Origin of the sequence: Pseudomonas sp. p21, from assembly GCF_001642705.1 — a bacterium.
Classification (GTDB): domain Bacteria; phylum Pseudomonadota; class Gammaproteobacteria; order Pseudomonadales; family Pseudomonadaceae; genus Aquipseudomonas.
The window spans coordinates 798111-854395 of record NZ_LWBV01000001.1; the positions used below are offsets into that span (position 1 = coordinate 798111).

Annotated in this window: 50 protein-coding genes, 4 tRNA genes, 1 pseudogene and 1 riboswitch (1 of these 56 only partly in view); of the genes and pseudogenes, 36 read left to right on the plus strand and 19 right to left on the minus strand. The window is 63.7% G+C overall.

Annotated elements, in window-relative coordinates; all coding sequences use genetic code 11:
- The first annotated feature begins 341 nt into the window (after positions 1–341).
- Positions 342–604: pseudogene (locus A4C63_RS03785) on the plus strand (DUF3077 domain-containing protein).
- A 223-nt stretch (positions 605–827) separates the two neighbouring features.
- Here A4C63_RS03785 and A4C63_RS03790 read toward each other — a convergent pair.
- A complete protein-coding gene (locus A4C63_RS03790) occupies positions 828–1406 on the minus strand; it encodes a hypothetical protein (RefSeq protein WP_063911550.1) in 579 nt (192 codons plus the stop codon).
- A gap of 167 nt (positions 1407–1573) precedes the next feature.
- Positions 1574–1794: riboswitch (cobalamin riboswitch) on the plus strand.
- Between the two features lie 119 nt (positions 1795–1913).
- Here A4C63_RS03790 and cobO point away from each other — a divergent pair.
- From cobO to A4C63_RS26220, 16 genes are all read left to right on the plus strand, one after another.
- The gene (gene cobO / locus A4C63_RS03795; RefSeq protein ID WP_063911551.1) at positions 1914–2525 is read left to right on the plus strand and encodes a cob(I)yrinic acid a,c-diamide adenosyltransferase; all 612 of its coding nucleotides are present in this window, start codon (positions 1914–1916) and stop codon (positions 2523–2525) included.
- A complete protein-coding gene (locus A4C63_RS03800) occupies positions 2522–3817 on the plus strand; it encodes a cobyrinate a,c-diamide synthase (protein ID WP_063911552.1) in 1296 nt (431 codons plus the stop codon). The genes cobO and A4C63_RS03800 overlap by 4 nt, the downstream gene beginning before the upstream one ends.
- Complete coding sequence (gene bluB / locus A4C63_RS03805) at positions 3814–4464, plus strand: 5,6-dimethylbenzimidazole synthase (RefSeq protein ID WP_063911553.1); 651 nt, start codon at positions 3814–3816, stop codon at positions 4462–4464. Before A4C63_RS03800 ends, bluB begins: the two co-directional genes overlap by 4 nt.
- The gene (gene cbiB / locus A4C63_RS03810) at positions 4461–5369 is read left to right on the plus strand and encodes an adenosylcobinamide-phosphate synthase CbiB (RefSeq protein WP_063911554.1); all 909 of its coding nucleotides are present in this window, start codon (positions 4461–4463) and stop codon (positions 5367–5369) included. Before bluB ends, cbiB begins: the two co-directional genes overlap by 4 nt.
- Positions 5362–6354 carry a threonine-phosphate decarboxylase CobD gene (gene cobD, locus A4C63_RS03815; protein WP_063911555.1) on the plus strand — a complete coding sequence of 331 codons (993 nt, stop codon included), beginning with the start codon at positions 5362–5364 and terminating at the stop codon, positions 6352–6354. The genes cbiB and cobD overlap by 8 nt, the downstream gene beginning before the upstream one ends.
- Positions 6351–7805, plus strand: coding sequence for a cobyric acid synthase (locus A4C63_RS03820; RefSeq protein ID WP_063911556.1), 1455 nt, complete (start codon positions 6351–6353; stop codon positions 7803–7805). The genes cobD and A4C63_RS03820 overlap by 4 nt, the downstream gene beginning before the upstream one ends.
- Position 7806: 1 nt before the next feature.
- The gene (gene cobU, locus A4C63_RS03825; RefSeq protein ID WP_063911557.1) at positions 7807–8328 is read left to right on the plus strand and encodes a bifunctional adenosylcobinamide kinase/adenosylcobinamide-phosphate guanylyltransferase; all 522 of its coding nucleotides are present in this window, start codon (positions 7807–7809) and stop codon (positions 8326–8328) included.
- Positions 8325–9380 (plus strand): nicotinate-nucleotide--dimethylbenzimidazole phosphoribosyltransferase, encoded by a 1056-nt coding sequence (cobT, locus tag A4C63_RS03830; protein ID WP_063911558.1) that lies wholly within the window; start codon positions 8325–8327, stop codon positions 9378–9380. Before cobU ends, cobT begins: the two co-directional genes overlap by 4 nt.
- Positions 9377–9943, plus strand: a complete 567-nt coding sequence (locus A4C63_RS03835; RefSeq protein ID WP_063911559.1) for a histidine phosphatase family protein — start codon at positions 9377–9379, stop codon at positions 9941–9943. Before cobT ends, A4C63_RS03835 begins: the two co-directional genes overlap by 4 nt.
- A gap of 1 nt (position 9944) precedes the next feature.
- On the plus strand, positions 9945–10667 hold the full coding sequence (locus tag A4C63_RS03840) for an adenosylcobinamide-GDP ribazoletransferase (protein ID WP_063911560.1): 723 nt from the start codon (positions 9945–9947) through the stop codon (positions 10665–10667).
- Positions 10668–10908: 241 nt separating this feature from the next.
- Positions 10909–12030 (plus strand): glycoside hydrolase family 5 protein, encoded by a 1122-nt coding sequence (locus A4C63_RS03845; protein ID WP_082888267.1) that lies wholly within the window; start codon positions 10909–10911, stop codon positions 12028–12030.
- Between the two features lie 280 nt (positions 12031–12310).
- A complete protein-coding gene (locus A4C63_RS03850) occupies positions 12311–12715 on the plus strand; it encodes a MarR family winged helix-turn-helix transcriptional regulator (RefSeq protein WP_063911562.1) in 405 nt (134 codons plus the stop codon).
- 63 nt (positions 12716–12778) lie between these two features.
- Positions 12779–13981, plus strand: a complete 1203-nt coding sequence (locus A4C63_RS03855) for an MFS transporter (RefSeq protein WP_063911563.1) — start codon at positions 12779–12781, stop codon at positions 13979–13981.
- Positions 13978–14100: a hypothetical protein gene (locus tag A4C63_RS26685; RefSeq protein WP_256202886.1), complete on the plus strand. Its 123-nt coding sequence runs from the start codon at positions 13978–13980 to the stop codon at positions 14098–14100. Before A4C63_RS03855 ends, A4C63_RS26685 begins: the two co-directional genes overlap by 4 nt.
- A gap of 46 nt (positions 14101–14146) precedes the next feature.
- Positions 14147–14698 carry a glutathione peroxidase gene (locus A4C63_RS03860; RefSeq protein ID WP_063911564.1) on the plus strand — a complete coding sequence of 184 codons (552 nt, stop codon included), beginning with the start codon at positions 14147–14149 and terminating at the stop codon, positions 14696–14698.
- 626 nt (positions 14699–15324) lie between these two features.
- Complete coding sequence (locus tag A4C63_RS26220) at positions 15325–15495, plus strand: hypothetical protein (RefSeq protein ID WP_156510841.1); 171 nt, start codon at positions 15325–15327, stop codon at positions 15493–15495.
- 22 nt (positions 15496–15517) lie between these two features.
- Here A4C63_RS26220 and A4C63_RS03865 read toward each other — a convergent pair whose 3' ends face one another.
- Complete coding sequence (locus A4C63_RS03865) at positions 15518–15778, minus strand: DUF2798 domain-containing protein (RefSeq protein WP_063911565.1); 261 nt, start codon at positions 15776–15778, stop codon at positions 15518–15520.
- Positions 15779–15893: 115 nt separating this feature from the next.
- On the opposite strand from A4C63_RS03865, the gene A4C63_RS03870 reads away from it, so the two are divergent.
- Positions 15894–16823, plus strand: coding sequence for a LysR family transcriptional regulator (locus tag A4C63_RS03870; protein WP_063911566.1), 930 nt, complete (start codon positions 15894–15896; stop codon positions 16821–16823).
- Between the two features lie 42 nt (positions 16824–16865).
- Here A4C63_RS03870 and A4C63_RS03875 read toward each other — a convergent pair whose 3' ends face one another.
- The 3 genes from A4C63_RS03875 to A4C63_RS03885 form a co-directional block, all read right to left on the minus strand.
- Positions 16866–18146 (minus strand): OmpP1/FadL family transporter, encoded by a 1281-nt coding sequence (locus A4C63_RS03875; protein ID WP_063911567.1) that lies wholly within the window; start codon positions 18144–18146, stop codon positions 16866–16868.
- Positions 18147–18291: 145 nt separating this feature from the next.
- Complete coding sequence (locus tag A4C63_RS03880; RefSeq protein WP_025338041.1) at positions 18292–18774, minus strand: hypothetical protein; 483 nt, start codon at positions 18772–18774, stop codon at positions 18292–18294.
- 249 nt (positions 18775–19023) lie between these two features.
- Positions 19024–19248 (minus strand): hypothetical protein, encoded by a 225-nt coding sequence (locus tag A4C63_RS03885; protein WP_003257337.1) that lies wholly within the window; start codon positions 19246–19248, stop codon positions 19024–19026.
- A gap of 951 nt (positions 19249–20199) precedes the next feature.
- Here A4C63_RS03885 and A4C63_RS03890 point away from each other — a divergent pair.
- Positions 20200–20619 carry a tetratricopeptide repeat protein gene (locus tag A4C63_RS03890; RefSeq protein WP_063911568.1) on the plus strand — a complete coding sequence of 140 codons (420 nt, stop codon included), beginning with the start codon at positions 20200–20202 and terminating at the stop codon, positions 20617–20619.
- A gap of 292 nt (positions 20620–20911) precedes the next feature.
- Complete coding sequence (gene rmuC, locus A4C63_RS03895) at positions 20912–22285, plus strand: DNA recombination protein RmuC (protein ID WP_172827482.1); 1374 nt, start codon at positions 20912–20914, stop codon at positions 22283–22285.
- Here the strand turns inward: rmuC and A4C63_RS03900 are convergent.
- Positions 22257–25733, minus strand: coding sequence for a hybrid sensor histidine kinase/response regulator (locus tag A4C63_RS03900; RefSeq protein WP_063911570.1), 3477 nt, complete (start codon positions 25731–25733; stop codon positions 22257–22259). The two genes, rmuC and A4C63_RS03900, sit on opposite strands and share 29 nt — an antisense overlap.
- Positions 25734–25902: 169 nt before the next feature.
- Positions 25903–27081, minus strand: a complete 1179-nt coding sequence (locus A4C63_RS03905; protein WP_063911571.1) for an MFS transporter — start codon at positions 27079–27081, stop codon at positions 25903–25905.
- 270 nt (positions 27082–27351) lie between these two features.
- Between A4C63_RS03905 and A4C63_RS03910 the strand changes: the two genes are divergently transcribed.
- Positions 27352–29229 (plus strand): MFS transporter, encoded by a 1878-nt coding sequence (locus A4C63_RS03910; protein WP_063911572.1) that lies wholly within the window; start codon positions 27352–27354, stop codon positions 29227–29229.
- A 9-nt stretch (positions 29230–29238) separates the two neighbouring features.
- Here A4C63_RS03910 and sugE read toward each other — a convergent pair whose 3' ends face one another.
- The 3 genes from sugE to rdgC all read right to left on the minus strand — a co-directional run bounded on the left by sugE (position 29239) and on the right by rdgC (position 31859).
- Positions 29239–29556 (minus strand): quaternary ammonium compound efflux SMR transporter SugE, encoded by a 318-nt coding sequence (gene sugE / locus A4C63_RS03915; RefSeq protein WP_023379200.1) that lies wholly within the window; start codon positions 29554–29556, stop codon positions 29239–29241.
- A 230-nt stretch (positions 29557–29786) separates the two neighbouring features.
- A complete protein-coding gene (locus A4C63_RS03920) occupies positions 29787–30752 on the minus strand; it encodes a bile acid:sodium symporter family protein (RefSeq protein ID WP_063911573.1) in 966 nt (321 codons plus the stop codon).
- A gap of 186 nt (positions 30753–30938) precedes the next feature.
- The gene (gene rdgC, locus A4C63_RS03925) at positions 30939–31859 is read right to left on the minus strand and encodes a recombination-associated protein RdgC (protein WP_063911574.1); all 921 of its coding nucleotides are present in this window, start codon (positions 31857–31859) and stop codon (positions 30939–30941) included.
- Between the two features lie 217 nt (positions 31860–32076).
- Between rdgC and A4C63_RS03930 the strand changes: the two genes are divergently transcribed.
- From A4C63_RS03930 to A4C63_RS03945, 4 genes are all read left to right on the plus strand, one after another.
- Positions 32077–32152: transfer RNA gene (locus A4C63_RS03930), tRNA-Val, on the plus strand.
- A gap of 13 nt (positions 32153–32165) precedes the next feature.
- Positions 32166–32242: transfer RNA gene (locus A4C63_RS03935), tRNA-Asp, on the plus strand.
- Positions 32243–32412: 170 nt separating this feature from the next.
- Positions 32413–32488 (plus strand) — tRNA-Val (locus A4C63_RS03940).
- Positions 32489–32501: 13 nt separating this feature from the next.
- Positions 32502–32578, plus strand: a tRNA-Asp gene (locus tag A4C63_RS03945).
- 132 nt (positions 32579–32710) lie between these two features.
- Here the strand turns inward: A4C63_RS03945 and map are convergent.
- Entirely contained in the window at positions 32711–33559 is an 849-nt protein-coding gene (gene map / locus A4C63_RS03950) for a type I methionyl aminopeptidase (RefSeq protein WP_082888245.1), read from the minus strand.
- A 264-nt stretch (positions 33560–33823) separates the two neighbouring features.
- Here map and A4C63_RS03955 point away from each other — a divergent pair, with 264 nt between their 5' ends.
- From A4C63_RS03955 to A4C63_RS03990, 9 genes are all read left to right on the plus strand, one after another.
- Complete coding sequence (locus tag A4C63_RS03955) at positions 33824–37849, plus strand: bifunctional nitrate reductase/sulfite reductase flavoprotein subunit alpha (protein WP_063911576.1); 4026 nt, start codon at positions 33824–33826, stop codon at positions 37847–37849.
- Positions 37850–38157: 308 nt separating this feature from the next.
- Positions 38158–40707, plus strand: a complete 2550-nt coding sequence (gene nirB, locus A4C63_RS03960) for a nitrite reductase large subunit NirB (protein WP_063911577.1) — start codon at positions 38158–38160, stop codon at positions 40705–40707.
- A complete protein-coding gene (gene nirD / locus A4C63_RS03965) occupies positions 40707–41069 on the plus strand; it encodes a nitrite reductase small subunit NirD (protein ID WP_063911578.1) in 363 nt (120 codons plus the stop codon). The genes nirB and nirD overlap by 1 nt, the downstream gene beginning before the upstream one ends.
- Before the next feature lie 270 nt (positions 41070–41339).
- Positions 41340–42305 (plus strand): RHS repeat-associated core domain-containing protein, encoded by a 966-nt coding sequence (locus A4C63_RS25245; RefSeq protein ID WP_082888246.1) that lies wholly within the window; start codon positions 41340–41342, stop codon positions 42303–42305.
- 49 nt (positions 42306–42354) lie between these two features.
- The gene (gene pcaQ, locus A4C63_RS03970; RefSeq protein ID WP_063911579.1) at positions 42355–43287 is read left to right on the plus strand and encodes a pca operon transcription factor PcaQ; all 933 of its coding nucleotides are present in this window, start codon (positions 42355–42357) and stop codon (positions 43285–43287) included.
- A gap of 327 nt (positions 43288–43614) precedes the next feature.
- On the plus strand, positions 43615–44379 hold the full coding sequence (locus A4C63_RS03975; protein WP_063911580.1) for an FKBP-type peptidyl-prolyl cis-trans isomerase: 765 nt from the start codon (positions 43615–43617) through the stop codon (positions 44377–44379).
- Between the two features lie 293 nt (positions 44380–44672).
- Entirely contained in the window at positions 44673–45113 is a 441-nt protein-coding gene (locus A4C63_RS03980; RefSeq protein WP_015269270.1) for a YkvA family protein, read from the plus strand.
- Between the two features lie 111 nt (positions 45114–45224).
- On the plus strand, positions 45225–45563 hold the full coding sequence (locus tag A4C63_RS03985) for a helix-turn-helix transcriptional regulator (RefSeq protein WP_063911581.1): 339 nt from the start codon (positions 45225–45227) through the stop codon (positions 45561–45563).
- The gene (locus A4C63_RS03990) at positions 45560–45928 is read left to right on the plus strand and encodes a hypothetical protein (RefSeq protein ID WP_063911582.1); all 369 of its coding nucleotides are present in this window, start codon (positions 45560–45562) and stop codon (positions 45926–45928) included. The genes A4C63_RS03985 and A4C63_RS03990 overlap by 4 nt, the downstream gene beginning before the upstream one ends.
- 60 nt (positions 45929–45988) lie before the next feature.
- Here A4C63_RS03990 and A4C63_RS03995 read toward each other — a convergent pair whose 3' ends face one another.
- Together A4C63_RS03995 and A4C63_RS04000 are read right to left on the minus strand one after the other, a co-directional pair.
- The gene (locus A4C63_RS03995) at positions 45989–46957 is read right to left on the minus strand and encodes an EAL domain-containing protein (RefSeq protein WP_063911583.1); all 969 of its coding nucleotides are present in this window, start codon (positions 46955–46957) and stop codon (positions 45989–45991) included.
- Positions 46958–47075: 118 nt separating this feature from the next.
- Complete coding sequence (locus A4C63_RS04000) at positions 47076–49157, minus strand: carboxy terminal-processing peptidase (protein WP_172827471.1); 2082 nt, start codon at positions 49155–49157, stop codon at positions 47076–47078.
- Between the two features lie 144 nt (positions 49158–49301).
- Here A4C63_RS04000 and A4C63_RS04005 point away from each other — a divergent pair, with 144 nt between their 5' ends.
- The gene (locus A4C63_RS04005; protein ID WP_063911585.1) at positions 49302–50264 is read left to right on the plus strand and encodes an NAD(P)H-quinone oxidoreductase; all 963 of its coding nucleotides are present in this window, start codon (positions 49302–49304) and stop codon (positions 50262–50264) included.
- A 123-nt stretch (positions 50265–50387) separates the two neighbouring features.
- Here the strand turns inward: A4C63_RS04005 and A4C63_RS04010 are convergent, their stop codons facing one another.
- The 6 genes from A4C63_RS04010 to A4C63_RS04035 form a co-directional block, all read right to left on the minus strand.
- Positions 50388–51041 carry an HAD family phosphatase gene (locus A4C63_RS04010; RefSeq protein ID WP_063911586.1) on the minus strand — a complete coding sequence of 218 codons (654 nt, stop codon included), beginning with the start codon at positions 51039–51041 and terminating at the stop codon, positions 50388–50390.
- Positions 51042–51055: 14 nt separating this feature from the next.
- On the minus strand, positions 51056–52045 hold the full coding sequence (locus A4C63_RS04015) for an ABC transporter ATP-binding protein (protein WP_063911587.1): 990 nt from the start codon (positions 52043–52045) through the stop codon (positions 51056–51058).
- 1 nt (position 52046) lies between these two features.
- Positions 52047–52841: an ABC transporter permease gene (locus A4C63_RS04020; RefSeq protein WP_063911588.1), complete on the minus strand. Its 795-nt coding sequence runs from the start codon at positions 52839–52841 to the stop codon at positions 52047–52049.
- Entirely contained in the window at positions 52831–53682 is an 852-nt protein-coding gene (locus A4C63_RS04025) for an ABC transporter permease subunit (protein WP_063911589.1), read from the minus strand. The genes A4C63_RS04020 and A4C63_RS04025 overlap by 11 nt, the downstream gene beginning before the upstream one ends.
- The gene (locus tag A4C63_RS04030) at positions 53679–54485 is read right to left on the minus strand and encodes an alkaline phosphatase family protein (protein WP_063911590.1); all 807 of its coding nucleotides are present in this window, start codon (positions 54483–54485) and stop codon (positions 53679–53681) included. Before A4C63_RS04030 ends, A4C63_RS04025 begins: the two co-directional genes overlap by 4 nt.
- Before the next feature lie 147 nt (positions 54486–54632).
- Positions 54633–55697, minus strand: coding sequence for an ABC transporter substrate-binding protein (locus tag A4C63_RS04035; RefSeq protein ID WP_063911591.1), 1065 nt, complete (start codon positions 55695–55697; stop codon positions 54633–54635).
- A 327-nt stretch (positions 55698–56024) separates the two neighbouring features.
- Between A4C63_RS04035 and phnR the strand changes: the two genes are divergently transcribed.
- On the plus strand, positions 56025–56285 hold the start of the coding sequence (gene phnR, locus A4C63_RS04040; RefSeq protein ID WP_063911592.1) for a phosphonate utilization transcriptional regulator PhnR. Its footprint extends 453 nt past the window's final position; only the first 261 of its 714 coding nucleotides appear in the window; the start codon lies at positions 56025–56027; its stop codon lies off the right edge, out of view.

Here is a 56285-nt window from a genome sequence, read left to right on the forward strand (position 1 = left end):
AAAGGTGGCGTGGGGGCGAGACCAAGAATCAGATTTAACACCTTTCTTGTAGGCCGTTTCCCAAAGATACTCTCAACACCTATTCTCCGTTGCGCGCGCCAAATGCGGTCTCTAGTCTCGGCATGTCGTTGACCTTCAATGACCGGGTTAGCCGCCCGAAATCGTCAGACATCGCAGCTGAGCAATACCGAGTAATCGGCATTGGCGCCTTATGGCGGCTGTGCGTGGGGCACCTGCGGGTGCGCCGGGTGCCTGACGTCCCGGTCGGCTAACCCACGTACAGCTGCCACCATACTGTTTAGCCGCGGTTGGTGGTCGCTTCACTACGACAGGAGCCTTAAATGACCACCGAAGACACGAAATGCACAGTTGGCAAAACCATATTCTTTCAAGGTGAAAACCAGCCCCACCCCTGTTCCGCATCGAACCCGGCATCTCCTGCCAGAACGCCCGCGAACTAGCCTCGGAATTGATCGGCTATGCACGGGACCTGACCATCGACGGCCTGATGGAAGACAAGCCAAAGCTGATCTGGGCCGCGCACTACCTTTGCGCCTTGGGCAAAGCGCTGCTGGATGATGCCGAACTCGGCATGATGCGTTAAAGCCTGAAAGGCGCGCAGACCATTCGCGGCATGGGCCGCGCTCTCATGGAGCCGCATATAACTGAAAGGGTTAGCAGGGGCTCTGTGGGAGGGGGCGCGCCCGCGAACACCGGCGCAGCCGGTGCCAGCCACCGCGTTGGATTCTTCGCGGGCACGCCCGCTCCCACATAAACCACGTCGCGCTTGCTAACGCGTTCCGGCCCCGGCCCGAGCCGAAGTTGCTTCAAGCCTGCTTGAGCAACAACGCCACCCCCGGGAAATACTGCCCCAGCTCGTTGTGCAACTTGCGGTAGGCATACGGGAAGTACCAGGCGATGGCACAGGCGGTATGTTTCTGCAGATCGTCGACCAGGTCCTGCAGTTCCTCGGGACTGGCGTGCTGGCCGGCCTTCCACGGGCTGATGAACAGCGCTCCGGCCTTCAATTGGCTGGGGTAGGCCACCTGGCGGGCGAGGGCAGCGGTCTGCTGCAGGGCGTCGGCCATGTCCAGCCGGGCGATTTTCGGCCAGCGCTGGCTGGCACTGAGGTATAGCGCTTCACCGGCACTGCTGAGCAACAGGTCGCAGCGCCCTTCGTATTCACCTTCATCGCGCTGCTTCTTGCCGGCAAACTGCTGCAGTGCCGCCAGCTCGGCCTGCCAGGCCGCCGCGGCAAGCAACCCGGTATTGGCGGCTGCCCCATGCCAGTACGGTGCTTCGGCATCGCCGGCAAACTGGTTGAAGCGGTCTATGCAGTCGCCCCAGCGCTCCAGCACCGGGGCAAGAAACTCCAGGCGCGGGTTGTTGATGATCTGGCCTCGCATGCTGCGCTCTCCTGTTGTCGTTGTGATCGCGTTCAGCTGAAAGTGATGGCTATGTGATATCACTGTATCCAGTGTGGCACAACCGGGTGAATTGGCCATTACCCGGGCGGTGACTGTTCGGCTGCAAAGCGGCCCGCTTCGATTGACGCTCCCGGTGCAACCCTCTAACCTTCGCGCGTGTTTCAGGTGCCCTGCCAGCCCCGTCTGGGCAGGGTGAAACTGGGAAGCCGGTGGGTGCCAGCATGGCGCGATTCCGGCGCTGCCCCCGCAACGGTAGGTGAGTCGCGGCCGCGCAGGGCCACTGGGTGCCAGCACCCGGGAAGGCGCGCAGGCCTGGGCCCAGGCCCGCTCACAAGCCCGGAGACCGGCCTGATACTGCCAACGGCATCACGGAGGGTGATGCGCGGTGCACCGTGGCTTACGGCCACGGCCCCTGCGCGTTCTCCGTCTGCCCGCCTATTACCTGTCGCCACGCGTTGCCGTGGCGCCAGCCAGCGGAGAACCCTGATGAGCGAATCCACCGAACGCGACGAACGCCACCTGGCGCGCATGCAGCGCAAGAAGGCGATCATCGACGAACGCATCGCCAATTCCCCCAACGAGTGCGGCCTGCTGCTGGTGCTGACCGGCAATGGCAAGGGCAAGAGCAGCTCGGCCTTCGGTATGCTCGCGCGCGCACTGGGCCATGGCATGCAGTGCGGTGTGGTGCAGTTCATCAAAGGCCGCAACAGCACCGGCGAAGAGCTGTTCTTCCGCCGCTTCCCCGAGCAGGTGAGCTACCACGTGATGGGCGAGGGCTTTACCTGGGAAACCCAGGACCGCCAGCGCGACATCGCCGCCGCCGAAGCGGCCTGGGCCGTGTCGCGCCAGTTGCTGCAAGACCCGAGCGTGCAGTTCGTGGTGCTCGACGAACTGAACATCGCCCTCAAGCATGGCTACCTCGACCTTGACCAGGTGCTGTCCGACATCCAGGCCCGCCCACCGATGCAGCATGTGATCGTCACTGGCCGTGCCGCGAAACCCGAGATGATCGAACTGGCCGACACCGTGACCGAGATGGGCATGCTCAAGCACGCCTTCCAGGCCGGCATCCGTGCACAGAAGGGCGTCGAACTGTGAGCCAGCCGCGCCACTGCCCCGCCGTCCTGATCGCGGCACCGGCCTCTGGCCAGGGCAAGACCACCGTCACCGCCGCCCTGGCCCGGCTGCACCGCAACCTCGGGCGCAAGGTGCGGGTGTTCAAGTGCGGGCCTGACTTTCTCGACCCGATGATTCTTGAGCGGGCCAGCGGCGCGCCGGTGTACCAGCTCGACCTGTGGATGATCGGCGCCGAGGAAAGCCGCCGCCTGCTGTGGGAAGCAGCCGGTGAGGCAGACCTGATCCTGATCGAAGGGGTGATGGGGCTGTTCGACGGCACGCCGTCCAGCGCCGACCTGGCGCGTCACTTCGGCGTGCCGGTGCTGGCGGTAATCGACGGCACGGCCATGGCTCAGACTTTCGGCGCCCTGGCCTTGGGCCTGGCACGCTACCAGGCGGACCTGCCGTTTGCCGGTGTGCTGGCCAACCGGGTAGGCAGCCTGCGCCACGCACAACTGCTGGAAGGCAGCCTGACCGAAGGCCTGCGCTGGTATGGCGGTTTGTCCCGTGAGCGCGGTATCGAGTTGCCCAGCCGCCACCTGGGGCTGGTCCAGGCCAGCGAGCTGAACGACCTGGACGCCCGTCTGGACGCCGCTGCCGAGGCGCTGGGTGCCAGTTGCGATGCTGCCTTGCCGCCGCCAGTGACCTTTGCCGAACCCGATCCGCAAGCCAGTGCTGCGTCGTTGACCGGTGTGCGCATCGGCGTGGCGCGGGACGAGGCCTTTGCCTTCACCTATGGCGCCAACCTCGACCTGCTGCGCAACCTGGGCGCACAGCTTGAGTTCTTCTCGCCGCTGCATGACCACGAATTGCCGGCAGTGGACAGCCTGTACCTGCCGGGCGGTTATCCCGAGCTGCACCACCACGCCTTGGCCGCCAACGCGCCGATGAGCGAAGCGATCCGCGCCCATCACGCCCAAGGCAAACCGTTGCTGGCCGAATGCGGCGGCATGCTGTACCTGCTCGATGCCCTGACTGACGTAGCCGGCGAGCGTGCCGAGCTGCTCGGCCTGCTGCCGGGTGAAGCGACCATGCAGAAGCGCCTGGCGGCCCTGGCGCTGCAGGCGGTGGAAATGCCGGAAGGCATCCTGCGCGGTCACACCTATCACCATTCTCTGACCAGTACCGCACTGGAACCGATCGCCCGTGGCCTGAGCCCCAACGGTGGTCGCGGCAACGAAGCGGTGTACCGCCTGGGGCGGTTGACGGCTTCCTACGTGCACTTCTACTTCCCCTCCAACCCGGATGCGGCGGCGGCGCTGTTGCGACCATGAGTGAACACGCCTACAGCGACGCCGAGCGCGCCGCGATCTACCGGGCCATCGGCGAACGCCGTGACATGCGCCATTTCGCCGGTGGCGAGGTGGCCCCGGAAGTGCTGGGCCGCCTGCTGGCCGCCGCGCACCAGGCGCCAAGTGTCGGGCTGATGCAGCCCTGGCGCTTCATCCGCATCACCCAACGCGACCTGCGCGCCCGTATCCAGGCCCTGGTGGAAGCAGAACGGGTGCGTACCGCCGAAGCCTTGGGCGAGCGCTCCGACGCCTTCATGAAACTGAAGGTGGAGGGTATCAACGACTGCGCCGAACTGCTGGTGGCCGCCCTGATGGACAACCGCGAGCCGCATATCTTCGGCCGCCGCACCCTGCCGGAAATGGACCTGGCCTCGCTGGCCTGCGCCATCCAGAACCTGTGGCTGGCAGCCCGTGGCGAAGGCCTTGGCATGGGCTGGGTGTCGCTGTTCGACCCGCAGGCGCTGGCGGCGCTGCTGGGCATGCCGGCCGGGGCCAAGCCCGTCGCGGTACTGTGCCTGGGGCCGGTGACCGAGTTCTACCCGGCACCGATGCTGGTGCTGGAAAACTGGGCCGAGGAACGGCCCTTGAGTGAAATGCTCTTTGAGAACCAATGGGGAGAACGCCAATGAGCGTGGCCTTGCTGACCGTGGCCGGCGTGGCCCTGGATGCCTTGCTGGGCGAACCGCAGCGGCGCCACCCGCTGGTGGCCTTCGGCAACATGGCCAGTAACCTCGAGCGCCGCCTGAATGCCGGTGGGCGCGGCTGGCGCAGCCACGGGGTGAGCGCGTGGTTCCTGGCCGTGGTGCCGCTTACTTTGGTGGTGCTGATCCTGTCCTGGCTGCCGTACATCGGCTGGCTGGTCGACGTGCTGGCACTGTACTGCGCCGTCGGGCTGCGCAGCCTGGGCGAACACGTGTTACCGGTGGCCAGTGCCTTGCGCCAGGGCGACCTGCAGGAAGCGCGGCGCCGTGTGGGCTACCTGGTCAGCCGCGAAACCCGCGAACTGGACGAGCCCGCCGTGGCCCGGGCGGCCACCGAATCGGTGCTGGAGAACGGCAGCGACGCGGTGTTCGCCGCGCTGTTCTGGTTCGTGGTGGCCGGCGCGCCGGGCGTGGTGCTGTACCGCCTGAGCAATACCCTGGATGCCATGTGGGGCTACCGCAACGAACGCTTCGAACGCTTCGGCTGGTGCGCGGCGCGCGTCGACGATGTGCTCAACTATATTCCCGCCAGGCTGGTGGCATTGACCTACGCGCTGCTGGGCAAGACCCGCCTGGCCCTGGCCTGCTGGCGCAAGCAGGGCCCACTGTGGGACAGCCCCAATGCCGGGCCGGTGATGGCCGCCGGTGCTGGCGCGTTGGGGGTGGAGCTCGGTGGCCCGGCGGTGTACCACGGCGAACTGCATGAGCGGCCACGCCTGGGTGACGGGCCCATGGCCGACGCCGACGCCATCGAGCGTGGCTGGAGCCTGGTGCAGCGCGGCGTGTGGCTGTGGCTGCTGGTGATCTGCCTGGGGGCCTATATCAATGCTTGAACACGGAGGCCGCCTGCTGCGGGCGGTACGGCAATACGGCATCGCCCGTGAGCAGTGGCTCGATCTGTCCAGCGGCATTGCGCCATGGCCTTTCCCGATCCCACCGATTCCCATGGAGGCCTGGGCTCGCCTGCCGGAGACGGAGGATGGCCTGGAGGACGCCGCGCGCGCGTATTACGGCGCCCGCCAATTGCTGCCGGTGGCCGGTTCCCAGGCTGCGATCCAGGCTTTGCCGCTGTTGCGCGCAGCCGGCCGGGTTGGGGTGCTGACGCCGTGCTATGCCGAGCACCCATACGCCTGGCAACGGGTGGGGCACCAGTTGCTGGAGCTGGACGAAGCGCAGGTCGAGGCGACGCTCGACAGCCTCGACGTGCTGGTGCTGGTCAACCCCAACAACCCCACCGGCCGCCGGGTGCCGCGAGAACGCCTGCTGGATTGGCACGCACGCCTGGCCGCCCGTGGTGGCTGGCTGCTGGTCGACGAAGCGTTCATGGACAACACCCCGGCGGATGGCGTGGTTGATTGTGCCGAGCGCCCGGGGCTGATTGTGCTGCGCTCGTTCGGCAAGTTCTTCGGCCTGGCCGGCGTGCGTCTGGGGTTCGTTGCCGCCGAACGCAGCCTGCTGCTGCGCCTGGCCGAGTTGCTTGGCCCGTGGACCGTCAATGGCCCGACCCGGGTGCTGGCCCAGGCCAGCCTGGCCGATCACGCCGCCCAGCGTGTGCAGGTCGAACGCTGTGCTGCCGCCAGCCAGCGTCTGGCTATGCTGTTGCGCGGCGCCGGCCTGGCGCCCAGCGGCGGTTGCGACCTGTTCCAGTACGTGCGCAGCGAGCATGCTGCGCAACTGCATGACTTTCTCGCTCGCCGCGGCATCCTGGTGCGCCTTTTCGAGCAGCCGCCGGCGCTACGCCTTGGGCTGCCGGCCTGTGCGGCGGACGAACAGCGCCTGGCTCAGGCTCTGGCGGCCTATCAAAAGGAAACGGCATGACCACCCTCATGGTGCAAGGCACCACCTCCGATGCGGGCAAGAGCACACTGGTGACCGCGCTGTGCCGCTGGCTGTTGCGCCAGGGTGTCGGCGTGGTCCCGTTCAAGCCGCAGAACATGGCGCTGAACAGCGCGGTGACCGCTGACGGCGGTGAAATCGGCCGGGCCCAGGCGGTGCAGGCCCAGGCCTGCCGGCTGGAACCACACACCGACATGAACCCGGTGCTGCTCAAGCCCAACAGCGACACCGGCGCCCAAGTGATCATCCATGGCCGTGCTGTCACCAGCATGAACGCAGTGGCCTACCACGACTACAAGGCTATCGCCATGCAGGCGGTGCTGGCTTCGCATCAGCGCCTGAGCGCTGCCTGGCCGGTGGTCATGGTCGAAGGCGCGGGGTCTCCGGCGGAGATCAACCTGCGTGCCGGTGACATCGCCAACATGGGCTTTGCCGAAGCGGTGGATTGCCCGGTGATTCTGGTCGCCGACATCAATCGCGGTGGCGTGTTCGCCCACCTCGTGGGCACGCTGGAGCTGCTGTCACCCAGTGAGCAGGCGCGGGTAAAGGGCTTTGTCATCAACCGCTTCCGCGGCGACATCGCCTTGCTGCAGCCGGGGCTGGACTGGCTGGAGCAGCGCACCGGCAAGCCGGTGCTGGGCGTGCTGCCATATGTCACCGATCTGCATCTGGAAGCCGAAGACGGCATTGACGCGCGCCAGGGGGCAAAGGCCGAGCGCGTGCTCAAGGTGATCGTCCCGGTGCTGCCGCGCATCAGCAACCACACCGACTTCGACCCACTGCGCCTGCACCCGCAGGTGGACTTGCAGTTCATCGGCCCGGGCCAGCCGATCCCGGCTGCCGACCTTATCATCCTGCCGGGTTCCAAGAGTGTGCGCGGCGACCTGGCACAATTGCGTGAGCGTGGTTGGGACAAGGCCATCGACCGGCACCTGCGTTATGGTGGCAAGCTGATCGGAATCTGCGGAGGCCTGCAGATGCTGGGCCGCGAAGTGCATGACCCGCTTGGTCTTGAAGGGGCCGCTGGCTTCAGCCCGGGGCTTGGCCTGTTCGATTACGCCACGGTGCTCGAAGCCGAGAAGCAACTGCGCAACGTTGCCGGCGCCCTGAACCTCGAAGCAGTGCCGGTTGCCGGTTATGAAATTCATGCCGGCGTCACTACGGGGCCTGCCCTGGAGCAGCCTGCCGTGCAACTTGCCGATGGCCGTTGCGATGGTGCTGTCAGTGCCGATGGCCAGATACTTGCCACCTACCTGCATGGCCTGTTCGAGGGCAGCCAGTCGTGCGCGGCGCTGCTGCGCTGGGCGGGCCTGGAGGATGTGCAGGTCGTCGATTACCAGGCCCTGCGCGAACGCGATATCGAGCGCCTGGCCGACCTGGTGGAAAAGCACCTGGACACCGCGCGCCTGCGCCAACTCTGTGGGGTGGCCTGACATGCTCAACCTGATCCTCGGCGGCGCCCGCTCGGGCAAGAGCCGCCTGGCCGAACAGCTGGCCAGCGCCAGTGGCCTGCCGGTGACCTACATCGCCACCAGCCAGCCGCTGGATGGTGAAATGAACGAACGTGTGCTGCTGCACCGCCAGCGTCGCCCCGATGACTGGGGGTTGATCGAAGAACCCCTGGCCCTGGCCGCAGTATTGCGCGCCGAAGCGGCCGAAGGGCGCTGCCTGCTGGTGGATTGCCTGACCCTGTGGCTGACCAACCTGCTGATGCTCGAAGACGACCAGCGCCTGGCCGAGGAGCGTGATGCGCTGCTGGCCTGCCTGGAACAGTTGCCGGGCACGGTCATCCTGGTCAGTAACGAAACCGGCCTGGGCGTCGTGCCCATGGGCGAGTTGACCCGGCGCTATGTCGACCTGGCCGGCTGGCTGCACCAGACTGTGGCCGAGCGCTGTCAGCGTGTGGTGCTGACCGTGGCCGGCCTGCCCCTAATGCTCAAAGGACCTGCACTATGACCCAAGCCTGGTGGCGTGACGCCTGCCAACCCCTCGACAACGCCGCCATGGACCAGGCCCGCGCCCGTCAGCAGCAGCTGACCAAACCTGCCGGTTCGCTCGGCCAGCTGGAAGGCCTGGCCATTCAGCTGGCCGGCCTGCAGGGGCGTGAGCGGCCAATGCTGGATCACGCTGCAATCAGCATTTTTGCCGGTGACCACGGTGTGGTCGAGGAAGGCATCTCGGCCTACCCGCAAGCGGTTACCGGGCAGATGCTGCGCAACTTCGTCGGCGGTGGCGCGGCGATCAGCGTGCTGGCGCGCCAGTTGCGGGCAAGCCTGGAAGTGGTCGACCTGGGCACCATCGACCCGCACCTGGAACTGCCTGGCGTGCGCCATCTGCGCCTGGGCGCCGGTACCGCCAACTTTGCCCGCCAGCCAGCGATGACCGAAGGCCAGCTGCAGGCCGCCCTGCAGGCCGGTCGCGATAGTGCCCTGCGGGCCGCCGAACAGGGCGCGCAGCTGTTCATCGGTGGCGAGATGGGGATTGGCAACACCACGGCAGCCGCCGCCCTGGCCAGTGTCCTGCTGGGCTGCCCACCGGCTGAATCGAGTGGCCCGGGTACCGGCCTGGACCACGCCGGGGTGCGGCACAAGGCCGAGGTCATCGAGCGGGCGCTGAGCCTGCATGGCCTCAGCGCCAACGATCCATTGCAGGCGCTGGGCTGTGTCGGTGGTTTCGAGATCGCGGCCTTGGCCGGTGCCTACATTGGCTGCGCGCAGGCGGGTATCGCAGTGTTGGTGGACGGCTTCATCTGCAGCGTCGCCGCGCTGCTGGCGGTGCGCCTCAACCCGCAGTGCCGGGCCTGGCTGCTGTTCGCCCACCAAGGCGCAGAGCCCGGGCACAAAGCCGTGCTCGACGCGTTGCAGGCCGAGCCGTTGCTGGCCCTGGGCCTGCGCCTGGGCGAGGGCAGTGGGGCTGCCCTGGCCGTACCGCTGTTGCGCCTGGCCTGTGCGCTGCACGGGCAGATGGCTACCTTCGCCGAGGCGGCGGTGGCGGACCGCCCGGCATGATCCTCGACCTGCTGCGCCATGGTGAAACGGAACAGGGCGGCCTGCGTGGCAGCCTTGATGATGCCCTGACCGACAAAGGCTGGGCGCAGATGCGTGACGCCGTGGCCGAGGCCGGCCCGTGGGAGGTGCTGGTCAGTTCGCCGTTGCAGCGCTGTGCGCGTTTTGCCGAGGAACTGGGCGAGCAACTGAACCTGCCCGTACAGCGCGAAGCGGCGTTGCAGGAGCTGCATTTTGGCGACTGGGAGGGCCGTAGTGCGGCGCAGATCATGGAAGACCAGGCGGACGCGCTGGGGCGCTTCTGGGCCGACCCTTATGCGTTTACGCCGCCCAATGGCGAGCCGGTCGAGGCGTTCGCCGAGAGGGTGCTGGCGGCTGTCGAGCGCCTGAGCCGTCAGCATGCTGGCAAGCGTGTGCTGCTGGTCACCCATGGCGGCGTGATGCGGCTGCTGCTGGCCCGTGCTCGTGGCTTGCCGAGGGCGCAGTTGCTGCAGGTCGAAGTCGGTCACGCTGCGCTGATGCGACTGGTGCCGGGTGACGACGGCCAGTGGGTGGAGGGGCGCTGAGATGTTGCCGTTGTGGATTGCCTTGCAGTTCCTCAGCAGCCTGCCGGTGAGCCTGCCGGGCATGCCGGCGCCGCGCGAGGTGGGGCGTTCGCTGCTCTGGTACCCGTTGGTCGGGTTGTTGTTCGGCCTGTTGCTGTGGCTGGCCAGCCATTTCCTGCAGGGCACGCCGGCGCCGCTGCATGCGGCCCTGCTGCTGACGTTGTGGGTGTTGCTCAGTGGCGCCTTGCACCTGGATGGCCTGGCGGACAGCGCCGACGCTTGGCTGGGCGGCTTCGGTGACCGCGAACGCACCTTGCAGATCATGAAAGACCCGCGTAGCGGGCCTATTGCCGTGGTCACCCTGGTGCTGGTGCTGTTGCTGAAGTTCTGTGCCTTGTGGGTGCTGGTCGAGCAGGGTGTCGGGGCGCAGTTGCTGCTGGCACCGTTGATCGGGCGGGCGGCGATGCTCGGGCTGTTCCTGAGCACGCCTTATGTGCGACAGGGCGGTTTGGGGCAGGCGCTGGCCGAGCACCTGCCTCGGCCAGCGGCCGGGTGGGTGCTGCTGGGCTGTGCGCTCCTCTGCCTGGTCCTGGGGGGATGGATCGTGGTGCTGGCGTTGGCGGTGTTTGCCTGGTTGCGACAACTGATGTGCCGGCGCCTGGGCGGGACTACCGGCGATACCGCTGGTGCAATGCTGGAGTTGCTCGAACTGACCGTGGTGCTGGGGTTGGCGTTGGCCCTCTGAGCCTTTGCTAAGGATGCAGGGCCGCTCCTACAAGTGACCGCGCGAGCAGGATGTTCCTGTAGGGGTTTTCTGAGCCTAACGTGCTGGCAAATTCCTGAAAAAACTAAGCAAGAGCCGGCATTTTGTCACTGGCGTATGCTTGCCCCTTCGCTAACTGTCGAGGAGTGTTGGCACCATGCGTCATGTCATTCTCGCTGTGTTTTTGTTGGCCATGGGGCCTGCTGCCGTGGCAGCCGATCTCATGGCTTTCTGGAACACCCCCCGCCATGGCGGCAACAGCTTCAACCGGCTACCACCCGATCAAGCCTATTTCGACGCCTTGAGCGCCTATGGCGCGACCTGGGTACGGCTGTCCTACGACAAATGGCAGCCGGCAAAACAAGACTTCCTCCTCGGCGATGCCGATGCCTATCAAGGCCTGCCCGCCGCCGATCTGGCCGCGCTGCGCGCTACCCTCGACCGTGCCCATCAGGCTGGCCTCAAGGTGGTCATCGCACCGCTCTCGCTACCCGGCATGCGCTGGTCGCAAAACAACCAAGGCCAGTTCGACGACCGCCTCTGGCAAGACAAACGCTACTGGTTGCAGGCTGCGGCCTTCTGGCGGGATCTGGCGCGTGAGCTGAAAGGCCACCCGGCCATCGCCGCCTACAACCTGGTCAACGAGCCCGCACCGGAGAAGCAAGGTGGCCTGGCCGAGCATGCCGACCCTGGGCAAATGCAGCAGTGGTATGCGCGGCAGCAGGGCAGTGCGCGTGATCTGCCCGCCCTGTATCGGCAGTTGATCGCGGCCATTCGCGAGGAGGATGCGGACACGCCGGTCATGCTCGATGCCGGCTGGTTCGCCGCCGCCGACGCCTTCGGTTACTGGCCGGCACCTCTGGAAGACCAGCGGGTGCTGTACAGCGTGCACATGTACGAGCCCTATCTGGTGACCAGTGCACCGAACATGACGCGCAAGCAACCCATCGCCTATCCCGGCCCGGCACCGTTCGCGGGGCAAACGCAGCAGTGGGATGGCCAGCGTGTGGCGCAGTACCTGCGCCAACCGCTGGACTGGGCCGAGGCCATGAAGGTGCCCCGCTCGCGGCTGGTGGTGGGCGAGTTCGGTTGCATGCGCAGATTGCCAGGCTGTCGGCAATACCTGGAAGACGTGCTCAGCGTGCTGGATCGCCACCGGTTGCATTGGGCCTTCTACAGCTTCCGTGAAGATAACTGGGACGGCATGGACTACGAGCTGGGCTCGGCCAAGGTGCCGTGGCGCTATTGGCAGGCCATCGAGCAGGGCGCTCCAGACCCGCTGGCGCGCAAGGCTACGGTGGAGTTCGAGCCGATTCTCAGGCGCTTGGACCCGGGCAGAGGATAATGCCTGCAGCTAAGTCATTGGGGGCCGCTTTGCGGCCAATCGCCGGCAAGCCAGCTCCCACAGAACAACACATAAATCATTGATTTAGCAGGGCTCTGTGGGAGCGGGCGTGCCCGCGAAGCAGGCGACGTGGTGTATGGCACCGGCTTCGCCGGTGTTCGCGGGCACGCCCGCTCCCACAGAGTCCCGTCAACGCAATCTGACAGGCTTTAGGGCTGAGGGGCGTCGGCAATCATGAAATCTCTTGCAACACACATGACGCGGGTATATACACGTATCCATGCTGACCAGTGAATGCATCTGTACCCATCTGCGTCGTGCCGCCCGTGGGGTGAGCCGGCATTACGACGAAGCCCTTGTCGGCTTTGGGGTCAATGTCGCCCAGTTTTCCCTGTTGCGCCATCTGCAGCGGCTCGACCGCCCCAGTATCACCACCTTGGCAGAGGCCATGGGCCTGGAGCGCAGTACCCTGGGCCGCAACCTGCGGGTGCTGGAGGCTGAAGGGCTGGTGGCCTTGGCCGATGGCGACGACCAGCGCAACCGCGTGGTGTTGCTGACCGAGGCCGGTACGCAGCTGCTGCGCGCTGCCCATCCGGCCTGGGAACAGGCCCAGGCCGATCTGGTGGAACGGCTGGGGGCAGGGCAGCGGGATGAACTGGTGCGTTTGCTGGACCAACTGGCTTGAATTGATACGACTATAAGCGGGTATATACCCGTAAAACCTTGCGATGTGCTGGAGATAACGACAATGACTTCGGTGTGGCGAACCAGCGGGTGGGTATTGGTGGGGGCAGCGTTGATGCTGGCGCTATCCTTGGGTGTGCGGCACGGTTTTGGCCTGTTCCTGGCGCCAATGAGCGCCGACTTTGGCTGGGGGCGTGAGGTGTTCGCCTTCGCCATTGCCTTGCAGAACCTGATCTGGGGGCTGGCGCAACCGTTCGCTGGCGCCCTGGCCGACCGCCTGGGCGCGGCGCGAGTGGTGATCATTGGGGGTATTCTCTATGCGGCCGGCTTGGTGCTGATGGGCATGGCCGACTCGGCCTGGTCGTTGTCGCTGAGCGCCGGCTTGCTGATCGGCATCGGCCTGTCCGGTACGTCGTTCTCGGTCATCCTTGGCGTGGTCGGGCGCGCCGTACCGGCGGAGAAGCGCAGCATGGCCATGGGCATTGCCAGCGCTGCCGGTTCTTTCGGCCAGTTCGCCATGTTGCCGGGCACCCTCGGCCTGATCCAGTGGCTGGGCTGGTCCGCTGCGTTGCTGGTGCTGGGCCTGTTGGTGGCGCTGATCGTGCCTTTCGTCGGCCTGTTGCGCGATCGCCCGTTGCCCAGTCATGGCGCCGAACAGACCTTGGGCCAGGCCCTGCGCGAGGCGTGCTCGCACTCCGGCTTCTGGTTGCTGGCGCTGGGCTTCTTTGTTTGTGGCTTCCAGGTGGTGTTCATTGGCGTGCACCTGCCGGCCTACCTGGTCGACCAGCACCTGGCCGCGACCACCGGTACCACGGTGCTGGCGCTGGTGGGCCTGTTCAATATCGTCGGTACTTTCACCGCCGGCTGGCTGGGTGGGCGCATGTCCAAGCCGCGCCTGCTGACCGGGCTGTACCTGCTGCGGGCGGTAGTGATCGTGCTGTTCCTCTGGGCGCCGGTGACTGAATTCAGTGCTTATCTGTTCGGTATCGCCATGGGCCTGCTCTGGCTATCCACGGTGCCACTGACCAATGGCACCGTGGCTACGGTGTTCGGCGTGCGCAACTTGTCCATGCTTGGCGGTATCGTCTTCCTGTTCCACCAGCTGGGCGCCTTCCTGGGCGGCTGGTTGGGTGGGGTGGTATATGACCGCACCGGCAGCTACGACCTGGTCTGGCAGGTTTCCATTTTGCTCAGCCTGTTGGCCGCCGCCCTCAACTGGCCAGTGCGTGAACGCCCGGTCGCCCGCCTGCAGGCTCAGGCCGCATGAACCGCTACCTGGCTCGGGGGCTGTTGGCCGTGGGCGCCCTGTTGCTGCTGGCGCTGGTGTGGTGGGGCTGGCACAGGGGCGGGATGGCGCTGATGCAGCTGGGCATGAGTGTTTGTTAGGCGCTACCCTGCAAGTTCAAGGATTTTCTTGCGGGAGAAACGAGTCATGCGTGCACATTGGTTGACGGTGCCGGTGCTGGCCCTGCTTGCCAGCGCATCGAGCTGGGCTGCTGATTGCCCAGCGTTGTTGCAGGGCAGCCTGCCGGAGCTGCGTGGCAAGGGGCAGGTTGACCTGTGCGAGCGCTTTGCCGGCAAGCCGCTGGTGGTGGTGAACACGGCCAGCTATTGCGGTTTTGCGCCGCAGTTCGAGGGGTTGGAGGCGACGTACAAGGAATATCACGAACAAGGCCTGGAAATGCTTGGCGTGCCATCCAACGACTTCAAGCAGGAAGATGCGGACAGCGAGAAGACCGCCAAGGTCTGCTATGCCAACTATGGTGTCACCTTCACCATGACCAAGACGCAGGCGGTGCGGGGCACGGATGCGATACCGCTGTTCGCTGAACTGGCCAGCCAGAGCAGTGCGCCGAAGTGGAACTTCTACAAGTACGTGGTGGACCGCAAGGGCAAGGTGATCGGCAACTTCTCCAGCCTGACCAAGCCGGATGATCCTGCGTTCCGGGCTGCTATCGAAAAGGCTATTGCCTCGCAGCCATAACTGGCTGCTCTTGCTCTTGCTCTTGCTTCGGCTTTTGCTTCTAAGCGCGCGATAGTTCAGGCGCCGCCGATTGCGACTTCAGGAGGCCGAGCGAAGGGCTTGCGGAGGGAGGTGACGGGCATGGATGCCCGTCAAGCGCTGAGGCCCCATGGATGGGGCCTGCAGCGCGTACTCCCGGGAGCAAGTCCGTAGCGAGGGGACCCCGTAGCGCAGCGGAGGGGCCGGATGATAGGAGCCAGCGTTTTTTGGTTACTTTTTGTCGCGTTTGACAAAAAGTGACCCGCCGTAAGGGCGGAAAGGTGAATAAGCGCCACCTTCGAAAATGAATGTTGACCCTGTTGTTGATGCCCACGCTTGAACGCGAAGAGCGAAGAGCGAAGAGCGAAGAGCGGAAAAGTGCTGGTTTTGATCTCGCGCATAGTCCATTTACGATGGCGACGCTTACTCACCTTTTCGCCCTTACGGCGAGTCACTTTTTGTCAAACGCGACAAAAAGTAACCAAAAAACGCTGCGCTCCCATCATCCGGCCCCTGCGCTGCGCTCCGGGGTTCCCTCACTCCGGCCTTGCTCCCGGGAGGACCGCGCTGCAGGCCCCATCCTGGGGCCCAGCGCTTGACGGGCATCCATGCCCGTCACCTCCCTCCGCAAGGCCTGCGTTCGGCCTCCTGAAGTCGCGAAGATCAAGATCAAGATCAAGATCAAGATCAAGATCAAGATCAAGATCAAGATCAAGATCAAGATCAAGATCAAGATCAAGATCAAGATCAAGATCAAGATCAAAGTCAAAAGCAGGTAACGTGGCCGGGTTTCGGGCTATTTCACTTTGCATGCACCGTAATCGCCACCAACCGCACCACCACCGGCCTGACCATCAACACACAAACGAACGCCACAGGCATTGCCAACTGGTACGCCTTCAGCACGTTGCCGAGGTATTCGGGGTTGACCCCCGCATTCGCTGCAGTGATCACGAAACACATCAACAGTGCCATGATCGACGACATGTAGAAGGCAAAAACGTAGGGCGTGGCGCCCGGGTGCAATTTGCGTCGGCTGCGTGCCTGGGACAGGTTGCTCATGCGAACTCCTGAAAAGGTGAGTAGAGGCGCAGGTTAGCAACGCACCGGGCAGCACCTGTAGACCAGTCCTATTGAGTTCTTTATAAAGAGATTCTTACGAATCCAAGGGCTCAGCATGGACCTGCTCAACGCCATTCGCTGCTTCATCAAGGTGGTCGAAGCCGGCAGCATCGCCGCCGGTGCCCGCAACCTCGGCCTGAGCCCGGCCGCGGTCAGCCAGAACCTGGCACGCCTGGAGGGCCACTTGCAGGTTCGCCTGCTCAGCCGCACCACCCGCAGTATGGCGCTGACACCCGCCGGTACCCAGTACTACGAACGCGTCAGGCACATCGAGCGCGACCTGGTCCTGGCCGAACAGGCTGTCATCACCCCCGACAGCGAACCCCAGGGGCGGCTGTGCATTGCCTCGACGTCCGCCTTCGGTCGTCACGTCCTGGCACCCTTGATACCCGCATTCAGTGCCCGCTACCCCCTGCTTTCGATAGAGTTGGTAACGACTGATCGCCGGGTCAACCATGCGCGGGAAGATGTGGATGTGAGCCTGCGCATTGCCCCACAACTGGAAGACCAGTTGCTGGCCCGGCACATCGCCCGTATCCCGTTCATTTGCTGTGCCTCGCCCGGTTACCTGCAAGACGCCGGCATGCCGGCCACGCCCGAGGCCTTGCGTGACCACCGCTGCCTGGTGTTCCGCTACCCGGTGGATGGGCGCTTCCTGCGTTGGGGGTTCATGCGCGACGGGCTGCGGTTCGAGGCAGAGTTCGGCAGTGTCCTGATCAGCGACGACATCGATGCCCTGACCCAGATGGCACTGCACGATGGCGGCATCACCCGCTTGGCCGAGTTCATCGTGCGGCCATATCTGGCCGCTGGGGCGCTGGTACCGTTGTTCGAATACAGCGATAGCGGCCAGGCCTATGCCCAGACCGAACCGATGGATATCTACCTGTGCCTGGCCGACCGCTTCGCCATAACCACTAAAGTGCGTGTGTTCATGGACTACCTGCGCGAATGCCTGGGCGACAGCTGGCAGATGCAGGCATGAAAAAACCGCCACGAGGGCGGTTTTTCATGTAACGCGTACGAATCAGAAGCGGTAGGTAAGGGATGCACCGATACCGTGAGCACTGTTCTCATACTTGGCCTGATAGGTGCCTTTCAACGCCTGTTGTGTCGGCGAACCGGACACATTGTTGACCTTGGTATCCTCTTCCCACAGGTACGAGTAGGCAACATCGATGGTCATGTCATCGTTCGGGCTCCAACCGGCACCAAAGCTGACTGCCTTACGATCGCCGGTAGGAATGCGCGGCGAGCGATCGTGGTTGTTGGTCGGCGATTGGTCGACGGAGAAGCCTGCACGCAGGGTCCATTCCTTGTTCACCTTGTAGGCCGCACCAATGGCGTGTGCCCAGGTGTCATGCCAGTTCTGCTCTTCGGTGATGGTCTGCAGTGGGTAACCCGTTGGTGCTTCGTTCTTGACAACGATGCTCTCCAGGCGGCTCCAGCGTGTCCAGGTGCTACCGGCATAGAGCGTCCAGTGGTCATCCAGTTCATGGGTGACCGAGAAGTCCACCGACTCCGGCGTCTTGATTTTCAGGCTGGCGTCGAACTTGCCGTTCAGACCAAGCTGGGGAATCGGGTAGGAAACACGGGTATCGCCTTCAAGCTTGTAGTCGACCATCGAGTGATAGGTCAGACCCAGACGGGTGCGGTCTGTGGCTTGTACGAGAACGCCGATGTTGTAACCGATCGCCGTGTCGTCGCCCTTGATCTTGATTTCGCCATCAGGGCCGGTGGGGCCCAGCAGCGCCTTGCTGGCCAGGTTCGAGCCCAGCTCACCCTTGATGCGGTTGATGGTCGGGCCAAAACCGATCGACACCTTGTCATTGAAGGCGTAGCTGATGGTTGGCTGGAAGGTGACAACCTCGACCTTGCTCTTCTTGCCCCAGTAGCGGGCTGCGTCACCGCTACCGTAGTCGGTGATCAGGCCGTATGGCACGTAAACACCGAAACCAACGCTCCAATGATCATCGATCGGCTTGACGTAGTAACCCATGGGCACGCCCACGACCGGGACCATGTCGCCATCGGTTTCCCCCCCGAAATTGCTACCACGACCCGAAATATCAGACTTGGCAATGACGGCTGCGCCACCCACGGTGACCTGTTCGCGCTTCAGGCGCGACATGCCTGCAGGGTTGCCATACACCGTACTGGCATCTTCGGCAGAAGACGAACGTCCCGCAAAACCGGTTCCCATGCCGCTGATGCTTTGTTCGTTCAGCGCGAAGCCTGCGGCGAGCAGTTGGCTGGAAGCAAGTGCAACGGCAACGCCGAGGGAGGCTTTGAGCATTACTTTTTTCATTATTAGAACTCCTTGGGATCTCCGGGGCGAAAAGCTACCAACAATTTACGCGCCGCGCTATAGCCTCAATCGCAGGAGATAGAGCGGTTTTGTAGGACAATCCGACCAAAATTCCCTTTTTTCCGGGTACTTTGTAGGACACGTCTTAAGATGCCTGCGGCAATCTCTGGTCTATGCAGGTATGCCAGGCGTGGGTGAAGTCGCGCAGGCGACCTTGGGGGTTGAAAATCTGTCGCCAGATCCGTGCCAGCGCGAGAAGGTCGTCGGCGGCAGGCAGTGGCGTGGCCTGCTCTTCGACGAGCATCCAGGCAATGGCTGTGGAATAGCGCAGGTTGACGGTGAGTTCCAGATGCGGGCCGCCGAGGAAGGCGTGCTGGCTGGCCAGGCCGCGGACCAGGCTGGCCAGGTCGGGGTCACGGGCAAGGTAGTCGTCCCAGATTGCCTGGTGGCGGTGTTCGCCGATGCGGTACAGGCCATGCCCACGTCGGTCGTGCAAGGCCGACCCCAGGGCCGACTGGCTGGCGGCGATGCCCAGCAACAAGGCTTCGGCGCTGGCGCAGTGACGGTTCAGGTAGACCAAGGTGGGTCGTATCACATACTGACACAATTCATTCGCCGCGATACCCATGATGCCCTCGAGCAGGTAAGGGCCGGACGGGCGCTGGAGCTTGGCAGCTGGTGAGTGATCAGGCCCGCCGGAAGCGGTAAGCACCGCTCGAGTTGAAGTCTAGTGTGATAATCGTGGTGTAAAGGGCTGTTTTTAAATCGATTGCTGCCTGACGTACCGGGCTATATGCCTTAAGGCAATTACGCCTGGAACATTCAGGCAGGCTTGCGATGGGATGATTCAGCGCTTGAATACCGCAGTATTCGCCGCTCACGCGGTGAGCGACTGGCGGGTTCGGGCGATGACCGCCTGCAGCGGTTCACTGCGGCTGTACTGTTCAGGGTACAGGCGCTCGGTGTGGCAGGCGACGCCGTGTTCGTCTACCAGGGTGAAGCTGAAGCTACCCTTGCGAGGGGCAACGATAAGGCACTTCAACGGCGAGAAGGCCTGGGAGAGGGTGCCAATGGCAGCCTGAATCTGATGATGAGTTTGCATATTGTTGGAGGTTCCTGCTTTAAACACGGGGTTATGATCCGTGCATGATAGAAACGTTCCAGTGACGCCTTTATTAAGGGACGAACGAACCTGACTGGAACAGGGCAGCCAGAGGGAGCGCAATCAAAAGTGGGCGCATGGGCTGACTGGTAGGTACTTCAGAGGGCAGGCAGCACGCCGGGGCCAAGGTTCTAGGCCGTCGGTGTGGGATCCTGATCAATCTGTCACGTGATTCGTGCTTGAACAGCGCAGGGCTGGCGAGTGAATCATCGAAGAGGCCGGTCCTGGTTTCAGCAGCGCCACTCTTGGGAGGAGCGGATCTGCAAGGACACTTGAGGCCAGAATTGACTTTCAGCTTGGTACTAACGAGGGGCACCTTACCGAAAATACAGGCGCTTGGCAAGCCTTCCATGTTTGTTCAGGTGAGCCGAGCAGTATGGCGTGTATTTGCCCTGCTGGGAAGAGGGGGTAAAAGGCCCGCAACCGGCCTGATGTACCGATTTCGTGCACTCAAGTGAAGGTTTATGGTGCACTTGTTCACATTCGGAGCAGCGCTTGTAACGGCCCGGAAACACGCCGCGACAGCTTCGCCAATGCCTTGACTGGGCGGTTAAGTCAATGAAAAAAAACACTATTTTTAGCTGGTGAAAAAATCGTCAGTTTGACCGAAAGCCCCAATTTACGGGGGTTTGCGGGGTATGGGAGGGGGTTGTCCACCGAGTTATCCACAGGAACTGTGGATTGTCCCACGCGCTTGCTCTAGGACGGGCGTGCCAGCAATACAGCGAACTGTCCGACAATCGACATGCTCGGAGAGACCAGTTGGTCATCCACTTGAAAACGTCAAGAAAAGATCGTTGAAAATTTTTTCAATTCTCCGGAAATCGAAAGGCCAGGGCGCTGAAAAAAGGGTAGAGTGGCGCGCCTTTCGAGTTGCCAAACCTGTTGCTCATGAAGTTTCGCGGTAAACACCTCGCCAGCCCCGCTGCATCGACGCCTGCGCCTCCCCCCAAACGTTTCTCCCTCAAAGTGGCCTTGTGGCTGCTCGACAACCCGCGCTTGGGTGACAAGCCGCAGGTCAAGCACCTGGCCGGGCGCCTGTTGAAGCAGCCGGCGCGTCAGGGTGTGGTAGTGGCGCAAAGCCGCCTGGGGCAGATGTTGTGTCGTGATTGCGGCAATGCCCGTGACCGGCGTATTGGTCATGAACTGCTGCGTCAGGCCGCCCGCGCCGGTGATCGGCGGGCGCAACTGGAGTATGCACGGTTGTGCCAGCACAGCGAGCCTGAGCAGGCGCGGTACTGGCTGGAGCTGGCGGCGGGGCAAGGGTCGCAGGAGGCGCGGCGGCTTTTGAGGCAGTGGTTCCATGCCTGAGGTGGGTTGCCAGCACTGGCCTCTTCGCGGGTAAACCCGCTCCCACCGGAATAGCTATACCTCGGATACTGTGCAATCCCTGTGGGAGCGGGTTTACCCGCGAAGAGGCCGAAACAGGCAACACATCGCTCAGGCTGATAAGCTGCGCTGCATTCATCCAGGATCATTCGGGGTAAGCATGACAGTGGATCTGGCCAGCATTCTGCTGGGCTTGGTGGCAGGTGCATTGCCCTGCCTGGGTTGGGTCATGCAGGTGCAGCGCCGCCAGGGCGCGCGACAAGGCGAGCAGGCCTTGCTCGAAGAGCGCCTCAATGCTGCCCAGCTGGCTCAGGCCAGCCTGCAGGCGCAACTGGACGCCAGCCGCGACGAGGTCAGCGACCTCAGCGAAGCCAACACCGTCAAGCAGACCCAGCTGGCCGCCCAGGGCCGTGAGCTGGAACTGCTGCAGATCGACCGCGACAACGCCCGTGACGCTGCCCACGCCTGGAACCTCGAACGTGCCAACCGCGAAGCCGAACTGCGCCGCCTGGAGGCCCAGTCCGCGCGCCTGGAGGCCGAATTGCGCGAGCAGCAGGAAAACCACCAGCAGCGCCTGGAAGACCTGCAGGAAGCCCGCGACACGCTGCGCGCCCAGTTCGCCGACATGGCCACCAAGATCTTCGACGAGCGCGAGCAGCGCTTCGCCCAGACCAGCCAGCAGCATCTCGGCCAGTTGCTCGACCCGCTCAAGGAGCGCATCCAGGCCTTCGAAAAACGCGTGGAGGAAAGCTACCAGCAGGAAGCCCGCGAACGCTTCTCGCTGGGCAAGGAGCTGGAGCGCCTGCAGCAACTCAACCTGCGCCTGTCCGATGAAGCCACCAACCTGACCCAGGCCCTGAAAGGGCAGAAAACCCAGGGTAATTGGGGGGAACTGATCCTCGAACGGGTGTTGGAGCATGCCGGCCTGGAAAAGGGCCGCGAATACCAGACCCAGGTCAGCCTGAAGAGCGCCGACGGCGAGCGCTTCCAGCCCGATGTGCTGATCATGCTGCCCGGTGACAAGCAGGTGGTGGTGGATGCCAAGGTCAGCCTCACCGCCTACCAGCAGTTCGTCGCCGGCAACGACGAGGCTGCGCTCAAGCAGCATGTGCAGTCGCTGCGCAGCCACGTCAAAGGCCTGTCGAGCAAGGACTACAACCGCCTCGAAGGCCTGCACAGCCTGGATTTCGTGCTGCTGTTCGTGCCGATCGAGGCAGCTTTCTCGGCGGCCCTGCAAGCCGAGCCGAACCTGTTCCAGGAAGCCTTCGACCGGCAGATCGTGATCGTCAGCCCGACCACCTTGCTCGCTACCCTGCGGGTGATCGACAGCCTGTGGAAGCAGGAACGCCAGGGCCAGAACGCCCGCGAGATCGCTGAGCGTGCCGGCTGGCTGTACGACAAGTTCGTGCTGTTCATCCAGGACCTGGACGAACTGGGCAACCGCCTGCAGCAGGTGGACAAGGCCTATGCCGCCGCGCGCAACAAGCTGTGCGAAGGGCGCGGCAACCTGGTCAGCCGCAGTGAACAGCTGAAGCTGCTGGGCGCCCGCGCCAGCAAGAGCCTGCCGGCCGACCTGCTGGAGCGGGCGCTGTCCGACGAGGCGTTGCCGGACGAAGCGCTTACTGAACCAGGCTCAGATGGCGATTGAGCAGGGCGCGCAGGGCCGCCGGCTTGACCGGCTTGGCCAGGTAGTCCAGGCCCGAGGCATGCACCATGGCAATGGTTTCCTTGCTGCCGTCGGCGCTGATCACCACGCCCGGCACCGGTTCCCCCAGGCGCGCGCGTAGCCAGCCCATCAGCCCGGTGCCGGTCTCGCCGTCGTCCAGGTGGTAGTCCACCAGCGCCAGGTGCGGGCGCATGCCCTTGGCTAGCAGGGCCTCGCATTCAGCGCGGTTGCGCGCGGTCCACACCTGGCACCCCCAGCGGCTGAGCAGGCTGTTCATGCCGATCAGGATGCTGTCTTCGTTGTCCACGCACAGTACCTGCAGCCCGGCCAGTGGCTGGCCACCCTGTTCCACTGGGGCGCTGGGCACCGGCGCGGCCTGGCGGGCAATCGGTACGCTGACGCGGAACACCGTGCCCTTGCCCGGCCACGAGCGCACTTCCAGCTTGTGCCCAAGTACCCGGCACAGGCCATCAGCGATCGCCAGTCCCAGGCCCAGGCCCTTCTCGGCGCGGGTCTGGTGGCTGTCCAGGCGCTTGAACTCCTGGAAGATCACCTGCAGTTTGTCGTCGGCGATGCCCGGGCCGCGGTCCCACACCTCAAGCCACAACTGTTCACCCTGGCGCCGTGCGCCCAGCAGGATCGGGCTCTTGCCATAACGCAGGGCGTTGGTCAGGAAGTTCTGCAGTACCCGGCGCAGCAGCTTCATGTCGCTGTCCACCCGCAGGCGGCTGCCGCGCAGGCGGAATTCCAGGCCCTTCTCGGCGGCCAGCACCTTGAATTCGGCGCCCAGGGTGTCGAACAGTTCGTTGAGGGCGAAGGGCTTGGCATCCGGGGTGATCTTGCCGTTTTCCAGGCGCGAGATGTCCAGCAGGTCGCTGATCAGCTCTTCGGCCGAGCGCAGCGAGCTGTCCATGTGCTGTACCAGTTGCCGGGCTTCTTCATTCATGCCCTCGGCCTGCTGCGACAAGGCGGCGGAGAACAACCGGGCGGCGTTCAGCGGCTGCATCAGGTCGTGGCTGACCGCGGCCAGGAAGCGGGTCTTGGACTGGCTCACCGCTTCGGCACGGCTCTTGGCTTCGGACAACGCCTGGTTCAGTTGCGACAGCTCGTGGGTACGCTCCGCCACCCGTTGCTCGAGGCCTTCGTTGGCGTCGCGCAGGGCCTGCTCGGCCTCGCGGAACGGGGTGATGTCGGTGAAGCTCATGACGAAGCCACCGCCCGGCATCGGGTTACCAATCAGTTCGATCACCCGGCCATTGGGGAACAAGCGCTCGGAGGAGTGCGCACGGCCTTGGCGCATCCAGTGCAGGCGCCGCGCCACATGCACCTGCGCCTCGCCCGGGCCGCACAGGCCGCGCTCGGCGTTGTAGCGAATGATGTCGGCAATCGGCCGGCCCACGCTGATCAGCCCGTCGGGATAGTTGAACAGTTCCAGGTAGCGGCGGTTCCAGGCCACCAGGTGCAGGTTCTGGTCGACCACGCTGATACCCTGGTTGATGTTTTCGATGGCGCCTTGCAGCAGGGCGCGGTTGAACTGCAGCACCTCGCTGGCCTCGTCGGCGATACGCACCACGTCTTCCAGCTGCATGTCGCGGCCTTCGATGGCGGCCTTGACCACGGCGCGGGTCGATGAGGTGCCGAGTACACCGGCCAGCAGGCGTTCGGTATGTTCGATCCAGTCGCCATCGGCGTTCTGGTTGGGGTTGAAGCCCTTGCCCTGGCGGTAGGCGAAGCGGATGAAGCTCTGCCGGGCGCGCTCCTCGCCGACAAAGCGTGAGGCCAGGGTCAGCAGGTCGTCGATCTGCACCGCCAGCAGCGGCTTGCTGCTGGGCCTGGCGCTGGTCTGCTGGCCGATGAAGCGGCCGGCCTGCCAATGCTCGGAAACCCGTGTGCGCGACAGCACCGAGACCCAGGCGAACAGGGTGAAGTTGCCCGCCAGCGACAGCACCACGCCCTGGGTCAGCGGGCTGATCGGCAGGTTCAGCGGGTTGCCGTGCAGCCACGCCAACCCTGGGAACAGCTGCAGCGACCAGCCCACGCTGTGCGCGGCAATCGGCAGCACCAGTGTGTAGAACCACAGGAAAATACCTGCGGCCAGGCCGGCGAACACGCCACGGCGGTTGGCCTGCTTCCAGTACAGCGCACCGAGCATGGCCGGGGTCAGCTGGGTCACGGCGGCAAAGGCGATCTGGCCGATAGTCGCGAGGCTGGCGGTGGAGCCCAGCAGGCGGTAGCTGACATAGGCCAGCAGCAGGATCACTACGATGGTCACCCGGCGAACCGAGAGCATCCAGTGGCGGAATGCCTCGAACGGCCGCTCGGCGTTGGTACGGCGCAGCAACCAGGGCAGCAGCATGTCGTTGGAGACCATGGTCGACAGCGCCACGGCCTCGACGATGACCATGCCGGTTGCCGCCGAGGCGCCACCGATGAATGCCAGCAGGGCCAGGCTCGGGTGCGCCTCGGCCAGCGGCAGGCTGATGACGAACGAATCGGAGATCACCGTGCCCGGCAGCAACATCTGCCCGGCCAGGGCGATAGGCACCACGAACAACGCGGCCAGCGCCAGGTACATCGGGAACACCCAGCGCGCCAGGCGCATGTCCTGGGGTTCGATGTTTTCCACCACGGTGACGTGGAACTGCCGTGGCAGGCAAATGATCGCCATCATCGCCACGGCGGTCTGCACCACCATCGACGGCCAGTTGATGGTCTCCTGCCAATAGTCCTGCAGGTGGATCGACTGGCGGGCCTGGCTGAACAGGTCGTCGAAGCCGTCATACAGGTTGAAGACGACGAAGATGCCCACGGCGAGGAAGGCCAGCAGCTTGATCAGCGATTCGAAGGCAATTGCCAGGACCATGCCACGGTGGTGTTCGGTCACGTCCAGGCTGCGGGTACCGAAGACGATGGCGAACAGTGCCAGTACCAGCGATACCACCAGCGCGGTGTCCTGCACGCGGGTGCCTGTGGCGTCGGCATTGGCGCCGATCAGCAAGTTGACGCCGAGCACGATGCCCTTGAGCTGCAAGGCGATGTACGGCAGCACGCCGACCAGGCAGATCAGCGCCACGACTACCGCCAGGGATTGCGACTTGCCGTAGCGCGCGGCGATGAAGTCGGCGATCGAGGTGATGTTCTGTTGTTTGCTGATCAGCACCATCTTCTGCAACACCCAGGGCGCGAAGATCAGCAGCAGCACCGGGCCCAGGTAGATTGGCAGGAATGCCCAGAGCTGTTCGGCGGCCTGGCCGACCGCGCCGAAGAAGGTCCAGCTGGTGCAGTACACGGCCAGCGACAGGCTGTACACCCAGGCACGCAGCTTCGGCGGCAACGGCGTGCTGCGGCGGTCGCCGTAGAAGGCGATGGCGAACATGATGGCCATATAGGCCAGGGCGACCACGGCGATCAGCCCGCTGGACAACGACATGAAGACTCCGAAGCAAAAAGATAACGCGGTCCCGATCAATCAGTCTGGCACGCAGGTGCCGCTTCGTCAGCGCAGACGATGGTCGCAGTGGCAGGTGGTCGCAGGGTTCTCTTTAACCGGTGCCGGCCCTTTCGCGGGTGAACCCGCGAAGAGGCCAGCAGAGCAAACATCATCCTTTACGGGTACCCAGCCAATAAAACACCCCTGCCAGTATCACCGACAACACCAGCAGGTAGAAGATCGCCCCCGGCCACAGGTGCACCAGGGCAAACCCCACCATCACCGGCCCCAGCGCCGCGCCGAGGTTGGACAGGTTCTGCGCACCGTAATACACCCCACGCAGGTGCTCGGGCGCGATCAGGTCGATGAACATGTACTCGGCCGGGATCACGATGATCTCGCCCAGGGTGAACACCAGCATCGCCAGGCACCACGCCAGCGCCGAGCCGGCCAGGGCAAAGCCCAGTAGCCCGGCGATGAACAGGCCCATGCCGGCCAGCAGCCAGGGCATCAGGCGCTGGCGGCTGATGCGTCGGCCAATCAGGTACTGCAGGGCAATCACCGTCACCGCGTTGGTGGTCACCAGGTAACCGACCAGGCGCGCTGCCTCGGCCGGGCTGCTGGTCACCACCAGGTACTGCGACAGGTAGGCGGTGAACTGGCCGAACACCACTGCGCTAAGCACCCCGCCCAAGGTGAAGCATACCAGTCGCCGGTCACGGGCCAGCCCCAGCGCCACCTGGCCAAAACCGACCCCGGGCTTGTCCGGTGCACTGGCCTGCAGGTTGCGGTCCCCCAGGCGCCAGTAGGCCAGGCACATACCCAGGCCGAGCAGGGCAGAGGCGATGAACGGCATATGGTCGTTCAGCTCCAGCATGGCCACGCCCAGCAGCGGGCCGGCAGCGTAGCCGACGTTGCTGAGGGTGTACTTGATGGCGAACACTTCGGCTCGTTCCTCCACCGGCAGTAACGCGCAGAAGCCCGCCTTGGCGGCGATGTCGACCACTGCCAGGGCCAGGTTGATCAGTACCAGGCAGAGAAAGAACAGCAGCGCCGAATTGCTGACGACCGCGCCGACGAAGGCCACGGCAAACAGCAGGGTGCTGGCGCTGACCAGTGTGTGGTTGCGCAAGGTATCCACCAGATGGCCGCCATACAGGCTCAGCAGCGAGGCGATGATCAGCGCGCCACCGATCAGCAGGCCGATCTGGCTGATCGGCAGCTGGAAGTTGTCGGCCAGGTACACCACCAGGTAGGGCAGGGTAAGGGCGCGGGCGACGGTGAGGGTGAAGGTGGTGGTAAGCAGCAGGCGAACGGTGTGCGGGTAGCGTTTTATGGCGGCGAGCATGACCACATCCTTGTTGTTCTGTTTTGCCGGGGGGCAGCATATGCCAACAGAGGCCTGCTGCGCAGGCCTTTCGCTGGCACGCCCGCTCCCACAGGTACGGCGCTGCCCTCAAGCATGTGATATCCCTGTGGGAGCGGGCGTGCCCGCGAAAGGGCCGGTACAGTCCTCCAAGATCCTCGAGCGCTTGCCAGCCAGCGCATTTCCCATGCAGATTTGTGGCTTGTCGCGCCCAACGCGCCTCCAATTGAAAAGCCCTCAGGACCAAGGACGATGAGTCACTCCTCGCAATTCACCTTGCTCGGCAAGCGGCGTTTCCTGCCGTTTTTCATTACCCAGTCGCTGGGTGCCTTCAACGACAACCTGTTCAAGCAGTCGCTGATCCTGGCGATCCTGTTCAAGCTCAGCCTGGGCGAAGGTGACCGTTCGATCTGGGTCAACCTGTGCGCCTTGCTGTTCATCCTGCCGTTCTTCCTGTTTTCGGCGCTGGGCGGGCAGTTTGGCGAGAAGTTCGCCAAGGACGCGCTGATCCGGGCGATCAAGCTGGCCGAGATCGCGATCATGTCGGTCGGTGCGCTCGGCTTCATCACCAACCACCTGGTGCTGATGCTGGTGGCGCTGTTCGGCATGGGTACCCACTCGGCGCTGTTCGGCCCGGTGAAGTACTCGATCCTGCCGCAGGCCCTGCGCGAGGAAGAACTGGTCGGCGGCAACGGCCTGGTGGAAACCGGCACCTTCCTGGCCATCCTCGCCGGCACCATCGGCGCCGGGGTGATGATGTCGGCCGACAGCTATGCCACCGTGGTGGCCGGCGGTGTGGTCGGCACCGCCGTGCTCGGCTACCTGGCCAGCCGCTGGATCCCACGGGCCGCTGCCGCCTCACCGCAAATGTCACTGGACTGGAACATCTTCAAGCAGTCGTGGGCGATCCTGCGCATGGGCCTGGGACAGCCGCCGGCGGTGTCGCGCTCGATCGTCGGCAACTCGTGGTTCTGGTTCGTCGGTGCCATCTACCTCACGCAGATTCCGGCCTACGCCAAGGACTGGCTGCACGGTGATGGCACGGTGGTGACCCTGGTGCTGACCTTGTTCTCGGTGGGGATCGCCCTGGGTTCGCTGCTGTGCGAGCGGCTGAGTGGGCGCAAGGTGGAAATCGGCCTGGTGCCGTTCGGCTCGTTCGGCCTGAGCCTGTTTGGCCTGCTGTGGTGGTGGCACTCCGGCGATGTGCCGGCTGCGGCGGCGCCACACGACTGGCTGACGCTGTTGGGCATGGGCCAGGCCTGGTGGATCCTGCTGTCGATCGTCGGCCTTGGGGTATTCGGCGGCTTCTACATCGTGCCGCTGTATGCACTGATCCAGGCCCGCACCGCCGAAGACCAGCGCGCTCGGGTGATTGCAGCCAACAACATCCTCAATGCCCTGTTCATGGTGGTGTCGGCAGTACTCACCATCATCCTGCTGGGCTTGGCCGAGTTGACCATCCCGCAGCTGTTCCTGGTGGTGTCGCTGCTCAACATCGCGGTCAACGCCTATATCTTCAGGATCGTGCCCGAGTTCACCATGCGCTTCCTGATCTGGCTGCTCAGCCATTCGATGTACCGCGTGCAGCACCGCGACCTCGAGCGCATCCCCGACGAAGGCGCGGCGTTGCTGGTGTGCAACCACGTGTCGTTCGTCGATGCGCTGCTGCTGGGCGGGGCGATCCGCCGCCCGATACGCTTTGTCATGTACTACAAAATCTACAACCTGCCGGTGCTCAACTTCGTGTTCCGCACCGCAGGCGCCATCCCGATTGCCGGGCGCAACGAAGATCTGGCCATCTACGAGCGTGCTTTCGCGCGTATTGCCCAATACCTGGCCGATGGCGAGCTGGTGTGCATCTTCCCGGAGGGCAAGCTGACCGGGGACGGCGAAATCGATGTGTTCAAGGGTGGTGTCAACCGCATCCTCGAAGAAACCCCGGTGCCGGTAATTCCATTGGCGTTGCAGGGGCTTTGGGGCAGCTTCTTCAGCCGTGACCCGGGCAAGGGCTTTCTCAAGCGCCTTTGGTCGCGGGTGACCATCGTGGCAGGCGCCGCCATCCCGGTGGAAGCGGCGCAGCCAGAAGCGTTGCGTGAGCAGGTCAGCCGCCTGCGCGGCGACCTGCGCTAGGGGAGGGCGTTAGCTGGCGCTGACTTTCAGGCCGACCAGGCCGGTAACGATCAGCGCCACGCTGGCCAGGCGTACCAGGGCCATGGACTCGCCGAACAGGATGATGCCGGCGATCACCGTGCCAACGGCGCCGACGCCGGTCCAGATGGCATAGGCGGTGCCCAGCGGCAGCTCTTTCATGGCCAGGCCCAGCAGGCCCAGGCTGATGGCCATGGCGGCGACGGTGAGGACGGTGGGCAGTGGTTTGCTGAAGCCGTCGGTGTATTTCAGGCCGACGGCCCAGCCGACCTCGAACAGGCCGGCGAAGAACAGGATGATCCAGGACATGGAGCGTCTCCATCGTTGTAAATGATGGGGCCGTCCCCGGAGTGGTCACGCGGTGCGTCGCGAGGTCGTCCTCGCAGTGGGCTCCATGGTGCACACCTGAAGGTTTCAGGGCAAGCCTTTGCCGGCCCTTTCGCGGGCACGCCCGCTCCCACAAGGACCGCACAATGTTCAGGCCTGTGGTAATCCCTTTGGGAGCGGGCGTGCCCGCGAAAGCGGCAGTGCAGGCAACATCAATGCCTGGCCGGCTCCCCACCTTCAGCTTCTGCCACAGGCTCACCCATGCGCCGGAACCAGGTCGACAGCAGCGCCCCGGAAATATTGTGCCAAACGCTGAACAACGCACTCGGCACCGCAGCCAGCGGCGAAAAATGCGCCGCCGCCAGTGCTGCGCCCAGCCCGGAGTTCTGCATGCCCACCTCCAGCGCCAGCGACTTGCGCTGTGCCAGCGGCAGCTTGCACAGCCTGCCGGTCAGGTACCCCAGCAAGTAGCCAAAGCTGTTGTGCAATACCACCACCGCCATGATCAGCAGCCCCGACTCGGCGATCTTGGCCTGGCTGGCCGCCACCACCGCGCACACGATCATCACGATGCTCACCACCGACACCAGCGGCAGCACCTGCACCGCCGCCTGCACCCGGGCGCCAAGCAGCCGTTGGGCCAACACGCCGAGCACGATCGGCAGCATCACCAACTGCAGGATCGACCAGAACATGTCCATGAAGGACACCGGCAGCCAGGCGGAGGCGAGGAACCAGATCAGTGCCGGGGTCAACAGCGGGGCGAGCAGGGTGGTCACCGCAGCGATCGCCACCGCTAGCGCCAGGTCGCCCTTGGACAGCCAGACCATCACGTTCGACGCCGTGCCGCTTGGGCAGCAACCGACCAGGATCACGCCCACGGCGATTTCCGCCGGCAGGTGGAACAGCTGGCACAGCAGCCAGGCCATGCCCGGCATGATCACGAAGTGCGCAACCACGCCGAGGGCCACACGCCAAGGCTGGCGGGCGAGGGCGGCGAAGTCATCGAGCTTGAGGGTGAGGCCCATGCCGAACATCACCAGGCCCAGCAGCGGCACGATGGCCACCTTCAGGGCGATGAACCATTGCGGTTGCAGGAAGGCCAGCACGGCGAACACCAGCACCCACAGGGCGAAGGTGTTGCCGACGAAGCGGCTGAGGGCGGCGAGGGCACGCATGGGGCAAGTCCTTTTCCATTTTACAGCTTCAAGAATTTCACTGGCCTCTTCGCGGGCTTGCCCGCTCCCACAGGTACGCCACAGTCTTCAGAAACGGTGGTGTACCTGGGGGAGCGGGCAAGCCCGCGAAGAGGCCAGTACTGTCTGAGGATAACTCCCAGGCCAGCACCGGCATTTCAAAACACATCAGACCCCTTGCGGAATCTCTTCCCCACCCAGCGCCTCGAACAGCACCGGCAGGAATTCGGCAAAGGTCATCATCATCAACTGGAAGCTGGCATCGAACTGCTGCGCAGCCTCATCACCACCATCCTGTTCGGCCTGCTCCTGCAGCAGCTCTTCGAACTTCAGGCGCTTGATCACCATCTTGTCATCCAGTATGAACGACAGCTTGTCCTGCCAGGCCAGGGCCAGCTGGGTGACAACCTTGCCAGTGCTCAGGTGCAGCTGGATTTCCTCGCCGGTCAGGTCCTGGCGCTTGCAGCGCACGATGCCGCCGTCTTCGGCGGTGTCGCGCAGTTCGCACTCGTCCAGCACATAGAAGCCTTCGGCAGCTTCCTGCGATTTGACCCACTCGGTCATGGTGGCAACCGGTGCGATTTTCACGGTGGCCGGGCGCACCGGCAGCGAGCCCATAACTTCACGCAGGGTCGACAGCAGGTCTTCGGCACGCTTGGCGCTGGCCGAGTTGACCAGGATCATGCCCAGGCGCGGGGCGATGGCGGCGAAGATCATCGAGCGGCGGATGAACGCGCGCGGCAGGAAGGCCTGGATGATCTCGTCCTTGATCTGGTCGCGCTCCTTTTTATAGACCTTGCGCATCTGCTCGGTCTCGATCTCTTCGACCTTTTCCTTCACCGCGTCGTTGACCACGCTGCTGGGCAGGATGCGTTCTTCCTTGCGCGCGGCAATCAGCAGGTACTCGCCGCTGACATGCACCAGGGGAGCGTCTTCGCCCTTGCCGAACGGCGCGACGAAACCATAGGTGGTCAGCTCCTGGCTGGCGCAGGGGCGGGCCGGCTTGCTGGCCAGGGCCGCTTCCAGCGCTTCAGGCTCGAACGGGACTTCCTGGGTCAGGCGGTAGGTCAGCAGGTTCTTGAACCACATGAGGGGCAATCTCTCCTTAATGCATAGGGCGGGCATTATTCTCCGAGCGGTGCTCTCAGGCCAACCCTGTCGGAGTGCCAGTAGCGGTTGCTGGAGGTAAAGATGCGCGTAGCAACGCTAGGTCTTTGAAAGGCCTGAGGTTTTTTTTGAAAAAAGTTAAAAAAGTGCTTGCCAGGGTACAGGGCCGTCCGTAGAATGCGCGCCACACCGAGACGAAGGGTGATTAGCTCAGCCGGGAGAGCATCTGCCTTACAAGCAGAGGGTCGGCGGTTCGATCCCGTCATCACCCACCACTCGATGTTTAGCGCAGCGGTAGTTCAGTCGGTTAGAATACCGGCCTGTCACGCCGGGGGTCGCGGGTTCGAGTCCCGTCCGCTGCGCCATATTTCACTTCCAGGGCCTACTGAACACCCGGAAGTATCAGAGAAAGCGACCTTAGGGTCGCTTTTTTTGTGCCTGTGATTTGGTGTTTCGCCGAAATTTGCAAAAAGTTCGATAAGTGCTTGCCAGAGCGTCAAGTCGCCCGTAGAATGCGCGCCACACCGAGAGACATGGGTGATTAGCTCAGCCGGGAGAGCATCTGCCTTACAAGCAGAGGGTCGGCGGTTCGATCCCGTCATCACCCACCACTCGATGTTTAGCGCAGCGGTAGTTCAGTCGGTTAGAATACCGGCCTGTCACGCCGGGGGTCGCGGGTTCGAGTCCCGTCCGCTGCGCCATATTTCACTTCCAGGGCCTACTGAACACCCGGAAGTAACAAAGAAAGCGACCTTAGGGTCGCTTTTTTTGTTTCTGCGCCTGGCCTCTGTGGGAGCGGGTTTACCCGCTCCCACAGAGGATCTGTAGCAATTTCAGCTACGACGTTCTTCTTCTCGCAACGTCAGCACTTCAAACCCATCCTCGGTCACCGCCACCGTATGCTCCCACTGCGCTGACAGGCTGTGGTCACGGGTAATCACCGTCCAGCCATCCTTCAGCGTGCGCGTCCCGCGCCCACCCTGGTTGATCATCGGTTCGATGGTAAACACCATCCCCGGCTTCAACTTCATGCCCATCCCGCGCTGGCCAACGTGCAGCACCTCAGGCCCTTCATGCATCTGCTGGCCAATGCCATGTCCGCAATACTCACGTACAACGCTGTAACCCGCCGCTTCGGCATGGGTCTGGATGGCATGGCCGATATCACCCAGCGTCGCCCCGGGGCGTACCTGTTCGATGCCTTTCCATAGCGCGTCATAGGTGGTGTCGACCAGGCGCTGCGCCTCATCGCTGATCGGCCCGATGCTGTACATCTTCGACGAGTCGGCGATATAGCCGCCTTGTTCCAGAGTGATGTCGACGTTGATGATTGAGCCTTCCTTCAGCACTTCATCGACCTTGGGCATGCCATGGCACACCACATGGTCCACCGAGGTGTTGAGCGAATAGGGGAAACCATACTGGCCCTTGCTCGCCGGGCGGGCCTTGAGCGTGCCGACGATGAACGCCTCGGCACGGTCGTTGATCTGCATGGTGGTCACGCCGGGGCGGATGAAGCTGTCGAGGTCGGCGAACACCTGGGCCAGCAACTCGCCGGCGCGGCGCATCAGGTCGAGTTGGGCGGGGGTCTTGAGAATCACCTGGGACATGGGGGGAGGGCAGTGGCTCATGCTGGAATGTGCCCCAGCATAGCGCCACGGGGTGCGGGGTTGCCACCGCATGGTGCGCTCCTGTGCCGGCCTCTTCGCGGGTGAACCCGCTCCCACAGGGACTGCACAGTCTGCAAACCTGTGGTGATCCTGTGGGAGCGGGTTTACCCGCGAAAGGGCAGGCACAGCTGGCCCATTAATTGCTGATCTACCGCTACCCAGGGCTATCAACGTCGACAGCCCACAAACCTTCACGACAAAGGCGCCGTGTTGCCCCGCTTGCCCAGCAAGCAGGGGCAGCCGGCGCCTTTTTGCGTTTCCCACAGGAGCCCGCCCATGGCCAACAGCGAAGTGCGCAGCGTCTGCCCTTACTGCGGCGTCGGTTGCGGCATCGTCATGAGCGTTGCCGATGGCAAGGTCGGCAAGATCAGCGGCGACAAGCTGCACCCCAGTAACTTCGGCCGCCTGTGCACCAAAGGCCTCACCGCACACCTGCCGCTGACCGCCGCCGGCCGCATGGAAGATGCCTATGTGCGCCAGCAGCGCAGCCAGCAGCCAGCGCGTACCGGCATCGACCAGGCCATCGCCGCTGCCGCCACGCGCCTGCGCGGCATCATCGACCAGCATGGCCCCGACGCCGTGGCGCTATACGTGTCCGGGCAGATGTCGCTGGAGGCCCAGTACCTGGCCAACAAGCTGGCCAAGGGTTTTATCCGCACTCGCCACATCGAGTCCAACTCACGCCTGTGCATGGCCAGCGCCGGCAGCGGCTACAAGTTGTCGCTAGGTGCCGACGGGCCACCCGGCAGCTACCAGGATTTCGAGCAAGCCGACGTATTTCTGGTGATCGGCGCCAACATGGCCGACTGTCACCCGATTCTGTTCCTGCGCCTGCTCGACCGGGTGAGGGCGGGCGCCAAGCTTATCGTCGTCGACCCGCGGCGCAGCGCCACCGCCGATAAGGCCGACCTGTTCCTGCAAGTGCGTCCCGGTAGCGACATGGCCTTGCTCAACGGCCTGCTGTATCTGTTGCAGCGCAACGGCCACACCAACCCCGACTTCATCGCCCGCCACACAGAAGGCTGGGACGAACTACCGGCTTTCCTCGACGACTACACCCCTGAACGCGTGGCCGCCATCACCGGGCTGGCCGAGGCCGACATCATCAGGGCCGCCGAATGGATCGGCGGCGCCAGCAACTGGATGAGCTGCTGGACCATGGGCCTGAACCAGAGCATCCATGGCACCTGGCACACCAATGCGATCTGCAACCTGCATCTGGCCACGGGCGCCATCTGCCGCCCCGGCAGCGGGCCGTTCTCGCTGACCGGCCAGCCCAATGCCATGGGCGGCCGCGAGATGGGCTATATGGGCCCGGGCTTGCCAGGCCAGCGCTCGGCGCTGGTAGCGCAAGACCGCGCCTTCGTCGAACAGCAGTGGCAACTGGCGCCGGGCAGCCTGCGCAGCGAAGGCGGCGAGGGTACGGTGGCGCTGTTCGAGCAGATGAAAAGTGGCGAAGTGAAGGCGTGCTGGGTTATCTGCAGCAACCCGGTGGCCAGCGTCGCCAACCGTCAGCAAGTGATCGACGGCCTGCGCCAGGCCGAGTTGGTGATTACCCAGGATGCCTTCCTCGACACCGAGACCAACCACTACGCTGACATCCTCCTGCCGGCCGCGCTGTGGGCCGAAGGCGAGGGTGTGATGATCAACAGCGAGCGCAACCTCACCCTGATGCCACGCGCTGTCGAACCACCTGGGCAGAGCCTGCCTGATTGGCAGATCATCGCCCGGGTCGCTTGCGCCATGGGCTACGCCGACGCCTTCGACTACCCCGATGCCGAAGCGGTGTACGAGGAGATCCGCCGCTTCCACAACCCGGTGACCGGCTACGATCTGCGTGGCATCGGCTACGCCGAACTGCGCGAACAGCCGCGCCAGTGGCCCTGTGCCCCGGGCCGCGACAACCCGCGCAGCCCGCTGCGATATTGCAACGACGGCAGCAGCCAGGCGCTGCTGCACGATGCCCAGGGCGAGTGCCCGGCGTTGGCCTTCCCGACTGCCAGCGGCAAGGCCCGTTTTTTCGCCCGACCTTGGCTGCCGGCACCGGACTTGCCGGATGACGACTACCCCATGGTACTGAACACCGGCCGAGTACAGCACCAGTGGCACACCCTGACCAAGACCGGCAAGGTGCCGGCGCTGAACAAGCTGGAGCCCGGCCCCTTCGTCGAAATCCATCCTGAAGATGCTGTATGGCTGGGCATCGCTGAAAAGGACCAGGTGGCCATACGCTCGCGCCGTGGGCAGGCCGTGTTGCCCGCGCGAATCAGCGACCGGGTCATGCCAGGCAACTGCTTTGCTCCGTTCCACTGGAACGACCTCACTGGCGAGCAGTTGGCGATCAACGCCGTAACCTGCGATACGGTCGATCCGCTGTCGCTACAGCCGGCGTTCAAGCACTGTGCCGTGACCCTGGAGCGGGTTGCTGGCGAGCGGATCGAAGCCCTTGATCTGAACACTGCCATTCCGGAGCCAGCTCGCATGCCGACCGCTATCCTGTCCCGTCTGCTTGGCCTGGACACCCTGCCAGCCCCGGTGCTGGCCGAGGAAGAGCGCCATTACCTGCAAGGCTTCCTGCTGGGCCTCGACCAGGCCCGCGCCGAGGGCGTGCCCTGCCTGCCTGCCAGTGCGCCGCTGGCCGGCAACCGCCGGCTGTTCGTCGATGGTTTGCTGGCCGGGCTGTTCGCCCAGCCGGCGGTGCTGCCCAATGCAGCGTTGGCGGCACCCCGGCACCAAGTGTTGTGGGCCTCCCAGACCGGCAACGGCGAGCTGTTGGCCGAACGTTGTGCCGAGCGGTTGCGCAGTGCCGGTTTCGATGTGCAGCTCAGCTGCATGGACGCGGTCAGCCCGCGTCAGTTGCAGGGCGCCGCCAGCGTGGTGCTGATCGCCAGCACCTTTGGCGATGGCGACGCGCCCGACAGCGCGGCGGCGTTCTGGCACGCCTTGCAGGGGGAAGAGGGCGCCCACTGCACCGAACTGCCCTATGCCGTGCTGGCCTTGGGCGACTCCAGTTACGACCAGTTCTGCGGCTTTGGCCGCAAGCTTGACCAACGTCTGGCCGAGCTGGGTGGGCGGCGCCTGCTGCAACGGGTGGACTGCGAGCCGGACTTCGACGACGCCTTCGCTGCCTGGCTCGATGCGCTGCTGCCCATGCTGGGCAGTGCCGCCGCACCGCAACCGGTCACCAAGCCTACGCCCGTGGCGGCTTACAGCAAGCAGCAACCCTGGGCTGCCACCTTGCTGGAAAACCGCCTGCTCAACGGCCCGGGTGCCAGCAAGGAAACCCGTCAACTGGTGTTCGACCTGAGTGGCAGCGGCTTCACCTATGCCGCGGGCGATGCCTTGGGCGTGTGGCCGCGCAACTGCCCGCAGCTGGTCGACGAACTGCTGGCGCTGATGCAGCTCGATGGCCAAACCATGGTCGAGCTCAAAGGCCAGCCCGCCATGCCGCTGACTGAAGCCCTGCAAGCGCACCTGGAGATTGCCAAGGTCACCGCGCAGCAGTTGCAGGCCTTCGCCAGCAATGCCCCGGACCTGCAGCGCCTGCTGCAGCCCGAGTGCAAGGCCGAGCTGCAGGACTGGTTGTGGGGCCGGCAACTGGTCGATGTCTTGCGCGCCTTCCCCCAGCAGTTGCCGCTGGCCAGCTGGCTGGCCCTGCTCAAACCGTTGCAGCCGCGCCTCTATTCGATCAGCTCCAGCCTGCTGGCGCACCCGGAGCAGGTGCACCTGACCGTTTCCACGGTGCGCTATGGTGCGCGCAAAGGGGTGTGTTCAAGCTTTCTTGCCGACCGTGCACAGGCGCTGAAGGTGGCCATCTTCCCGCAGGTGTCGAAGCACTTCCGCCTGCCCGAGGATGACTGCGTGCCGGTGATCATGGTCGGCCCCGGCACTGGTATTGCGCCGTTCAGGGCTTTCCTCGAAGAACGAGAGGCACGCGGGGCGAAAGGGGCTAACTGGCTGTTCTTCGGCGAGCAGTACGCGGCCACCGATTTCTATTACCAGGAGCAGCTACAAGCTTGGCAGGCTGCAGGGCACTTGCGGCTGGACACGGCGTTTTCACGCGACCAGGCCGAGAAGGTCTACGTGCAGCAGCGCATGCTCGAACAGGGCGCGCAGTTGTGGCAGTGGCTGGAGGCGGGGGCGTACTTCTTTGTGTGTGGCGATGCGCAGCGCATGGCCAGGGATGTGGATGCGGCGTTGCGGGCCATCGTGGCCGAGCATGGCGGGATGGATGCGGCGGCGGCGGGGGCTTATGTCGAAGCGCTGGGCAAGGCCAGGCGGTATCGGCGGGATGTGTATTGATGTGCTCCAAGATGGGGAGTGATGCACTTGGAATGTGCACTTGCTGTGCTGGCCTCCTTGCGGGCACGCCCGCTCCCACAGGTACTGCACAGGTCTGAAAAAACGTGGAGAACCCTGTGGGAGCGGGCGTGCCCGCGAAGAGGCCAGTACAGGAAACAGGGTTGGCACAGTCCCTGCTTTATCCCAGTTACAACAAAGCCCACTGATCAACGGCGATCAACCCGGGCCCCCTACCGTGATGAATACAGGCAAAGGCGCCTGGAGCTTCGGCTCCAGGCGCTTTTTTTTTTTTGATCGAGGATCGGCTTATGAAGGCAACAGCGAGCAGCGGGCAACGAGAGCGACTGGTCATCGTCGGCAACGGCATGGTCGGCCACCATTGCGTTGAACAACTGGTCAGCCGCGGCGCCCTGCAGCGCTTCGAGGTGCATGTGTTCGGCGAAGAGCGCCAACGCGCCTACGACCGCGTGCACCTGTCCGAGTACTTCGGCGGCAGCTGTGCCGAAACCCTGGCCCTGTGCGGGCAGGACTTCTACGGCGCCAACGGTGTAAACCTGCACCTCGGCGAAGCGGTACTGGAAATCGACCGTGATTGCGGCGAAGTGGTCACCGCCGAGGGCCGCTACGGTTACGACCACCTGGTGCTGGCCACAGGCTCCTATCCCTTCGTGCCACCGATCGAAGGCTCCAGCGGCAATGCTCGCCTGGTCTACCGCACCCTCGATGACCTCGACGCCATCCGCGCTGCCGCAGCCCGTGCCCGCCGTGGTGTGGTAGTGGGCGGTGGCCTGCTTGGCCTGGAAGCGGCCAACGCCCTCAAGTCGCTGGGCCTGGAAGCCCATGTGGTGGAATTCGCCCCACGGCTGATGCCGGTGCAACTGGACGGCGAGGGCGGCGCCGCGCTCAAGGCACAGATCGAAGCGCTGGGCGTGGGTGTGCATCTGTCGCGTGCCACCCAGTCGATCAGTGCGGGTGAAGACTACCGCTACCGCATGAACTTCGATGGCGGCGAGCACCTGGAAACCGACCTGATCGTGTTCTCCGCGGGTATCCGCCCGCAGGATGCCCTGGGCCGTGCCTGTGGCCTGGATATCGCCGCGCGTGGCGGGGTGGTGATCGACAACCACTGCCGCAGCAGCGACCCCCGCATTTTCGCCATCGGTGAGTGCGCCTCGTGGAACGGCAGCGTGTTCGGCCTGGTTGCCCCGGGCTACAGCATGGCGCGCAACCTGGCGGCGCTGCTGATGGGGGAAGCCGCTGGCGAATTCACCGGTGCCGACATGTCCACCAAGCTCAAGTTGCTGGGCGTGGATGTCGGCTCCATCGGCGATGCCCATGGCGCCACCCCGGGCGCACGCAGCTACCGCTTCATTGACGAAGCCAACAGCGCCTACCGCCGGCTGGTGGTGGATGCCAGTGGCAAGCACGTACTTGGTGCGGTGCTGGTCGGCGACAACAGCTATTACGACATCCTGTTGCAGTACGCCCAGAACGGCATTGCCCTGCCGGCCGACCCGGCGGTACTGATCCTGCCGCAAGGCGGCGCACCGGCCCTGGGCGCCGATGCGCTGCCCGACAGCGCGACCATCTGCTCCTGCCACAACGTCAGCAAGGGCGCGGTCTGCGCCGCCATCGACAGCGGCTGCGGCGACCTTGCCGCAGTCAAGGGCTGCACCAAAGCTGCCACCGGTTGTGGTGGATGCGCGGCCCTGCTCAAGCAGGTGTTCGAGCACGAGCTGACCGCCCGTGGTGTGGCGGTGGACAAGAGCCTGTGCGAGCACTTTGCCTACACCCGCCAGGAGCTGTACGGGCTGGTGCGGGTGGAGGGCATCCGCACCTTCAGCGAGCTGCTCGAACGTCACGGCAAAGGCCATGTTGGGTGCGATATCTGCAAGCCGGCGGTGGGCAACATCCTGGCCTCTTGCTGGAACCAGCCGATCATGGACCCGGCGCTGGTGCCGCTACAGGACACCAACGACACCTTCATGGCCAACATGCAGAAGAACGGCACCTACTCGGTGGTGCCGCGCATACCCGGTGGTGAAATCACCCCCGACAAGCTCATCGTGATTGGCCAGGTGGCCAAGAAGTACGACCTGTACACCAAGATCACTGGTGGCCAGCGCATCGACCTGTTCGGCGCCCAGTTGCACGAACTGCCGCTGATCTGGGGCGAGCTGATCGAAGCCGGCTTCGAAACCGGCCATGCCTATGGCAAGTCGACCCGCACGGTGAAGTCGTGCGTGGGCAGCACCTGGTGCCGTTACGGCGTGCAGGACAGTGTTGGCATGGCCCTGCGCCTGGAAGACCGCTACAAAGGCTTGCGCAGCCCGCATAAGCTCAAGTTCGCCGTTTCTGGCTGCACCCGTGAATGTGCCGAGGCGCAGAGCAAGGACATCGGCGTGATCGCCACCGACAAGGGCTGGAATCTGTACGTGTGTGGCAACGGCGGCATGCGCCCGCGGCATGCCGAGCTGTTCGCCACCGACCTCGATGACGAGACCCTGGTACGCCTGATCGACCGCGTGCTGATGTTCTACATCCGCACCGCCGACAAGCTGCAGCGCACCTCGGTATGGCGCGAGAACCTGGAAGGCGGGCTGGACTACCTGAAACAGGTAGTCATCGATGACAGCCTGGGCCTGGCCAGCGAGCTGGAAGCGCAGATGCAGCATGTGGTCGACCAGTATGAATGCGAGTGGGCCAACGCCCTCAACGACCCCGAGAAGCTCAAGCGCTTCCGGACTTTCGTCAACGACCGCCGCGCCGACCCGGACGTGCATTTTGTGCGCGAACGCGAACAGCGCCGGCCTGCTGCGCCGCTGCACCTGATCCCAACCGTCGAGGAGGCTGTCTGATGAACCTGTCCAATGCTGCTGTGAAAACCCAAGAGAACTGGCAGGCGGTGTGCCAGGCGGATGACCTGGTGGCCGATTCCGGGGTGGTGGTTTGGCTCGACGGGGCCCAGGTGGCGTTGTTCTACCTGCCGGGGCAGGCGCAGCCGCTGTACGCGGTGGACAACCGCGACCCGCGGTCCGGCGCCAACATCATCGGCCGCGGGCTGGTCGGTAGCTTGCAGGGGGAGTTGGTGGTGGCGGCGCCGTTGTACAAGCAGCACTTCAGCCTGGTGAGCGGGGAGTGCCTGGAGGATAGCGGGCAGCGCCTGCGGGTTTGGCCGGTGCGTTTGAATGGTGGGGCGGTGGAGTTGGCTGTGGCCTGACCCCGCCATCCGCTGCCTTCGCCAACAAACCCGCTCTCAAGGCGTGTACAGGACCTGTAGGAGAGGCCTTGCGTCGCGAAAGGTCTGCACAGCAGCCCCGGAAACTGTTGCCATGATGCTGATATCCCGGGGCCGCTTTGCGGCCCGTCGCAGGCAAGCCTGCTCCTGCAGGGTACAGGCCTTATCGCAACTGGTATATCTGTCAGTACATTTATCTTGATGGTGCGTTCATGATAGCCGGTAGCGCAGGGGTTAAAGGAAACTAGCACCATGGCCATAATGAGATCCGTGATCCGAAAGTACTTCTATGGGCGCAATGGTGTTTCAACGCTTGGCGGCGGGGATGAGTTTCTTTCCTGTATGCGCGTTGATATGGGGCTATTAACCATTCGCTCATCAGTTGGTTTAACTAGAATTATCGGTAGCGATTCACAAGGTTCGGCGCTATCTGAAATCCAAAGTGCGGCTTGCGCTCAACGATGTTTCACTGTTCATGGGCTTGCTGCGCATCTGCCGGTAAGGGATATCGGATTTAAAGGTGAACACTACGATGTGTTGACGCAGTGCTACCTTCTGGGAAATGGCTACCGTACCTACAGCCCGGTGTTGATGCGCTTTCAAAGCGCCGATAACCAATCACCGTTTGGTAATGGTGGGTTGAATGCATATGCCTTTGTCAAAGGGGACCCTGTCAACTTGAGCGACCCCAGCGGTCATTCACCAATAGCTGGAAATGGCCAGGGCTTTTACTACAGAGGCCCCATAAAATTGATTGAAGGGATGCGGGTTTTCTACTCGCAGAATGTTTCTGGAAAGCAGGTTCTGAATATCGGGGCTCATGGTGTTGCCGGCAGAATTGGAAGTCAGCGGGTTAACCATCCCGCGCGTGCAGTTGTGCAGACTTTGCAAAAACATGGCTACTCTATGAGCGGGCAAGAGACGCATATCTTGGCATGCAATTCGGCTAATGGCCAACCCTCATTTATCCAAGACATGGCGAACATTACTCAGGCACCTTCGACAGGCTATCAGGGCAGTTTGTGGACGGATGATAATCGGCCGGCCATGATCAATGGCAGCATGGACAATTACTGGGTCAAGCTGATCAAAACGATGGCTTCCGATGACCCCGATTTTGCGCGGTTCGCCTATGCGCCTGTCACGGTCAAGCCGGCAATTGCGCCACGTGAAGTGTCGAACGAACCAAAAGACTTGGCTACCAAGTTGAGGCAGTGACCACCTGAAGGCGTAAAGTGGTAGCTCGTTTTAATAGATTGCCCCCGACATGAACCTCGACACCCGCATCAAGTACCGCCACCTGCTGTGCTTCCTGGAGATTGCCCGGCAGGGCAGCCTGGCCAGGGCTGCCGACATCCTGGCAATCAGCCAGCCGGCCATCTCCAAGACCCTCAAGGAACTCGAAGACCTGCTGGAAACACGCCTGTTTGCGCGCAGCCGCCAGGGCGTCGAGCTGACCCCGGCTGGCACGCGTTTCATGCGCTATGCCGGGCCCAGCGTGCAGGCCCTGCGCGATGGCGTCAGCAGCCTGCGTGGCGAAGCGCGGGCGGCGTCGCAGGTGCGCATCGGCGTGCTGTCCACGGTCGAAGGCCTGCTCATGCCCGAAGTGCTGTGCCGCCTGCACCAGCGGCATGAGGCGCTGGTGATCAGTGTGGTCACCGGGGTCAGCGCGCAACTGCTCGGCCAGTTGCGCCTGGGCGAACTGGAGCTGGTGGTCGGGCGCATGACCGACAGCCCGCAAATCCAGGGCCTCTCGTTCGAGCACCTGTACAGCGAGTCGATGAGCCTGGTGGTGCGGCCTGGCCACCCGTTGCTGACCGGCACGCCGGTGGAGCGGGCGCAGGTGGGGCGTTACCCGTTGGTATTGCCGCCCGCAGGCACCACCATCCGCCAACATGCCGACAGCCTGTTTGTGCAATGTGGCATCCAGATGCCGGCCCAGCGCCTGGAAACCCTGTCACTGGCACTGAGCCGGCGCTACTTGCTGGGCAGCGATGCAGTGTGGGTGGCGCCGCGCGATGCGGTGCTGCTCGACCTGCGCCGGGGCGAACTGGTCGAGCTCGACCTGGGGGTGCGCGAGCCGGGCGGCTCGGTGGGCATCTGCCGTAATGCTGCGTTGCCGCAGAGCCTGCCGGGGCAGTGGGTGTGCGAAGTGCTGCGCGAGGTGGCGGGGGAATATCGCGAGGGGCGGTATCCTTGAGGGGCGGTGCGGCTGGTAGGGTTCGCCGGTAGCTGGTCGGCGCCTGTGAGATCGAGCGCCGCCCGCGCGGCGCTCGATCTCACAGGCGCCGCAAACCTCTCGGCATACGCCCATGGTGGCAAAAATAAATCCCCCGCAAAACCGGGCAAAGGCGGCACAACCGGTCAATACTGGCCAATGGCTGCACATCCTTCGATGAATAACCGTTTAACTACTGAACTTCCTTACCAAAACCCGCTCCTATGCCGGTAGCCATTGGTCATGGCCGCCTGCTAAGCTCGCGGCTTTACCCTGATTGCCCTTATGGCGCATGAACAAGGAAATAGCATGAAACAGCATCGTTTGGCGGCTGCGGTTGCCCTGGTAGGCCTGGTACTGGCTGGCTGTGATCAACAGACCAGCAGCCCCGAGCTGAAGACTCCGGCACAGAAAGCCTCCTACGGTATCGGCCTGAACATGGGCAAGAGCCTGGCTCAGGAAGGCATGGAAGACCTTGATTCGAAAGCAGTCGCCCTCGGCATCGAAGACGCCGTTGGCAAGAAAGAACAGCGCATCAAGGACGAAGAGCTGGTAGAGGCCTTCACCGCGCTGCAGAAGCGTGCCGAAGAGCGCTTGGCCAAGGCCAGCGAAGAAGCCGCCTCCGCCGGCAAGAAATTCCTTGAGGAAAACGCCAAGAAGCCAGGCGTGGTCACCACTGCCTCGGGCCTGCAGTACGAAGTGGTCAAGAAGGCCGACGGCCCGCAGCCCAAGCCGACCGACGTGGTCACTGTCCACTACGAAGGCAAGCTGATCGATGGCAAGGTGTTCGACAGCTCCGTCGAGCGCGGTAGCCCGATCGACCTGCCGGTCAGCGGCGTGATCCCGGGTTGGGTCGAAGGCCTGCAACTGATGCACGTCGGCGAGAAGTACAAGCTGTTCATCCCGGCTGAGCTGGCCTACGGCGCGCAGAGCCCAAGCCCGCTGATCCCGGCCAACTCGGTACTGGTGTTCGACCTGGAACTGATCGCCATCAAGGATCCGGCCCAGCTGCAAGGCGCCGAGCCGGAAGCTGAAGCCCCTGCTGACGCTCCAGCCGAAGCGCCTGCCAAGTAACACTGGCTGGCCCACGCAAAACGCCCCGTCCTGACGGGGCGTTTTCGTTTGTGCAGGGTGGTTGGACGAACCTGCAACTGCTGATACTGTCCGAGGAAATGCAGCGTGAAGCAGCAAGATGCTTCTGGCGCAAATCGTTTGCGACGTAGGCACCCATGGTGTGAAACGACTGTGTAAAAAACGCCCGATCTGACCGGGGCCCTTGCCTGGCAGGCACCCGGGGTCAGAAACGTCGCCCTGTTCACAAGGTTATCCACAATAAATGTGGATAACCTTTTCCGCCTGGAGGCTCCATGAGCGCACCCTGGAATTTCGCCCGTTTCCTGCCCTTGGCCGAGCGCCTGCTCAGCCGTGGCCGGTTGCCGGCCTTGCTGTTCGCAGTCGCCCGCAAAGGCCCGCGCATCGGCCAGCTGCGTGAAGACGTGAAGCTGCTGCAGTCGTTGTGCCTGGCCTGGTGGCGCGGCGAGTACCGTGCCATCAGCCCCAAGGCCCTGGTCACCATCGTCGCTGGCCTACTGTATTTCGTCAGCCCCATCGATGCCATCCCCGACTGGTTGCTGGGCGTGGGTTTCCTCGACGACATCGCGGTGCTGGGTTGGGTACTGAAGACCGTGGCCGACGAACTGGCGCGCTTCAAGGCCTGGCGCGACAGCCAGGCGCCCGAGCGGCTGCGTGTGGTCGAGCGCCTGCCGGCCACTCCCGAAGCCCTGCGTTTGGAGCGCAATACGCAGTGAAACTGGCCCGAGCTACTCCTCAACTGCACAGACCCCGGAGTTGGTAATATAATTGGCATAAGGGTTATGCCTACGGATTACATGCTGTAATCCTTTTTAAAGGGGTTTGTAATGGGTATTCAGGTCATCAGCCGGGACGGTCAACCCGAGTACGCCGTCGTTCCCTGGGAGCAGTACCAGGCACTGCTCAAGGCTGCGGGGCAGGCGCCTGCCGAGGTGGTTGCCATTGAAGCGCAGGGCGATGCAGCCAGTGCGCCATTGCCGGCCTTCAGCGAAGTGGCACAGATTCGCCAGGCCAAGGGCATAGCCCCTGAGCAACTGGCGCGCAATGTCGGCGTGAGCCCGGCTTACCTGGCCATGATCGAATCGGGCGAACGCCAGCCTGATGCTGCCATCCGCCGCGCCCTGGCCTGGCATCTGGGGGTGGCTGGCTGGAGCGAGCCATCATGAGCCAGGTCAGGATCAGCCGTCAGCACTGGGATAACCTGCTGGGCGAGCTTGACCTGGCCCGTCGTCAACGTCACTTGCTGACATACCGAGCGTTGATCGAACGCTTGCAATTACCCAGCCCGGCCATGCAGACGCTGACCGCCGCGCTGGAGTACCTGGCGGTGCTGGACGCCCGCGCCGAGCAACCATTGCGCAGCTCGCTGGTGATCAGCCAGGGTGCCAGCCGTTTGCCGCGTACCGGCTTCTTCGAGTGCGTTGAACGGTTGGGCCGATTTTCCGGGCCGGTCGACGGCATGGAAGCGGCCTCATGGCATGCCTCCGAGGTGGTCAGGGTGTTCGAGTACAGCTACCCCGAATCGGCCTGAAGCGTTGCCTGTTCCGGCCTCTTCGCGGGCACGCCCGCTCCCACAGGTACAGCACAAGGCTCAAGATCCGTGATGAACCTGTGGGAGCGGGCGTGCCCGCGAAGAGGCCATAACAGGCAGTGCATGCCTGTGAATCAATCCACAAGCCCGGCCATCGGCATCCACCACCTCCAATGCCTCCAGGTGCTGATGCCGGCCAAACAGCTCCAGCAACTGCCCAATCGTGGCATTGAGCCGCACCGTCGGCTGTTCGGCCAACGGCAGCTTCATCAGCGCCGGTAATGGCTGGTTTTCACGCACCCCCAGCTCCTGCGGCCGCCCCAGCAGGTAACCCTGCACCAGGTCCACGCCCATCTCCATCAGCACCGCCAGCTCCTCCGCCAACTCGATGCCTTCGGCAATCACCTGCGCCTTCGACGCCCGGGCAATCTGCAATATCGACCCGACGAACTCACGCTTGAGTGGGTCGCGGTGGATGCCGTCGATGAAATGCCGGTCGATCTTCACATATTCGGGGCGCAGCTCCGACCACAGGCGCAGGCTCGAATAACCCGCCCCCAGATCGTCGATTGCAATCGAGAAGCCCATGTCACGGTAGTGGTGCAGGGCATTGGATAGCAGCTGGAAGTCGTCGGTCGGGGTATGTTCGGTCAGCTCGATCACTACCCGGCTGGGCGACAGGCCGACCTGCTCAAGCAGCTTCAGGGTCTGGCCGGACGGGTAATGTGGCTCCAGCAGCGTCTCCGGCGAGACGTTGAGAAACAGCTTGCCCTGCAACTGCTGTTCGCTGAAACGCCGGCAGGCGCTTTCCCGGCAGGCGGCCTCCAGCTCGGTCAGGCGACCGGCCTGGTGCGCGATGGTAAACAGGTTCAGCGGAGCGTGCAGTGGGCTGTTGGACGGCCCGCGGCTCAGCGCCTCATGGCCGTAAACCCGTTGTTCGCTCAGGCACATGATCGGCTGGAACAGACTGTGAATGCTGCGTTGAGCCAGGATGGCACTCAAGGCACTGAGCTGCTCGGCAACGGTCATGACGTATTCCTGAAAATGAAAGGGCCGGGCGCTTCCACGCCCGGCCCCTCTATTTCACGACAGCGCGATGACTGTTTGATGACAGGTCACATTATTCTGCCATCATTGCCGTTGCGCCTTACTTCTTGGCCACCTTGGTGCTCGCACTCAGGTAGTCGATCAGGATGCGACCGGTTTCCGACAGGTAGGCATCGTCTTCCGGCTTGGTGTTTTCATCCTCGGTCGGCAGCGCATCCTCGTCCTCTTTCTTCAGCTCTTTCAGCGGCTCTTCACCCTTGGCCTTGCGGCGGATGTTCTCCAGCGCCAGCTGCTTGGCCTCGATCTCATCGTGGCGTGCGCGACGGTCCTGCTCGTTGAGGCTGACGGTCTTCTCGTTCAGCAGCTTCTGGGTCAGGGCCAGGCGGTCGCGGATGTAGGTGAACTCCGCGTCCTTGTCGCTGCGGGCTTCATGCTGGGCTTTCAGCTGGGCCAGGAACGGCTTGAACGGATCGGCCGCCGGCTTGACTACCGGGCGGATGGTGTCCCACGGCATGGCCTCGGGCAGGGCGCTCTCGCCGATTTCCTTGGTGTCGATGATCGATGGGTAGTCGATGTCCGGCAGCACGCCCTGGTGCTGGGTGCTCTGCCCGGAAACCCGGTAGAACTTGGCCAGGGTCAGCTTCAGCTCGCCATGGTTGAGTGGCTGGATGGTCTGCACGGTGCCTTTGCCGAAGGTCTGGCCACCGATGATCAGCGCGCGGTGGTAGTCCTGCATGGCACCGGCGAAGATCTCCGAAGCCGAGGCCGACAGGCGGTTGACCAGCAACGCCAGCGGGCCCTTGTAGAAGGCACCTGGGTTTTCGTCTTCCAGCACGTCGACGCGGCCGTCGCTGTTGCGTACCAGCACGGTCGGGCCTTTTTCGATGAACAGGCTGGTCAGTTCGGTGGCTTCCTGCAGCGAGCCGCCGCCGTTGTTACGCAGGTCGATGACTACGCCGTCGACCTTCTCTTTCTGCAGCTCGGTGAGCAGTTTCTTCACGTCACGCGTGGTGCTCTTGTACTCCGGATCACCGGCGCGGTAGGCCTTGAAGTCCAGGTAGAAGGCCGGGATCTCGATGATGCCCAGCTTGTAGTCACGCCCGTCCTGCTTGAGCTTGAGCACCGACTTCTTCGCCGCCTGCTCTTCAAGCTTCACCGCCTCGCGGGTGATCGCCACGATCTTGCTGGTCTGGTCGCTAGGCGCGTTGCTGGCCGGGATGATCTCCAGGCGCACCACCGAGCCTTTCGGGCCGCGGATCAGCTTGACCACTTCGTCCAGGCGCCAGCCGACCACGTCGACCATTTCCTTGTTGCCCTGGGCCACACCGATGATCTTGTCGGCCGGGGCCACCTGTTTGGTCTTGGCCGCCGGGCCTGCCGGCACCAGGCGCACGATCTTGACCTGGTCGTTGTCGCTTTGCAGCACCGCACCAATGCCTTCGAGCGACAGGCTCATGTTGATGTCGAAGTTCTCGGCGTTGTCCGGCGACAGGTAGTTGGTGTGCGGGTCGTAGGACTGGGCGAAGGTGTTGATGTAGGCCTGGAAGATATCTTCGGCACGTGTCTGGTCCAGGCGCGCCAGTTGGTTCTTGTAGCGCTTGGTCAGGGTTTCCTGGATCTGCTTGGGTTCCTTGCCGGCGATCTTCTGGCGCAGCACTTCGTCCTTGACGCGTTTGCGCCACAAGTCGTCGAGCTCGGCCTGGTCCTTCATCCACGGGGCATCCTTGCGGTCGATCAGCAAGGTTTCCTTGGCGTTGAAGTCGATCTTGTCCACGCCTTTGTTCAGCTCGGCCAGGGCGAAGTCCAGACGTTGCTTGACGCGGTCCAGGTAGCGTTTGTAGATGGTGAAGCCCGGGTCGAGGTTACCGCTCTTGAGGAAATCGTCGAATTGCGTTTTCCATTTGTCGAATTCGGCAATGTCGGCAGCGGTGAAGTAGCTGCGCGCCGGGTCCAGCAGCTTGATGTAGCTGTCATAGATGATGACCGAGCGGGCGTCGTCCAGCGGCGGCTTGCTGTAGTGGTGGCGCTTGAGCAATTCCACCACGTTGAGGCTGGCGACGATCTCGTCGCGGTCCGGCTGCAGGCTGTCCCACTTGTTGGCGGCCGCCGCATTGCCGCCGAGCGTGAGGCTGCCCAGGCCGATCATCAGCGCCAGGGCGGTGCTTGGGAGGAAATGCTTCATGCTGATTCGACGTGGAGACAATTGATCACGCATAGTAGGCCGTCTTTTCTGTTCACCGGTTGTAAAAAACCGGATGCATACTGCAAAAAGCCTGGGGACTTGGCGTTCCCAGGCTCGGTCATATGATTCAACTATGGAGGCACTGTGAAGGCATTGCAAGGCGTTGACGGACATGTGGCCTGGGTCGAGGCCGAACGCCCGACCTGCGACGCGGGCCAAGTGCGCATTCGCGTGGCTGCTGCGGGGCTGAACCGCGCCGATCTGCTGCAGATGAAAGGTTTGTACCCACCACCGCCAGGCGCCAGCCCGTACATGGGCCTGGAGTGTTCCGGCGTGATCGAAGAAGTGGGCGCCGGTGCCGACTGGCGCGTGGGTGACCGTGTTTGCGCGCTGCTGGCCAGCGGCGCCATGGCCGAGGAAGTGGTGGTCGATGCCCGCCACGTGCTGCCGGTACCCGAGGGCCTGAGCCTGCATGAAGCGGCAGCGTTGCCGGAAGTGTATGCCACTGCCTGGCTGAACATCTTCCAGCTGGGTGGCGTGAAAGCTGGCGAGAAGGTGCTGGTGCACGCTGGCGCCAGCGGCGTTGGCTCGGCCGCGATCCAGCTGTGCAAGGCGTTCGGCAGCCCGGTGTGGGTCAGCGTCGGCTCGCAGGACCGCCTGGCCTACTGCGAGGCGCTGGGCGCTGCCGGTGGCGTGGTACGTAACGAGAACCTGGAGGCGCTGGAAGGTTTCGGCCCGTTCGATGTGATTCTCGACCCGGTGGGTGCCAGCTACGGCGAGCTCAACCTCAAGCTGCTGGCCCGTGACGGCCGCTGGGTGATCATCGGCCTGATGGGCGGGCGCAAGTTCGAGCTGGACCTGGCACAGGTACTGGGCAAGCGTCTGGAGATTACCGGTTCCACGTTGCGCAACCGCGATGACGGCTTCAAGGCCGAACTGCTGCGCGAGTTGCAGCAGCAGGTGTGGCCGCTGTTTGCCGAAGGGCGCCTGTCGCCGCAACTGGTGGATACCTACCCGGTTGAGTTTGCCCAGGCGGCGTATGCCGAGCTTGAGACCAACCAGGTGTCGGGCAAGCTGGTAATGGTGATAGACCCTAGCCTGGCGTAGGCAGGCCCGGCCTCTTCGCGGGTAAACCCGCTCCCACAGGGATTACCACAGGCTTGAAAACTGTGTGGTCCCTGTGGGAGCGGGTTTACCCGCGAAAGGGCCGGTGCAGGCGATGCGATTACCTCAGGCCCAGCTCAGGATCGGCCACTTGTTGATCTCGGCATGCTCCCGCAACACCGCATCCGGGTTCACCACATGCGGATGATCCACCTTCAGCAACAGTGGTAAATCATTCCGCGAATCGGAATAGAAACTCGCCCCCTCCAGGTTCTCCTGCTCCTGGTCCAGCCACTCCAGCAACCGCGTGATCTTCCCTTCGCGGTAGGTCAGCACCCCATGGGTCTTGCCGGTATACACCCCGTTCACCGCCTCCAGCTCGATCGCCAGGTATTCATCCACCCCCAGCCGCGCCGCAATCGGCCCAACCAGGTGCGTACCCGAAGCTGAAATGATCAGGACGCGATCCCCGCGCTTGCGGTGCTCGGCAATGCAGCGGCAGGCGTCGCCGTAGATGATCGGCTCGATCACCTCTTCGACCCACGGCTCCACCAGGTGCTTGACCTCTTCCAGGGTACGCCCGGCAATCGGCTCCAGGCTGAAGGCCATGTACTCCTCCATGCGCAGGTGGCCCCTGCCATAGGCTTCCATCAGTTCATGGTCGCGGCGCAGGAACGCCTTGCCGTCGACCCAGCCCAGCCGGGCCATCTGCTCGCTCCACAGCGACGCGCAGTCGCCGTGGATCAGGGTTTCGTCCAGATCGAAAATTGCCAGTGCCATGATGTTGATTCTCCTTAGGCCACTTCCCGCAGCGCCGTGGGGTCGATCGACAAGCTTACCCGTTGCCCGTCCGCGTGCAGGTCGGCCGGTGAGCGGTTGAGCACGTCGACCACCAGTTCCACCTCGCGCACCTGCACCCGGTAGCGGATCACATTGCCCAGCAGGCTGTGGCTACGCACTTCGGCGTCCAGTTCGCCGTTGATGCCCAGGGTGATCGACTCGGGGCGGATCGCCAGGCGGCTGGCCACCGGGCGCTGCAGCAGGCGGCTGGCGCTGTCGGCGTCGAGCAGGTTGTAGTTGCCGATGAAGCCGGCGGCAAACAGGTCCACCGGCGCGGTGTAGAGGGTTTCGGCATCGCCGCTCTGGACGATACGCCCCTGGTTCATCAGGAAGATGCGGTCGGACAGGGTCAGCGCCTCTTCCTGGTCGTGGGTGACGAAGATGGTGGTCAGCCCCAGCTCGCGCTGGATGGCGCGGATCTGCTCGCGCAGGTGCTTGCGGATGCGCGCATCCAGCGCCGACAGCGGCTCGTCTAGCAGCAGCAGGCGCGGGCGGGTGACCAGCGAGCGGGCCAGGGCCACGCGCTGGCACTGGCCGCCGGACAACTGGTGCGGGTAACGCCCGGCGAAGTTGGCCAGCTCCACCAGTTCCAGCGCCTCGCGCACCCGGGCCTGGCTTTCATCGGCCTTGACCTTCTGCATGCGCAGGCCGAAGGCGACGTTCTGCTCCACGGTCATGTTGGGGAACAGTGCATAGCTCTGGAACACCATGCCAATGCCACGCTTTTGCGGGCTCAGCGGCACGATGTCATGGCCGTCGAGCAGGATCTGCCCGCTGTCTACCGGGGTCAGCCCGGCGATGCAGCGCAGCAGCGTGGACTTGCCGCAACCGGACGGGCCAAGCAGAGTGACGAACTCGCCGCGTTCGATGCGGCAGTCGATGTTTTCGAACACCGGGCTGCCGGCGTAGCTTTTTTGCAGTTTCTGTACGCTGACGAAGCTCATGTCAGGTCTTGTCCTTGTTCAGGCGGTTGGCGACCCAGGTCAGTACCAGCACAAAGGCGAAGTACGAGATCACCAGCGCGCTGTTGAAGTGGCCGCTGCTGTTGCGCATGTTGTTCAGGTACACCTGCAGGGTCTCGTAGCGGGTGCCGACCAGCAGGTTGGCAAACACGAACTCGCCGAACAGGAACGAGAACGACAGCAGCAATGCCACCATCAGGCCCTTGCGCAGGTTCGGCAGCACAACCAGCAGCGCCGCCTGCCAGGTGTTGGCGCCCAGTAGTTGGGCGGCGTCCATCAGGTCGCGCAGGTTGATCGCCTGCAGGTTGTTGGTGATGGCCCGGTACATGAATGGCAGGGCGATGGTGAAGTAGCAGCCGATCAGGATCCACGGTGTACCGACCATGGCCATGGGACCGCTGCCATACAGCTGCAGCAGCCCCACCGACGACACCACCGGCGGCACTGCGAACGGCAGCAAGATCAGGATGTTCATCAGTGCATCGAGCCTGGGGAAGTGGTAATGCACCACGAACAGCAGCGGCAGGATCAGCACCACCGAAAGCAGCAGCGCGCCCACGCACACCAGCAGCGACTGGCCAAAGGCAGCCAGGAAACGCGGTTCGCTCCACAGTGCGATGTACCACTTGAAGGTCAGTCCGCTGGGCAGCAGGCTGGCCGACCAGCTGGTGGCCAGCGAGTAGAGCAGGGTGCCTGCCAGCGGCAGCAGCAGGATGAGGAACAGCAGGTAGACCACGACGCGGTGGTACCAGCCGCCGGAACGGGCGTCAGCGCGCATGGTAGCTCCTTTTCAGCAGCCATTGATGCACCACCGTGACCAGCGTCATCAGCCCCACCAGGACCATCGCCAGGGCGCTGGCCAGGTTGGGGTCTAGGCTGATGTCACCGGCCACCAGGCCGGCGATGCGGATCGGCAGTACGTTGAAGTTGCCGGTTGTCAGCGCATACACGGTGGCGTAGGCACCGAGGGCGTTGGCCAGCAGGATGACGAAGGTGCCCAGCAGTGCCGGGGTCAGCACCGGCAGACCGATGTGCCGCCAGAATTGCCAGTGGCTGGCGCCCAGCAGCGCGGCCGACTCGCGCCAGTCTTCACGCAGGGCATCGAACGCGGGGTACAGCAGCAACACGCCAAGCGGGATCTGGAAGTAGGTGTACACCAGGATCAGCCCACTCTTGGAATAGATGCTGAAGTCTTCCAGCAGGCCGACCTGCTTCAGCAGCAGGGTCAGCGCGCCGTTGAAGCCGAGCAGGATGATGAAGGCGAAGGCCAGCGGCACCCCGGCGAAGTTGCTGGTCATGTTGGCGAAGGCGCTGACGAAGTCGCGCAGCTTCGAGTCCACCTTGCGCAGCGAGTAGGCGCCGAGGGTGGCGATGACGATGCCGAACAGGCTCGACCAGAAGCTGATCTCCAGGCTGCGTTGCAGGGCCTGCAGGTAGAACTTCGAGGCGAACACCTTGCTGAAGTTTTCCACGCCCCAGCCCGCTTCCGATTGCAGGCTGTTGATCGCCACCCAGGCCAGCGGGGCGATCTGGAAGATGACGAAGAACACGGCGAACGGTAACAGGCAGAGCAGGGCCAGGTAGCGGCCGCGAGCGCTGCTGCTCTTGGCTGTAGTCACTTCAGCAGCTCCCGGCAGACGCTCTTGTCATGTGGCGCGCCGAGCAGCTCGCAGATGGTCCCGCACAGCTCGGTCTGCAGCGGTTTGGCTGCCGGGTCCAGGCTGAAGGCATCGCCGAAGACGAACAGCGGCACTTCGCGCTCCTCGGCCAGCAGGCCATTGTGCGAGCGGTCGTTGTTCATGCCGTGGTCGGCAGTGACCAGTACCTGGTAGCCTTCCTCAAGCCAGTCTGGCAGGTAGTCGGCCAGCAGGATGTCGGCGCTGCGCGCGGCGTTACGGTATTGGCTGCTATCCAGACCATGGCGGTGGCCGATGTCGTCGATACTCATCGGGTGCACCAGCAGGAAGTTAGGGGCGTGGCGGCGGCGCAGGTATTCGCCATCTGCCAGCAGGTGCGAATCGGGGTAACGGTCGTCCCAGTAGAACAGCCCGTGCTGAATCGGCAGCTTCGGCGCGTGGGTATGGCGGTCGCGCTGCGGGTCGAAGGGTGAGCGGTTGTACAGCTCGCTGATCCAGTGATAAGCCGCCGCCGCAGTGCCCAGGTTGGCCTCGCGGGCGTAATGGAACACGCTGCGCTGGTTGGACAAGCGGTTGACGTTGTTGTGCACGATGCCGCTGTCGATCGGTGGTACACCGGTGAGAATGCACTCGTACAGTGGCCGCGACAGCGACGGCAGTTCGCATTCCACGCGGTACAGCGCGGCACGGTCGGCCTCGACGTAGGCGTGCAGGTGGCCCATGGCGTGGTGGGCGACCTGGTAGTTGAGGCCGTCGAGCAGGACCAGGATGACGTTGTGTTGCATGGTGGCTCCAGTCATAAACCGCGTTGGCTTCTTCGCGGGTAAACCCGCTCCCACAGGGTCATGCGCCAGCCTTGAGACGCGTGCTTTACCTGTGGGAGCGGGTTCACCCGCGAAAGGGCCCGTCCAGGCGCTAGAGAAGCTAGCCCCTTACTCCATCTCGATGATCACTTGCTCCTGCCACATCTGCGGCAGTTTCTTCGAGGTCGCTTCCCAGGCCTCGGCGTTCTTGATCGGCTGCGCGGCCTTGTACTGTTCGTTGGGCAGCAGCTTGGCCTGCACATCGTCCGGCAGCTTCAGGTGCTCGGCACGGATCGGTCGCGCATGCCCCTTGGCCAGGTTGATCTGCCCGGCGTCGCTGAAGATGTATTCACGTGTCAGCTTGGCCGCGTTCGGGTTCTTTGCGTACTTGTTGATGACAGTGGTATAGCCGGAGATCACCGTGCCATCCGATGGGATCAGCACTTCGAAACGCTTGGGGTCGATCTGTTCACGGTAGCTCAGGCCGTTGAAGTCCCACACCACGCCCACTTCCACCTCGCCCTTCTCCAGGGTCTGGATGGTTGGGTTGGCCAGCGACAGGCGCTTCTGCTGGGCCAGCTTGGTGAACAGTTGCAGGCCCGGTGCCAGGTTGGTTTCGTCACCCTTGTAGGCGATCGCCGCAGCCAGCACGCCGTTGGCGGCCTGGGCAGCGGTGCCGACGTCACCGATGGCGACCTTGTACTTGCCTTTTTCCAGGTCATGCCAGGAGGTTGGCCGTTCGCCTTCCTTGACCAGGTCCTTGTTGATGATGAAGGCGATGGTACCGGTATAGGCCAGCGCCCAGTGGCCGTCCTTGTCCTTGGCCCAGGTCGGCACCTGTTCCCAGGTGCTCGGTTTGTACGCTTGGCTGACGCCCTTGGCCACGGCGATCGGGCCGAAGGCGGCACCCACGTCGCCGATGTCGGCGCTGGCGTTGTCCTTCTCGGCTTCGAACTTGGCGATTTCCTGGGCCGAGCTCATGTCGGTGTCGCTGTGCTTGAGGCCGTACTTGCTGGCCAGGTCTTCCCAGGTGCCTTTCCAGTTAGCCCAGGCGTCGGGCATGCCCACGCTGTTGACGGTGCCTTCCTTGCGGGCGGCGTCTTCCAGGGCCTTGAGGTCGGTGCCGGCGGCCATGGCCGTGGTACACAACGCGATGGCCGAACCAAGCAGTGACGCCATGAAGAACTTTTTCATCCGAAGCTCCTTTGGGTGGGTGCCTTTGCGATCGTTGTTCTGGGTAAAACCGTTGCAAGCCGTTGACTGGCACCTTTGGTCTAGGTCAGCAAACCTTGAGCCAAGGTAGGCCGCTTGCGTGACAGTTTGATGTAGGGAAGGGCCGGTGAAGGCCCTGAAGCTACAGCGTAGACCACGCAACCAACCCGGTTCTGCTGGCTTGGCGCGTTTCTGGTAGTGTCTGGCCAAAGCCTTTGTCACAGGATGTTCATCAGCCCTGCCTAGGCTTGCACTATTCTCCACATGCCCTGTGATGGGGCTGGACTAGTCCAGATAGGTAACCTTTCGATGCAGTCGATGCCACCGCGTGCGGTAACAGCCATCTGCCATGCCTTGCAGGAGCAGATCGAGCACGGCCTGCTGGCGCCGGGCGGCAAGCTGCCGGCCGAGCGCAGGCTCAGCGAGGTGTTCGATACCACGCGCATTACCCTGCGTGAGGCGCTGGTGCAGCTGGAAGCCCAGGGGCTGATCTACCGCGAAGAGCGCCGTGGCTGGTTCGTCGCGCCCGAGCGGCTGACCTACGACCTGATCGAGCGCAGCCACTTCCAT

Bases quoted from the DNA above. Each gene is read 5' to 3' on its own strand.
- A4C63_RS04000 (WP_172827471.1), bottom strand. From the start codon at position 49,157: ATGAAGCATTTCCTCCCAAGCACCGCCCTGGCGCTGATGATCGGCCTG.
- A4C63_RS04030 (WP_063911590.1), bottom strand. From the start codon at position 54,485: ATGCAACACAACGTCATCCTGGTCCTGCTCGACGGCCTCAACTACCAG.
- A4C63_RS03850 (WP_063911562.1), top strand. From the start codon at position 12,311: ATGCTGACCAGTGAATGCATCTGTACCCATCTGCGTCGTGCCGCCCGT.
- A4C63_RS03980 (WP_015269270.1), top strand. From the start codon at position 44,673: ATGAGCGCACCCTGGAATTTCGCCCGTTTCCTGCCCTTGGCCGAGCGC.
- A4C63_RS03860 (WP_063911564.1), top strand. From the start codon at position 14,147: ATGCGTGCACATTGGTTGACGGTGCCGGTGCTGGCCCTGCTTGCCAGC.
- A4C63_RS03875 (WP_063911567.1), bottom strand. From the start codon at position 18,146: ATGAAAAAAGTAATGCTCAAAGCCTCCCTCGGCGTTGCCGTTGCACTT.
- A4C63_RS03885 (WP_003257337.1), bottom strand. From the start codon at position 19,248: ATGCAAACTCATCATCAGATTCAGGCTGCCATTGGCACCCTCTCCCAG.
- A4C63_RS26220 (WP_156510841.1), top strand. From the start codon at position 15,325: ATGCCCGTCACCTCCCTCCGCAAGGCCTGCGTTCGGCCTCCTGAAGTC.
- A4C63_RS03985 (WP_063911581.1), top strand. From the start codon at position 45,225: ATGGGTATTCAGGTCATCAGCCGGGACGGTCAACCCGAGTACGCCGTC.
- cobD (WP_063911555.1), top strand. From the start codon at position 5,362: ATGCTTGAACACGGAGGCCGCCTGCTGCGGGCGGTACGGCAATACGGC.
- A4C63_RS03990 (WP_063911582.1), top strand. From the start codon at position 45,560: ATGAGCCAGGTCAGGATCAGCCGTCAGCACTGGGATAACCTGCTGGGC.
- A4C63_RS03835 (WP_063911559.1), top strand. From the start codon at position 9,377: ATGATCCTCGACCTGCTGCGCCATGGTGAAACGGAACAGGGCGGCCTG.
- A4C63_RS03865 (WP_063911565.1), bottom strand. From the start codon at position 15,778: ATGAGCAACCTGTCCCAGGCACGCAGCCGACGCAAATTGCACCCGGGC.
- A4C63_RS04015 (WP_063911587.1), bottom strand. From the start codon at position 52,045: ATGAGCTTCGTCAGCGTACAGAAACTGCAAAAAAGCTACGCCGGCAGC.
- A4C63_RS03880 (WP_025338041.1), bottom strand. From the start codon at position 18,774: ATGGGTATCGCGGCGAATGAATTGTGTCAGTATGTGATACGACCCACC.
- A4C63_RS03920 (WP_063911573.1), bottom strand. From the start codon at position 30,752: ATGCGTGCCCTCGCCGCCCTCAGCCGCTTCGTCGGCAACACCTTCGCC.
- nirB (WP_063911577.1), top strand. From the start codon at position 38,158: ATGAAGGCAACAGCGAGCAGCGGGCAACGAGAGCGACTGGTCATCGTC.
- cobU (WP_063911557.1), top strand. From the start codon at position 7,807: ATGCTCAACCTGATCCTCGGCGGCGCCCGCTCGGGCAAGAGCCGCCTG.
- rdgC (WP_063911574.1), bottom strand. From the start codon at position 31,859: ATGTGGTTCAAGAACCTGCTGACCTACCGCCTGACCCAGGAAGTCCCG.
- A4C63_RS03900 (WP_063911570.1), bottom strand. From the start codon at position 25,733: ATGTCGTTGTCCAGCGGGCTGATCGCCGTGGTCGCCCTGGCCTATATG.
- A4C63_RS03820 (WP_063911556.1), top strand. From the start codon at position 6,351: ATGACCACCCTCATGGTGCAAGGCACCACCTCCGATGCGGGCAAGAGC.
- A4C63_RS04035 (WP_063911591.1), bottom strand. From the start codon at position 55,697: ATGAAAAAGTTCTTCATGGCGTCACTGCTTGGTTCGGCCATCGCGTTG.
- map (WP_082888245.1), bottom strand. From the start codon at position 33,559: ATGCGGTGGCAACCCCGCACCCCGTGGCGCTATGCTGGGGCACATTCC.
- cobO (WP_063911551.1), top strand. From the start codon at position 1,914: ATGAGCGAATCCACCGAACGCGACGAACGCCACCTGGCGCGCATGCAG.
- A4C63_RS03855 (WP_063911563.1), top strand. From the start codon at position 12,779: ATGACTTCGGTGTGGCGAACCAGCGGGTGGGTATTGGTGGGGGCAGCG.
- A4C63_RS03840 (WP_063911560.1), top strand. From the start codon at position 9,945: ATGTTGCCGTTGTGGATTGCCTTGCAGTTCCTCAGCAGCCTGCCGGTG.
- A4C63_RS03890 (WP_063911568.1), top strand. From the start codon at position 20,200: ATGAAGTTTCGCGGTAAACACCTCGCCAGCCCCGCTGCATCGACGCCT.
- A4C63_RS26685 (WP_256202886.1), top strand. From the start codon at position 13,978: ATGAACCGCTACCTGGCTCGGGGGCTGTTGGCCGTGGGCGCCCTGTTG.
- A4C63_RS04010 (WP_063911586.1), bottom strand. From the start codon at position 51,041: ATGGCACTGGCAATTTTCGATCTGGACGAAACCCTGATCCACGGCGAC.
- nirD (WP_063911578.1), top strand. From the start codon at position 40,707: ATGAACCTGTCCAATGCTGCTGTGAAAACCCAAGAGAACTGGCAGGCG.
- bluB (WP_063911553.1), top strand. From the start codon at position 3,814: ATGAGTGAACACGCCTACAGCGACGCCGAGCGCGCCGCGATCTACCGG.
- A4C63_RS03955 (WP_063911576.1), top strand. From the start codon at position 33,824: ATGGCCAACAGCGAAGTGCGCAGCGTCTGCCCTTACTGCGGCGTCGGT.
- A4C63_RS03910 (WP_063911572.1), top strand. From the start codon at position 27,352: ATGAGTCACTCCTCGCAATTCACCTTGCTCGGCAAGCGGCGTTTCCTG.
- cobT (WP_063911558.1), top strand. From the start codon at position 8,325: ATGACCCAAGCCTGGTGGCGTGACGCCTGCCAACCCCTCGACAACGCC.
- A4C63_RS25245 (WP_082888246.1), top strand. From the start codon at position 41,340: ATGGCCATAATGAGATCCGTGATCCGAAAGTACTTCTATGGGCGCAAT.
- A4C63_RS03790 (WP_063911550.1), bottom strand. From the start codon at position 1,406: ATGCGAGGCCAGATCATCAACAACCCGCGCCTGGAGTTTCTTGCCCCG.
- sugE (WP_023379200.1), bottom strand. From the start codon at position 29,556: ATGTCCTGGATCATCCTGTTCTTCGCCGGCCTGTTCGAGGTCGGCTGG.
- A4C63_RS04020 (WP_063911588.1), bottom strand. From the start codon at position 52,841: ATGCGCGCTGACGCCCGTTCCGGCGGCTGGTACCACCGCGTCGTGGTC.
- A4C63_RS03905 (WP_063911571.1), bottom strand. From the start codon at position 27,081: ATGCTCGCCGCCATAAAACGCTACCCGCACACCGTTCGCCTGCTGCTT.
- A4C63_RS03975 (WP_063911580.1), top strand. From the start codon at position 43,615: ATGAAACAGCATCGTTTGGCGGCTGCGGTTGCCCTGGTAGGCCTGGTA.
- pcaQ (WP_063911579.1), top strand. From the start codon at position 42,355: ATGAACCTCGACACCCGCATCAAGTACCGCCACCTGCTGTGCTTCCTG.
- A4C63_RS03845 (WP_082888267.1), top strand. From the start codon at position 10,909: ATGGCTTTCTGGAACACCCCCCGCCATGGCGGCAACAGCTTCAACCGG.
- A4C63_RS03870 (WP_063911566.1), top strand. From the start codon at position 15,894: ATGGACCTGCTCAACGCCATTCGCTGCTTCATCAAGGTGGTCGAAGCC.
- cbiB (WP_063911554.1), top strand. From the start codon at position 4,461: ATGAGCGTGGCCTTGCTGACCGTGGCCGGCGTGGCCCTGGATGCCTTG.
- A4C63_RS03995 (WP_063911583.1), bottom strand. From the start codon at position 46,957: ATGACCGTTGCCGAGCAGCTCAGTGCCTTGAGTGCCATCCTGGCTCAA.